General features: G+C 64.8%; 54 protein-coding genes (1 of these 54 only partly in view). 15 read left to right on the top strand and 39 right to left on the bottom strand.

All coding sequences use genetic code 11. From position 1 onward, the window contains the following. Positions 1-127: 127 nt before the first annotated feature. From HD842_RS13855 to HD842_RS13890, 8 genes are all read right to left on the bottom strand, one after another. Positions 128-325 carry a PEP-CTERM sorting domain-containing protein gene (locus HD842_RS13855; RefSeq protein ID WP_221290600.1) on the bottom strand — a complete coding sequence of 66 codons (198 nt, stop codon included), beginning with the start codon at positions 323-325 and terminating at the stop codon, positions 128-130. A 93-nt stretch (positions 326-418) separates the two neighbouring features. After that, positions 419-688 carry a PEP-CTERM sorting domain-containing protein gene (locus tag HD842_RS13860; RefSeq protein WP_221290602.1) on the bottom strand — a complete coding sequence of 90 codons (270 nt, stop codon included), beginning with the start codon at positions 686-688 and terminating at the stop codon, positions 419-421. Positions 689-696: 8 nt separating this feature from the next. Further along, positions 697-1,854, bottom strand: coding sequence for a branched-chain amino acid ABC transporter substrate-binding protein (locus HD842_RS13865; protein WP_183555325.1), 1,158 nt, complete (start codon positions 1,852-1,854; stop codon positions 697-699). Between the two features lie 22 nt (positions 1,855-1,876). Further along, positions 1,877-3,214, bottom strand: a complete 1,338-nt coding sequence (locus HD842_RS13870) for an amidohydrolase (RefSeq protein ID WP_183555326.1) — start codon at positions 3,212-3,214, stop codon at positions 1,877-1,879. Positions 3,215-3,317: 103 nt separating this feature from the next. Beyond that, a complete protein-coding gene (locus tag HD842_RS13875) occupies positions 3,318-3,578 on the bottom strand; it encodes a hypothetical protein (RefSeq protein ID WP_183555327.1) in 261 nt (86 codons plus the stop codon). A gap of 107 nt (positions 3,579-3,685) precedes the next feature. Further along, on the bottom strand, positions 3,686-5,167 hold the full coding sequence (locus tag HD842_RS13880; protein WP_183555328.1) for a cytochrome P450: 1,482 nt from the start codon (positions 5,165-5,167) through the stop codon (positions 3,686-3,688). Between the two features lie 26 nt (positions 5,168-5,193). Next, on the bottom strand, positions 5,194-6,435 hold the full coding sequence (locus HD842_RS13885; protein ID WP_183555329.1) for a Gfo/Idh/MocA family protein: 1,242 nt from the start codon (positions 6,433-6,435) through the stop codon (positions 5,194-5,196). Positions 6,436-6,677: 242 nt separating this feature from the next. Beyond that, positions 6,678-7,676, bottom strand: a complete 999-nt coding sequence (locus tag HD842_RS13890; protein WP_229424770.1) for a GlxA family transcriptional regulator — start codon at positions 7,674-7,676, stop codon at positions 6,678-6,680. 118 nt (positions 7,677-7,794) lie between these two features. Here HD842_RS13890 and HD842_RS13895 point away from each other — a divergent pair, with 118 nt between their 5' ends. Further along, positions 7,795-8,406, top strand: a complete 612-nt coding sequence (locus tag HD842_RS13895) for a DJ-1/PfpI family protein (RefSeq protein ID WP_183555330.1) — start codon at positions 7,795-7,797, stop codon at positions 8,404-8,406. 74 nt (positions 8,407-8,480) lie between these two features. Here the strand turns inward: HD842_RS13895 and HD842_RS13900 are convergent, their stop codons facing one another. The 4 genes from HD842_RS13900 to HD842_RS13915 all read right to left on the bottom strand — a co-directional run bounded on the left by HD842_RS13900 (position 8,481) and on the right by HD842_RS13915 (position 10,870). After that, positions 8,481-8,849 carry a hypothetical protein gene (locus HD842_RS13900; protein ID WP_183555331.1) on the bottom strand — a complete coding sequence of 123 codons (369 nt, stop codon included), beginning with the start codon at positions 8,847-8,849 and terminating at the stop codon, positions 8,481-8,483. A gap of 64 nt (positions 8,850-8,913) precedes the next feature. Next, positions 8,914-9,369 (bottom strand): hypothetical protein, encoded by a 456-nt coding sequence (locus HD842_RS13905; protein ID WP_183555332.1) that lies wholly within the window; start codon positions 9,367-9,369, stop codon positions 8,914-8,916. Between the two features lie 43 nt (positions 9,370-9,412). Next, positions 9,413-10,021, bottom strand: a complete 609-nt coding sequence (locus HD842_RS13910; RefSeq protein WP_183555333.1) for a PH domain-containing protein — start codon at positions 10,019-10,021, stop codon at positions 9,413-9,415. A gap of 42 nt (positions 10,022-10,063) precedes the next feature. Beyond that, positions 10,064-10,870, bottom strand: a complete 807-nt coding sequence (locus HD842_RS13915; protein WP_183555334.1) for a TOBE domain-containing protein — start codon at positions 10,868-10,870, stop codon at positions 10,064-10,066. Between the two features lie 61 nt (positions 10,871-10,931). Between HD842_RS13915 and modA the strand changes: the two genes are divergently transcribed. From modA to modC, 3 genes are read left to right on the top strand one after another with little or no spacing between them, the layout of a single operon-like run. Then, positions 10,932-11,675 (top strand): molybdate ABC transporter substrate-binding protein, encoded by a 744-nt coding sequence (modA, locus tag HD842_RS13920; RefSeq protein ID WP_183555335.1) that lies wholly within the window; start codon positions 10,932-10,934, stop codon positions 11,673-11,675. A gap of 4 nt (positions 11,676-11,679) precedes the next feature. Continuing rightward, a complete protein-coding gene (modB, locus tag HD842_RS13925; RefSeq protein ID WP_183555336.1) occupies positions 11,680-12,363 on the top strand; it encodes a molybdate ABC transporter permease subunit in 684 nt (227 codons plus the stop codon). Continuing rightward, complete coding sequence (gene modC / locus HD842_RS13930) at positions 12,360-13,436, top strand: molybdenum ABC transporter ATP-binding protein (protein WP_183555337.1); 1,077 nt, start codon at positions 12,360-12,362, stop codon at positions 13,434-13,436. The genes modB and modC overlap by 4 nt, the downstream gene beginning before the upstream one ends. A 12-nt stretch (positions 13,437-13,448) precedes the next feature. Here the strand turns inward: modC and HD842_RS13935 are convergent, their stop codons facing one another. The 11 genes from HD842_RS13935 to HD842_RS13985 all read right to left on the bottom strand — a co-directional run bounded on the left by HD842_RS13935 (position 13,449) and on the right by HD842_RS13985 (position 26,617). Continuing rightward, entirely contained in the window at positions 13,449-15,344 is a 1,896-nt protein-coding gene (locus tag HD842_RS13935; protein ID WP_183555338.1) for an ATP-binding response regulator, read from the bottom strand. Beyond that, entirely contained in the window at positions 15,341-16,717 is a 1,377-nt protein-coding gene (locus HD842_RS13940) for an ATP-binding protein (protein ID WP_183555339.1), read from the bottom strand. The genes HD842_RS13935 and HD842_RS13940 overlap by 4 nt, the downstream gene beginning before the upstream one ends. Beyond that, a complete protein-coding gene (locus tag HD842_RS13945) occupies positions 16,714-17,742 on the bottom strand; it encodes an ATP-binding SpoIIE family protein phosphatase (RefSeq protein ID WP_183555340.1) in 1,029 nt (342 codons plus the stop codon). Before HD842_RS13945 ends, HD842_RS13940 begins: the two co-directional genes overlap by 4 nt. Further along, entirely contained in the window at positions 17,730-18,197 is a 468-nt protein-coding gene (locus HD842_RS13950) for an anti-sigma regulatory factor (RefSeq protein ID WP_183555341.1), read from the bottom strand. Before HD842_RS13950 ends, HD842_RS13945 begins: the two co-directional genes overlap by 13 nt. Next, positions 18,197-18,553 carry an STAS domain-containing protein gene (locus tag HD842_RS13955; protein WP_183555342.1) on the bottom strand — a complete coding sequence of 119 codons (357 nt, stop codon included), beginning with the start codon at positions 18,551-18,553 and terminating at the stop codon, positions 18,197-18,199. The genes HD842_RS13950 and HD842_RS13955 overlap by 1 nt, the downstream gene beginning before the upstream one ends. A gap of 10 nt (positions 18,554-18,563) precedes the next feature. Then, positions 18,564-19,430, bottom strand: coding sequence for an STAS domain-containing protein (locus HD842_RS13960; protein WP_183555343.1), 867 nt, complete (start codon positions 19,428-19,430; stop codon positions 18,564-18,566). A gap of 127 nt (positions 19,431-19,557) precedes the next feature. Further along, positions 19,558-22,734: an efflux RND transporter permease subunit gene (locus HD842_RS13965; protein WP_183555344.1), complete on the bottom strand. Its 3,177-nt coding sequence runs from the start codon at positions 22,732-22,734 to the stop codon at positions 19,558-19,560. After that, positions 22,724-23,923, bottom strand: coding sequence for an efflux RND transporter periplasmic adaptor subunit (locus tag HD842_RS13970; RefSeq protein ID WP_183555345.1), 1,200 nt, complete (start codon positions 23,921-23,923; stop codon positions 22,724-22,726). The genes HD842_RS13965 and HD842_RS13970 overlap by 11 nt, the downstream gene beginning before the upstream one ends. Beyond that, positions 23,920-25,200, bottom strand: coding sequence for a TolC family protein (locus HD842_RS13975; RefSeq protein ID WP_183555346.1), 1,281 nt, complete (start codon positions 25,198-25,200; stop codon positions 23,920-23,922). The genes HD842_RS13970 and HD842_RS13975 overlap by 4 nt, the downstream gene beginning before the upstream one ends. Positions 25,201-25,282: 82 nt before the next feature. Beyond that, positions 25,283-25,639: a hypothetical protein gene (locus HD842_RS13980; protein WP_183555347.1), complete on the bottom strand. Its 357-nt coding sequence runs from the start codon at positions 25,637-25,639 to the stop codon at positions 25,283-25,285. 33 nt (positions 25,640-25,672) lie between these two features. Then, complete coding sequence (locus HD842_RS13985) at positions 25,673-26,617, bottom strand: LysR family transcriptional regulator (protein WP_183555348.1); 945 nt, start codon at positions 26,615-26,617, stop codon at positions 25,673-25,675. 100 nt (positions 26,618-26,717) lie between these two features. On the opposite strand from HD842_RS13985, the gene HD842_RS13990 reads away from it, so the two are divergent. Continuing rightward, the gene (locus tag HD842_RS13990) at positions 26,718-27,548 is read left to right on the top strand and encodes an SDR family oxidoreductase (protein WP_183555349.1); all 831 of its coding nucleotides are present in this window, start codon (positions 26,718-26,720) and stop codon (positions 27,546-27,548) included. Between the two features lie 16 nt (positions 27,549-27,564). On the opposite strand, the gene HD842_RS13995 is transcribed toward HD842_RS13990, so the two are convergent. From HD842_RS13995 to rpsO, 3 genes are all read right to left on the bottom strand, one after another. Then, the gene (locus HD842_RS13995) at positions 27,565-29,421 is read right to left on the bottom strand and encodes an ABC transporter ATP-binding protein/permease (RefSeq protein WP_183555350.1); all 1,857 of its coding nucleotides are present in this window, start codon (positions 29,419-29,421) and stop codon (positions 27,565-27,567) included. A gap of 337 nt (positions 29,422-29,758) precedes the next feature. Then, positions 29,759-31,861 carry a polyribonucleotide nucleotidyltransferase gene (gene pnp / locus HD842_RS14000; RefSeq protein WP_183555351.1) on the bottom strand — a complete coding sequence of 701 codons (2,103 nt, stop codon included), beginning with the start codon at positions 31,859-31,861 and terminating at the stop codon, positions 29,759-29,761. Between the two features lie 178 nt (positions 31,862-32,039). Continuing rightward, on the bottom strand, positions 32,040-32,309 hold the full coding sequence (rpsO, locus tag HD842_RS14005; protein WP_183555352.1) for a 30S ribosomal protein S15: 270 nt from the start codon (positions 32,307-32,309) through the stop codon (positions 32,040-32,042). Positions 32,310-32,473: 164 nt separating this feature from the next. Here rpsO and HD842_RS14010 point away from each other — a divergent pair, with 164 nt between their 5' ends. After that, entirely contained in the window at positions 32,474-32,965 is a 492-nt protein-coding gene (locus tag HD842_RS14010) for an outer membrane protein assembly factor BamE (protein WP_183555912.1), read from the top strand. A gap of 20 nt (positions 32,966-32,985) precedes the next feature. Here HD842_RS14010 and HD842_RS14015 read toward each other — a convergent pair whose 3' ends face one another. Both HD842_RS14015 and pssA read right to left on the bottom strand, forming a co-directional pair. Next, on the bottom strand, positions 32,986-33,876 hold the full coding sequence (locus tag HD842_RS14015) for an alpha/beta hydrolase (RefSeq protein WP_183555353.1): 891 nt from the start codon (positions 33,874-33,876) through the stop codon (positions 32,986-32,988). A gap of 18 nt (positions 33,877-33,894) precedes the next feature. Beyond that, on the bottom strand, positions 33,895-34,761 hold the full coding sequence (gene pssA / locus HD842_RS14020) for a CDP-diacylglycerol--serine O-phosphatidyltransferase (protein WP_183555354.1): 867 nt from the start codon (positions 34,759-34,761) through the stop codon (positions 33,895-33,897). Positions 34,762-34,965: 204 nt separating this feature from the next. On the opposite strand from pssA, the gene HD842_RS14025 reads away from it, so the two are divergent. Next, on the top strand, positions 34,966-35,940 hold the full coding sequence (locus tag HD842_RS14025) for an IS1595 family transposase (RefSeq protein WP_183555355.1): 975 nt from the start codon (positions 34,966-34,968) through the stop codon (positions 35,938-35,940). A 36-nt stretch (positions 35,941-35,976) separates the two neighbouring features. Here HD842_RS14025 and HD842_RS14030 read toward each other — a convergent pair whose 3' ends face one another. The 4 genes from HD842_RS14030 to HD842_RS14045 form a co-directional block, all read right to left on the bottom strand. Next, positions 35,977-36,747 carry an SIMPL domain-containing protein gene (locus tag HD842_RS14030; protein ID WP_183555356.1) on the bottom strand — a complete coding sequence of 257 codons (771 nt, stop codon included), beginning with the start codon at positions 36,745-36,747 and terminating at the stop codon, positions 35,977-35,979. Between the two features lie 248 nt (positions 36,748-36,995). Continuing rightward, positions 36,996-38,012 carry a ketol-acid reductoisomerase gene (gene ilvC / locus HD842_RS14035; protein ID WP_183555357.1) on the bottom strand — a complete coding sequence of 339 codons (1,017 nt, stop codon included), beginning with the start codon at positions 38,010-38,012 and terminating at the stop codon, positions 36,996-36,998. A 47-nt stretch (positions 38,013-38,059) separates the two neighbouring features. Next, on the bottom strand, positions 38,060-38,551 hold the full coding sequence (gene ilvN, locus HD842_RS14040; RefSeq protein ID WP_183555358.1) for an acetolactate synthase small subunit: 492 nt from the start codon (positions 38,549-38,551) through the stop codon (positions 38,060-38,062). Beyond that, the gene (locus HD842_RS14045; RefSeq protein WP_183555359.1) at positions 38,552-40,279 is read right to left on the bottom strand and encodes an acetolactate synthase 3 catalytic subunit; all 1,728 of its coding nucleotides are present in this window, start codon (positions 40,277-40,279) and stop codon (positions 38,552-38,554) included. Between the two features lie 625 nt (positions 40,280-40,904). On the opposite strand from HD842_RS14045, the gene HD842_RS14050 reads away from it, so the two are divergent. After that, the gene (locus HD842_RS14050; protein ID WP_308638449.1) at positions 40,905-42,242 is read left to right on the top strand and encodes a methyl-accepting chemotaxis protein; all 1,338 of its coding nucleotides are present in this window, start codon (positions 40,905-40,907) and stop codon (positions 42,240-42,242) included. A 3-nt stretch (positions 42,243-42,245) separates the two neighbouring features. Then, a complete protein-coding gene (locus tag HD842_RS14055; protein WP_183555361.1) occupies positions 42,246-43,592 on the top strand; it encodes a chemotaxis protein CheW in 1,347 nt (448 codons plus the stop codon). 18 nt (positions 43,593-43,610) lie between these two features. Here HD842_RS14055 and HD842_RS14060 read toward each other — a convergent pair whose 3' ends face one another. From HD842_RS14060 to HD842_RS14075, 4 genes are read right to left on the bottom strand one after another with little or no spacing between them, the layout of a single operon-like run. Beyond that, a complete protein-coding gene (locus tag HD842_RS14060) occupies positions 43,611-44,471 on the bottom strand; it encodes an ABC transporter permease (protein WP_183555362.1) in 861 nt (286 codons plus the stop codon). After that, positions 44,468-45,301, bottom strand: a complete 834-nt coding sequence (locus HD842_RS14065) for an ABC transporter ATP-binding protein (protein ID WP_183555363.1) — start codon at positions 45,299-45,301, stop codon at positions 44,468-44,470. The genes HD842_RS14060 and HD842_RS14065 overlap by 4 nt, the downstream gene beginning before the upstream one ends. Before the next feature lies 1 nt (position 45,302). Continuing rightward, positions 45,303-46,307, bottom strand: a complete 1,005-nt coding sequence (locus HD842_RS14070; protein WP_183555364.1) for an ABC transporter substrate-binding protein — start codon at positions 46,305-46,307, stop codon at positions 45,303-45,305. Between the two features lie 18 nt (positions 46,308-46,325). Then, positions 46,326-47,201: a TauD/TfdA dioxygenase family protein gene (locus tag HD842_RS14075; protein ID WP_183555365.1), complete on the bottom strand. Its 876-nt coding sequence runs from the start codon at positions 47,199-47,201 to the stop codon at positions 46,326-46,328. A 221-nt stretch (positions 47,202-47,422) separates the two neighbouring features. Between HD842_RS14075 and HD842_RS14080 the strand changes: the two genes are divergently transcribed. From HD842_RS14080 to HD842_RS14105, 6 genes are all read left to right on the top strand, one after another. Then, positions 47,423-47,995 (top strand): RNA polymerase sigma factor, encoded by a 573-nt coding sequence (locus tag HD842_RS14080; RefSeq protein WP_183555366.1) that lies wholly within the window; start codon positions 47,423-47,425, stop codon positions 47,993-47,995. Beyond that, positions 47,992-48,393, top strand: a complete 402-nt coding sequence (locus HD842_RS14085) for a DUF3619 family protein (RefSeq protein WP_183555367.1) — start codon at positions 47,992-47,994, stop codon at positions 48,391-48,393. Before HD842_RS14080 ends, HD842_RS14085 begins: the two co-directional genes overlap by 4 nt. Next, positions 48,390-49,175 carry a DUF3106 domain-containing protein gene (locus HD842_RS14090; protein ID WP_183555368.1) on the top strand — a complete coding sequence of 262 codons (786 nt, stop codon included), beginning with the start codon at positions 48,390-48,392 and terminating at the stop codon, positions 49,173-49,175. Before HD842_RS14085 ends, HD842_RS14090 begins: the two co-directional genes overlap by 4 nt. Then, the gene (locus tag HD842_RS14095; RefSeq protein WP_183555369.1) at positions 49,162-49,743 is read left to right on the top strand and encodes an RDD family protein; all 582 of its coding nucleotides are present in this window, start codon (positions 49,162-49,164) and stop codon (positions 49,741-49,743) included. The genes HD842_RS14090 and HD842_RS14095 overlap by 14 nt, the downstream gene beginning before the upstream one ends. A 156-nt stretch (positions 49,744-49,899) precedes the next feature. Next, a complete protein-coding gene (locus HD842_RS14100) occupies positions 49,900-51,972 on the top strand; it encodes a PAS domain-containing sensor histidine kinase (protein WP_183555370.1) in 2,073 nt (690 codons plus the stop codon). A gap of 92 nt (positions 51,973-52,064) precedes the next feature. Next, on the top strand, positions 52,065-53,084 hold the full coding sequence (locus HD842_RS14105; RefSeq protein ID WP_183555371.1) for an SDR family oxidoreductase: 1,020 nt from the start codon (positions 52,065-52,067) through the stop codon (positions 53,082-53,084). Here the strand turns inward: HD842_RS14105 and HD842_RS14110 are convergent. From HD842_RS14110 to ltaE, 3 genes are all read right to left on the bottom strand, one after another. Next, complete coding sequence (locus HD842_RS14110) at positions 53,081-54,721, bottom strand: choice-of-anchor I family protein (RefSeq protein ID WP_183555372.1); 1,641 nt, start codon at positions 54,719-54,721, stop codon at positions 53,081-53,083. The genes HD842_RS14105 and HD842_RS14110 overlap by 4 nt on opposite strands. A 93-nt stretch (positions 54,722-54,814) precedes the next feature. Further along, on the bottom strand, positions 54,815-55,504 hold the full coding sequence (locus HD842_RS14115; protein WP_183555373.1) for an RNA pseudouridine synthase: 690 nt from the start codon (positions 55,502-55,504) through the stop codon (positions 54,815-54,817). Further along, on the bottom strand, positions 55,501-56,061 hold the 3' portion of the coding sequence (ltaE, locus tag HD842_RS14120) for a low-specificity L-threonine aldolase (protein WP_183555374.1). Its footprint extends 474 nt past the window's final position; only the last 561 of its 1,035 coding nucleotides appear in the window; its start codon lies off the right edge, out of view; its stop codon occupies positions 55,501-55,503. Before ltaE ends, HD842_RS14115 begins: the two co-directional genes overlap by 4 nt.

The raw sequence follows: 56,061 nt of genomic DNA on the forward strand, positions 1-56,061 counted from the left end.
GGCCCATCTGATTTACGGCGTCGTCCGAACAGGCAAGCCATTCGACGCAAATTTCTTATCGAATCGGCTTGCAATTCAAGACGGTATCTGACCCTGGCTACAGGCGCCAGGTCAGTCGACACCAATGCTAGGTGCGGCGACGGGCGGCCATGAGCCCGGCCAGGCCAAGACCAAGAAGGAGCATCGTGGCCGGTTCCGGCACATCGGTCACGTTGGCAAGTGTTGCGGTCCCGCCGTTCAGGCCCGTGATGACCGTGCTGTAGCTGCCGGCGTCGGCATTGGCGAATCCGGTTTCGACCAGAAAGTAATCGATCCCGGCGGACAACGCGATCGTGAATCCGGCCTGGCCGAAGCTCCCTCTGGACTTCTGAACGAAAGCAGCATCCTACCATCGGTGCCAGGTCAGCCGACACCAATGCTACGTGCGGCGACGGGCCGCCATGAGCCCGGCCATGCCAAGACCAAGAAGGCGCATCGTGGCCGGTTCCGGCACATCGGTCACGTTGGCAAGTGTTGCGGTGCCGCCGTTCAGGCCCGTGATGACCGTACTGTAGCTGCCGGCGCTGGCATTGCTGAATCCGGTTTCGACCAGAAAGTAATCGATCCCGGCGGACAAGGCAATCGTGAATCCGGCCTGGCCGAAGCTGCCGGTGGTGAGATCGTCATTCAGCGCGATCAGATTCTCCAAGGGTGACGTCAGTGCAGCACGGCCAACCTGACTTTCCTGCCTTTGCGGAAGGTATAGATCGTCATCGCGGCATCGCGCAAATCGCCCTTCTGATCGAAGGCGATATTGCCAGTAACGCCCTCGTGCCTGACGGCGGCCAGCGCCGGCATGAACTTGGCTGGATCACTCGAATTTGCCGTCTGCATCGCTTTGGCGAAGACCATCACCGCATCGTAGGCATAGGGCGCATACGACTCCACCGGGAGCTTGTAGCGCTGTTGGTAACGCTGTGTGAATGCATTCAGGCCCGCTTCCTGTGCGGCACCGACCCCACCCGCCACGACGCAGTACACCTTGTCGTCGACCAGCGCGTCGCCGGCCAGCAGCGGCATTTTTTCCGAGCAGACGCCGTCGCCCGAAATGAGCTTGGCGCGCAGCCCGAGCGCCTTCATCTGTTTGAGCATCGGCCCGGCCACCGCGTCCATGCCACCATAAAAAATCACGTCAGGATCGCGCGCGCGGATCTGGGTCAGGATGGCGCTGAAATCGGTGGCCTTGTCGCTGGTGAACTGGCGGCTGACCACGCTCGTGCCCGCCCCCGCCTTCTTGACGCCCTTGACGAATTCGTCCGCCAACCCCTGGCCAAAGGCCGTGCGGTCGTCGATCACGGCAATCTTTTTTGCTTTCAGCGTGCCAAGCGTATACGTGGCCAGCGTGCGGCCGATCAGGTTGTCATTGGCAACAACGCGAAACGCCGTCTTGAAACCCTGGTGGGTGTAGACGGGTGTCGTGGCCGCCGGTGAGATCTGCGGAATGCCGGCGTTCGCGTAGATTTTCGAGGCCGGCACAGTCGTGCCCGAATTAAGGTGCCCCACGACGGCCGCCACTTTCGCATCGACCAGCTTTTGCGCGACCGTCGTGCCGGTGCGGGGATCGGCGCCGTCGTCCTCGGGTTGCAAAACCCATTGGACCTTGCTGCCGCCAAGCACGATGCCCTTCGCATTGAGGTCATCGATCGCCATGCGGGCGCCGTTTTCGATGTCCTTGCCCGCATGGGCGCTGGGGCCGGACAGCGGCGACACCGTACCGATCTTGACTTGCACAACCTTGCCTGCAGGCTGGGCCTGGGCAAGCGGTACGGCGGCAAGGACGAGCGAGGGCGCAGCGGCAAAGACAAGAAAATGCATGACGGGCCTTATGATGATGCGCTTAGCGCTGCGGTGCCATCAGGTCGAGCAGGATCGCGGTCTCGGCCTTGATGGTATTGGTGAGCGTCGGCTTCAGATCCGGCGCCCATTGCGGCGAGTGGGTGCCCGGCAAGGGCTTGCCAGCCTTCTTCGCTGCCTCGAGACGGCCGGCATCGACCGCGCCCACGTGCAGCAGCAGCGCCTTGACGCCGGGCTGCTGGCCGTACATGGCGAAGTCTTCGGAGGTCATCTTGGCCGGCATTTCTTTCACAAAGTCAGGGCCGACGGCCTGCTCGACCGCCTTGACGGCGCGCGCCACCAGTTGCGGATCGTTGACCACCGAGTCGGTGCCGGTCTTGACCTCCACCAGCGGCTCTTTCGGCGCGCCGGCGGCGAGCGCTTCGCCCTTGGCTTCGCGGGCGATGCTGGCCAGCACGCGCTGGCGCACTTCGGGCCGGAAGGTACGCACCGTCAGCGCCAGCTTGACCTGGTCCGGCACGATATTGGCCTGGGTGCCGCCCTGAATGCTGCCGACCGTGATCACCACCGGGTCGAGCGGATTGTTTTCGCGCGAGATCAGGGTTTGCAGCGCCATCACCAGCCGCGCCGCCATCACCACCGGGTCGCGCGTCTCGTGCGGCACGGCGCCATGGCCGCCCTGCCCGAACATCGTGATGGTGACGGTGTCGGCCGAGGCGCGGAATGGCCCGGCGTGCCACATGACCGTACCCGATGCCATCGACGCGTCATCGTGCATCGACAGCGCGTAATCCGGTTTCGGGAAGCGCGTAAACAAGCCGTCCTTGAGCATGGCGGCGGCGCCGGTCAACGCTTCCTCGGACGGCTGGCCGATCAGCATCAGCGTGCCGCTCCAGGCCTTGCGGTTCTCCGCCATCAGCTTTGCCGTGCCATACCAGGCAGCCATGTGCAGATCGTGGCCGCAGGCATGCGCCACCGGAACGGTGTCGCCGGCGGCATTTTTCGTCGTGACCTTGCTGGCAAACGGCAGACCGGTCTTTTCCAGCACCGGCAGTGCATCCATCTCGGTGCGCAGCATCACGGTCGGCCCCGGACCATTCTTGAGGATCGCCACGACGCCGGTGCCACCGACGCCTGTGGTCACCTCGAAGCCGAGCGCCTTGGCACGTTCGGCCAGCTTGGCCGCGGTCTTGTGTTCCGCAAAGCCGAGTTCGGGATTGGCGTGCAGATCACGGTAGAAGGCTTCGAGCTTGGGAAAGTCGGCGGCGAGCTGGGTATCGAATGGCGCCGGAAGCGACGCGGCGTGCGCGCCAACCTGGGACAGGCCAGCGAGCAGGCTGGCGGCGAGGATGGTGTGGCGGAAGGTGCGTGAAAATGACATCGTGACTCGCTTCAAGAGTTGGGAAGAGGCAGTTCCGATTCATTCTACCTGCATGCTGCCGCGCACGAATGCCTGGCGATTCAGAGCCGGGCGGCATGAAAAACTATGCCTGCTCCTGCTGGAACTGGTCGCGCTGCATGTCGATTTCCTGCATGTAGCCCTCGAACTCTGCTGGCGTCTCGACACGCCGCACGACCTGGTCGTTGCTGTCTTCCACGGTGAAGGTTCCGCCGCCTTCCAGCACGCCCAGAATGGCGGCCCGAATGGTCTCCAGTGACACATCACTGCCTGTCGTCGCCAATGCGGTCCAGGTGTCCTGGTCAATCGCGACGTTGTGCTCGAGGAATTTAAGGTTGAACATCATGGTGTTATTTACTCCAGAAGAAATAGGATCCCAACATAGCATGGACACAGCCGCCGCACGCTTGCAGACGGCTGTACCGAATTGGACGCGCTATCAAAAAATCGTGTTCACCACCCTGTTGTGCCGGCGTCGTTATGTGCCCCCACCACAAAACGCAAACTGTAATTGTCCAGCGTCCCCGGCAAGCGCGCCGGGTCCAGCCGCCCCTGCTGCGATGGCGTCAGCCGGTGGATGCCGTCATCCTCGCCAATCAGCGCGCCCAGCATCACGCTGGTCAGCATCAGCACCAGATTGCGCGCCGGGCACATCACCGGCCCGCTGCTGAACGGCACCAGCGGCCAGTCGCGGTCCTGCACATCGCGTACCTTGTCATCCTTCAGCCACAACTCGGGCGCAAAGCGGTCGGCGCAGTCCATGCGCCCGTCATCGCGGTGGAAGAACGGCGTGAACAGCAGGATACCGGTGCCCTCGGGCATCGTGCCCCCTTCCCACTGCGTCGCGCGCGTGCTCTGGCGCAGGATCGCCGGCGTCGTCGGCCACAGGCGCAGCGACTCCAGCACGGTCGAGCGCAAAAATGGCAGGTACTGGCGGTCGATGCCAGGATGGCTGCGCAGCTCGGCGCGGGCGCGCGCCGCTTGGTCCGGATGCGCGGCCAGCAGCGCCAGCGCGCGGAAGGTGGCCATGCCGGCAGCGTCGAACGCGAACAGCCACTGCGGCACCTGATGGTTGGCCATCGTGTCGCCGCTTTGGGGCACGCTGGCCGCGACGGCCGCCAGGCTGCCCGGCTCGGCGCGGTCGAGATAACTCTGGATGCGCGCCAGGAAGCGTGACCGCAGGCCGGTCTTCTTCGGATGCATGAAGGCCCAGTTGGCCGCCTTGCGCAACTCGATGATCATGTCGCTGATGGTCTGGTCGCCGGCAGCGGCATCGCCAAACACGACGCGCCGCACCATGCGCGTCCAGCCGGCGTTGAAGGTGTCCCAGTCGAGCTCGCCCTGGGTACGGGCCTTGGCCAGCAGGCGCCCTGCTTCGTCGTCGACCACCGGCAGAAATTTATCGACCATGTGGTGCACCGCGCGTTCATGCTCGAGCACGTCTTCGTTGAAGCGGCGTCGTGCAGTCCGCTCGGGACATTGCGAGATCAGCGAACCATGCGGTTCAAAATGCGACAACGCCGCGCGCTTCTCGCTGCTGGCGGCGGAAAACGGTTCGGGCGACTCGTCCAGCACGCGCCGCGCGTGTTCGGGCGTCAGGATGACCGCCTGCTTGCGGATCGGCAGTGGCAGCATCAGCGGGCCGCTGCCATATTTGTTGCGCAGCTTTTGCATGCGCCCGATCGCGCGCCGGTCGAGCTCCAGCCGTTCGGCCAGCGCCACCACGGCCGGGCGACGGATGATCACGCCCTTGGCAAACGTCGGGGCCAGCACGTCCACGGCCAGGGCCAGCGTGTCGAGCACGCCGGCGGTCGGCAGCTCGCCCTCGCGGACATCTACAGCGCCGCGCGAGCGCGTCATCAATCTGGTGGCAACCAGGCCGCCAGCCAGGCCAAGGGCACCTGCGAGCAGCAGGATGCGATTGCGTTTGTTCATCTCAGCATCTCTTTCAAAACAGCGTGTTAATCGGCACTCTCCGGCTCCGGTCCGCGCGTCTTGCCCGCCGGCGGCTTGAGCTTGACCACCCGGCCGCTACGCGCCGACTCATAGATCGCATCCATGATGCGCTGGTCCTGCAACCCCTCCTCGCCCGGCGTGTGCACGTCCTTGTTCTGCTGGATACAGCTGGCGAAGTGGTCGATCATCAGCGTGAACTGGTTGGTCTTGCCGGCCGGGATCTCGGTGGTCTGATCCTTGCCGTCGACCACGCGCGTGATCCGCAGCTTGTTGCCGTGGTAGGCGTAGGCAGGATCCATGTCTGCCCACGCCTCAAACCCATTCAGGCGAAACATCTGCGATTTGTGCGCCGAATAGTTGGTGCTGCAGGTGGCCGAAAAGCCGCTTGGAAAGCGCAGGACGAACTGGCACGATTCCTCGACTTCGCGAAAGCGCGCATCGCCCGGCGTCGACCAGATGCTGCCGAATACCTCGCTCGGTTCTTCGCCACTGAGAAAACGCGCGGCATTGATGCAATAGATGCCGATGTCCGGCAGTGCGCCGCCGCCCGCCAGCGCCTTCTTGAGGCGCCAGTGCTGCGGGTCGCCCATATTCTGCGAGTTGACCGAGTTGAATTCCTTCAGCGCGCCAAGCTTTTTCTCGCGAACCATTTTCACCAAGGTGCGATCGAGCGCTTCGTACTGGCTACGGTAGGCGATCATCAACTGGCGCCCGGCCTTGCGGCAAGCGTCGATCATCTGGCGGCACTCGGCGGCGGTGTTGGCCATCGGCTTTTCGCACAGCACGTGCTTGCCGGCACGCGCCGCGCGCACGGTGTACTCCAGGTGCAGATGGTTGGGCAGCGCGATGTAGACGCTTTTCACGTCCGGCATCTGGGCCAGCTTGTCGTAGTCCTTGTAGTCGAGCACTGCGCTTTCGGGGATGTTGTACTGCCGCGCGACCTTCAATCCCTTGTCGCGGTCCCCTGTGACCAGCGCCACGACTTTTGCATGCTTGCTTCGCTGGAAGGCCGGCAGCATCTCGTCGATGGCGATACGGCCCAGGCCCACCACGGCAACGCCTACCCGCTCATCCCACGAGTCACCCGGCGGCTCGGTCTTCTCGGGCTTTTCGGACTTGTCGAAGATGGGCGGAAAGCTGACCCGGTTCTGTTCGCTTGCTGCGGCCTGCAGCGCTGGCGTGGACAGGGCGGCCATGGTACCGACATAGCGCAGAAAATCGCGGCGCGGCGGCTGATCGTGCTTCATGAGGATTCCTTTCGCGTAGAGGGAATGGATCCTCGCACGCGATTCGGAACAGCAGCGCTCGCTTGCCGGGCGGAAAACGCGCTACGCCCTGGTCAGCACAGTCGGCGCACAACCGCAAACAGGCTCAGGTCTGGCATTCAGACAAGCGCTCGAAAAATCTGTTGATGAATGCCCTGGTGAAGACACTCGACAAGAGTCCGGAGCCCCATGTCATACCTGATCCGGACTTGCCTGGCGGCGTATCAGCCGAAACGCGCCTGGTATTCGCTGGGCACCACGCCCAGTTGCGCGGCGAACGCGCGCCGGAGATTGTATTCGCTGCCAAATCCGCTCTGCGCGACGGCGCGCTTCACCGTCATACCGGGCTGCTCGAGCAGCGCGCAGGCGCGCTCCATGCGTAGTTGCAGCAACAACTGCGCCGGCGACACGCCCGCCTCCTGCTGCAGCTTGCGATACAGCGAGCGCACCGACAACGCAAATGCGGCCGCCATCTGATTGGCGTCGATTGGTTGCTTCAAACGTGGTCGCAACCATGCCGTCAATTGGCCATGCAAGCCCTGCGCGTTGGTCTGCGCCAGTAATTCAGAGCTGAACTGGCGCTGGCCGCCGGGGCGCTTGAAAAACACGACCAGCCGCTTGGCCACGGCCAGCGCGAAGGGACGCCCCATGTCTTCGCCGACCAGGCCCAGCGCCAGATCGATACCGGAGGCGATGCCTGCAGACGTGTAGATCGGGCCGTCCTTGATATAAATAGGGTCTTCATGGACGTCGATGGCCGGGTACTGGGCCTGCAGTCGCGCTGCGTCCTGCCAGTGGGTCACGGCGCGCCGCCCTTCAAGCAACCCGCTGCGCGCCAGCAGGAATGCGCCGGTGCACACCGAGCAGCAGCGCGCAACGGCCTTGGCGCCACTGCCAGCGGCGGCCACCCAACGCACGATGTCCGGCGTTATGACCGCGCTGCTGCGGTCCTCCATGCCGCGTGCTCCAACCATGATCAGCGTCGATCCCGCAAGACCGTCCGTCGGTAGTGGCTCGGTCATCATGCTCACCCCTGCGGCAGACATCACCAGGCCGCCGCCGGGCGACACCATATGGATGATGTACGGTAGCGGCAGGCGGGCATCGCGTGCCTCGTCGTTCGCGGTAGAGAAGACCTGGGCGGGGCCGGTGGCATCGAGTATCGCGAAGCCTGGCAATACGAGCAGCCAAACGTCGATCGTGGCTGCAGGGACAGAAGTCAAAGGAAAACTTGGTGTGGAATCTTGTGTATGGCCCATCCTGGCAGATTTTCCATCATCACTGTCACTCACGTCAAGCAACGGGATGGGAAGATGCGGCCTTTCATTTCATGAGGTACGCATGACCTGCTCCATCGGAATTTATGTTTTCGACGACGTCGAGGTGCTGGACGTCAGCGGCCTGTATGAAGTCTTTACGTGCGCCACGCGTATCGGCGCCCAGGCGATGCCGGACGCGCCGCCGTTCCGGGTCCGCACCATCGGCCGCACGTCAGCGCTTCTGCGCGCACGCGCCGGTCTCACCGTTTTTCCGGAAGCAGACTTTGCCAGTGTCGGCATCGACGTGCTGATCGTGCCCGGTGGCGTCATCGACGCAGAACTCGACAGGCTTGATGTGACTGCATGGATCGCCCGCATCGCCCGCGACTGCGAACTGGTGGCAGCAATCGGCACCGGTGCCTTTCTGCTCACGCAAGCGGGACTGCTCAACGGGCAGCAAGTGGCAGCGCACCCGCCGATCGTCGCATCGACATCCCGGTTCCCGGAATTGCAGATCGAGGGCAAGCGACACCTGGCCCAGAACGGCGCTGTCGTCGCCGCTGGTGGTGGAACGGCCGGGATCGATCTGGCGCTGCATCTCGTCGAGCGGCTCGCAGGACGCAAGCTGGCGCAGGCTACTACTCGCTACCTGGATTATGCGTGGGTGGGCGAAGAAAGCGACCGGCATGGTTGATGCGCGCCCATGCCGCGTAATAGGAATGCCTACATGGATGACGCCTCGATCAGCACAGTCGATGCACACCGACGTTAATCATCCGATGGCGCACCTGCGATCAAGAGTTTTTGCAATATCGCTTCCAGAGACAGCAATGAAAATGGTTTTTGAATGAACGCGTCGATTGGCGGCGCAGAATATTCGGGCAGCTCGACTGCGGCGGCCATGATCACTTTCAAGCGAGGCTGGATCTTTTTTGCATCGATCGCATAGCTCGGCTCGCCAAGCAATGTGGCGCCCGGGCTGATCATCATAGCGTCAAACACCATTACCTCAAGCATTTTGAGGCCTCGAACGGGTGACGATGCGCCTAACCCCGAGTGGCCCAGTGCCGTCACCAGATCGAGAATGGTTTCGCGAATGAGAAGGTCTCGTTCGACTATCAAGACATAGCAACGCATGGATCGGCTTTCTTGATGAGTAGTGGTCGAGCTTACTCTCATGGCGCGCAAAAAACGGCCGATCTCAGAATATAAGCAAGTTTTCCTTTCTAGCCGCATCATGCGGCCGGCAATAGCCCGCGTCCCGCGCGATGCCCGCTGCGCGCCCGTTCGCCTCGATGGTCACGGTCACCGTAAACTGGTCACCCCATTGCAGCTTGTAATAGCTGGCCCTGGGCCAGGGTGGCGGTGCAAAATCAACGACGATGCGTGCGACGTTGATGTCCGCGAACGGGATACGCGAGCGCTCCGCCAGCGTTGCAAGGAGCCGGCAATAGCGCTCGAACACATCTGAACATTGTGCAGACGAAGGCTGCGCGGATGACGTCAGCAAGTCGAGTACGACTGTGGTCTGACGGTACTGGTCGGCCAGTGAACGCAGTTTGCCAATCGCCCAATGGCCATCCAGGTCATTGTTCCGGCTAATGAATGAACCGCACAGACAATTGGCGATATTCGTCAGGCGTTTCTTTGCTGGCATCCGTGCACCCTCTCAGTTGGATCGAAAGGGCGTCAGCCCCTGATCAGTTGTGGATGTATTTGGTGTACACGTCGCTGAAATCGCGCTTGGTGTAGGTATCGAGCATTGCGGTATTCAACGCCGTCAGCAATTCGTCGAATTGACTCACGAGTCCGCCAGCACCCGGCGCGATATTGAGCTTGTGCACCGATGCAGTGGCATCCAGCGTACGCAGCGCGTTGTTGCGGCATACCGCATCGCGCTGCTGCTGCTTGCCAATCGAGATCAAGGCTTTGTAGATGTCCTTGAGCTGTTCGATGAACGCTTTCTTGACGTCGATGGAGAACTTTGTATCGTCCAGATTGAATTTCAGCTCGATGTCCATATCCAGCGTGCCGGCTGTTTCGATGGTCACGCCACTGATCTGGTGCGACGCGTAATCGTAGCGCTTGATCGCGCGTTTCGACGAGATGGCCGAGTCGCCATCCACATGGATCAGGCCAAGATTGGTAAAGCAGTATTCGTCTTTCTTGCTTTTGATGAGAAAGAAGATCTGCTCGCCGTCTTCGGTAAACAGGTAGTCATCCGCATCGACATTGCCGTAGTCGGCCGGGCCGACAATGACGCCGATATCGCTGATGCCGAGTGCTTCTGCCGCCATACGCTTGAACATGATCGCCTTTCAGTGTTGGGAAAAAAGATACATTACCACCGTTTATTCGGGCACCCCGAGAATCACGCTCGACGCCTTGAACAAGGCGGTTGCAGCAAGCCCTTCCGCCAGCCCCAGCGTATCGACACTCTCGTTGGTCACAGTCGCGGCGACCGTGCCGCCGCCGCCCAGTGCAATCACGACCTCGGCATTGACGGCGCCGCGCGTCAGGCGCGCAACGGTGCCGACCAGCTGGTTGCGCGCCGACAGCCTCACGCCCTCGCCGGCCGTCATGACGATCACCGACGACGATTTGATCAACGCAAACACTTGCCGGCCCGGCGCCAGCGCCAGGTTGTCGGTGCTCTCGCGCGTGACGATCGCCACGATCTTCTGCTCGCCGGCGATGGCGAGTTCGATCTCGTCATTGACCACGCCCGGCACCACGCGCGTGACGGTGCCAAAGAACTGATTACGCGCGCTCGTTCGCATCTTGAACCTCGAAAATAGGGCGACATCGTCGGCCACGCCGGCTGCCTGCCGATTGAGCCGTTCCAGAAAATCATGGTGCAGTTGCTCGACCATGGTGAAGTTCTCGACCAGTTGCGCGCCGCGCGCCGTCAGCCGGGTGCCGCCACCGCCCTTGCCGCCCGTCGAGCGTTGCACGAGCGGTTCGCCGGCCAGGTTGTTCATCGTGTCGATCGCTTCCCATGCCGCCTTGTAGCTCAGGCCGACCTGTTTCGCGGCCGCCGTGATCGAACCGCATTGCGCGAGCGCCGCCAGCAGGCCGACGCGGTTCGTGCCGCCGAGCTGCTCGCCACCAACCGTCATCCAGACGGTGCCCTCGAGAGCGATGTGCCTGTCATCCATGTGCGCTCCAGAATCCGTTATATACTTTCGACTATAGCGCTTTTTGCGACCAGGGAACGACATGAAATTCTTTGCCAGTGTGTTTGCCGTGATGACCTGCCTGGGAACCGCCCATGCTGGCGAAGTCCAGGTGGCGGTGGCCGCCAATTTTGCCGGTCCGATGGAAAAGCTGGCCGAGCAATTCCAAAAGGACACGGGCCACAAGGCCGTCGTCGCCAGCGGCGCCACCGGCAAATTCTATGCACAGATCCGCAACGGCGCGCCGTTCGAGGTGCTGCTGTCGGCCGATGATGAAACGCCGGCGCGGCTGGAAGCCGAAGGCCAGGTCGTCGCCAAAAGCCGCTTCACCTACGCGGTCGGGCGCCTCGTGCTGTGGTCGGCCAAGGCCAACTACGTCGATGCAACCGGCGCCGTGCTCAAGACGGGCGACTTCACGCACCTGGCCATCGCCAATCCGAAGACGGCCCCGTACGGCGCGGCGGCAGTCGCCGTCATCAGCAAGCTGGGCTTGACCGCGCGTCTGCAACCGCGCCTGGTCCAGGGCGAAAACATCGCGCAAGCCTTCCAGTTTGCCAGCACGGGCAACGCCGAACTGGGCTTCGTGGCGCAGGCACAGGTCTGGCGCGATGGCAAATTCACGGCCGGCTCGGGCTGGATCGTCCCAGCGACCATGCACGCGCCAATCCGCCAGGATGCCGCCCTGCTGACCCGCGGCGCGAAGAACCCGGCCGCGCAGGCGCTGCTGGACTATCTGCGCACGGACAAGGCCAAGGCGCTGATCCGCGCCTACGGCTACGAAGTCTAGGCACATGCTGGACGCGTCCGACTTCGCCGCGATCTGGTTGACGCTCAAGCTCGCGACCCTCGTCACGCTGCTGTTGCTGCTGTTTGGCACGCCGCTGGCATGGTGGCTGGCGCGCACCCGCTCGCGCGCCAAACGCGTCGTCGGCGCGCTCGTCGCCCTGCCCCTCGTGCTGCCGCCGACCGTGATCGGCTTTTACCTGCTGCTGGCGATGGGGCCGAACGGCCCGCTCGGGCAGCTGACCGGCGCGCTGGGCCTGGGCACGCTTGCCTTCACCTTCACGGGCCTCGTGATCGCGTCGGTGTTCTATTCGCTGCCTTTTGTCGTGCAGCCCTTGCAGAACGCGTTCGAGGCCATCGGCGAACGGCCGCTCGAAGTGGCCGCCACGCTGCGCGCCGGGCAGTGGGACACCTTCTGGTCGGTCGTCGTGCCGCTGGCGCGCCCCGGCTTCGTCACCGGCGCGATCCTGGGCTTTGCGCACACGATCGGGGAATTCGGCGTCGTGCTCATGATCGGCGGGAACATCCCCGACAAGACGCGCGTCGTTTCTACCCAAATCTACGACCACGTCGAAGCGATGGAATATGCGCAGGCCCACTGGCTGGCCGGCGGCATGCTGGTGTTCAGCTTTGTCGTGCTGCTTACCTTGTACACGCTGTATCCGCAGTCGATGCGGGGGACGCAGCGATGACGCCCATCTCGCTCGCATGCCGGATCGACCGCGGCACGTTCAAGCTCGATGTCGACCTGGCGCTGCCCGGGCGCGGCGTGACCGCGCTGTTCGGGCACTCGGGCTCCGGCAAGACCACGCTGCTGCGCGTGCTGGCGGGCCTGGAGCGCGTGGCCGGCGCCCGCGTCGCGCTGGGTGATGAGGTGTGGCAGGACGATGCGCGCAAGGTGTTCGTGCCGACCCACGAACGCGGTATCGGCTACGTGTTCCAGGAAGCGAGCCTGTTTCCGCACCTCTCCGTGCGCGCCAATCTCGAGTTCGGACGCAAGCGCCTCAAACCCGCCGAGCGCCGCTTCGACCTGCTGGCGGTGGCCGAACTGCTCGGCATCGAACGCCTGCTCGATGCCAGCCCCTCCACGCTGTCCGGCGGCGAGCGCCAGCGCGCGGCGATTGCGCGCACGCTGCTTGCCTCGCCCCGCCTGCTGTTGATGGACGAGCCGCTCGCCGCGCTCGACATGCGGCGCAAACTCGAGATCCTGCCCTACCTCGAACGCCTGCACGACGAACTGGCGTTGCCGGTCGTGTATGTCAGCCATGCGGCCGACGAAGTGGCGCGCCTGGCCGATCATCTGGTGGTGCTGGAAGAAGGCCGCGTGCTGGCCAGCGGCCCGTTGGCCGCGACGCTCGCGCGGCTGGACCTGGCGGCAAATTTTCAGGACGACGCCGGCGTGATGCTGGAAACGACGCTGCAAGCGCACGACGCCGATGGCCTGTCGCACCTGGCGTTTGCCGGCGGCGTGCTGCTGGTGGGCCAGCGCGACGTCTCCATCGGCACCCGCGTGCGCTGCCGCATCCATGCGCGCGATGTGAGTCTGGCGCTGGAGCGGCCACGCGGCAGCAGCATCACGAACATCCTGCCGGCGCGGGTCGATGCGGTCGGCCCGAGCAGCGCGCCCGGCCAGGTGCTGGTGCGTTTGCTGGTCGGTGAGACCGCGCTGCTGGCGCGGATCACCGAGCGTTCGCGGCGCGAACTGGCGATCGCGCAGGGGTGCGCGGTATGGGCGCAGGTAAAGGCCGTGGCGTTACTGGCCTGAGCCTGAACCGGGTTAGCCCCGCAGCGCCGCTTCCAGGTCCGACAACTCTGCCGGCTTGACCAGGTGCGCATCGAACCCGGCCTCGTGCGCGCGGCGGCGGTCTTCCGGCGAGCCGTAGCCCGTATGCGCCACCAGCCGGATATGCGCCAGTTGCGGATTGCTCTTGATGCGGCGCGCCACCTGATAACCATCCACACCCGGCAAGCCGATATCGAGCACGATCACGTGCGGCTCGTGGCGCGCGGCCAGCTCTTCGATCTCGTTGGCGTCGGCCGTGGTGTGCGCCTCGTAGCCCATCTCGGCCAGCAAAAAGCCCATCATCTCCATCGCATCGACGTTGTCGTCCACCAGCAGCACGCGCATGCCGCCGCTTTGCGCCTCAGGCGCGGACGAAAGCGTCGTCGCATCGTCCGCGCCGGCGCCGACATGCAGCAGCGGCAGGTCGACGGTGAACGTGCTGCCAAGGCCGATGCCGTCGCTGGTGGCCGACAGGTGACCGCCGTGCAGTTCGAGCAGGTGCGACACCAGCGACAGGCCGATGCCCAGGCCTTCCGGTGCGCGGTCGGGCGGCACCTCGACCTGGGTGAACATGCCGAAGATGCGTGGCAGGTTGTCCTTGGCGATGCCGATGCCGTTGTCGCGCACCGAAATGCACACGCGAGCACTGTCGGTAACGCGCACGGCCAGGTGAATTTGGCCGCCCGTCGGCGTGAACTTCGCCGCATTGTGCAGCAGGTTGCCGACCGACTGGGCCAGGCGCACCGGATCGCCCGAGACCCAGATCTGGTGGTCCGGCTGCTCGACGCTCAGGTGATGCCCGCGCGCGTTGATCAAAGGCGCCGCCGTCTCGATGGCCTGGGCGATCACGCCGTTGATGTCGACTTCTTCATTGCGCAGCACGATTTTTCCTTCGGAGATGCGGGCCACGTCCAGCAGGTCGTCGACCAGGTGCGCCAGATGATCGACCTGACGCGTGATCACGTCGCGTGCATGCGCCTGGCGCTCGGCGGCCCCTTCGCCAATGGCGCCCAGCAGCGCGGCCGCGTTGCGGATCGGGCTCAGGGGATTGCGCAGCTCGTGCGCCAGCGTCGCCAGGAACTGGTTCTTGTTGCTGTCGGCGGCGCGCAGCAGCGCCTCCATCTCGCGCCGGCCCGTGATGTCGCTGGTGACGCGCGCCACCCGCACCACCTGGCCGCGCGCATCGCGCACCGGGAACACGCGGTCGCGCACCCAGCGCACCTGGCCGTCGGCGCCAGCGATGCGGAACTCGTCGTCGTAATGGGCTTCAAATGCCACGCGTTCCCAGCGCGCGGCCATGCGCGCGCGGTCGTCCTGATGCACGGCCGCGAGCCAGTCGTCGGGCTGCTGACCCAGCGCCTCGGCGCTGCGGCCCCACACGGTGGCATACGCCGGGCTGACATACACGACCTCGCGCGCCGGCACCGAGAACATCCAGAACACGTCGTCGATATTGTCGGTCAGCTGGCGGAAGCGTTCTTCGCTGTCGCGCAGGTCGACCTGGATCTGGCGCATGCGCAGCAGCGCGTTGACGTTGGCGATCAGTTCATCGGCCTCGATCGGCGCGGCCAGGTAGTTGTCGGCGCCGCCTTCCAGGCCGCGGATCTTGTCGGCGCGGCCCGTCAGCGCGGCCGACGTCTGCAGCACCAGCACCGTGCTGCTGTCCGATTCGGCCTTGATGCGGCGGCACACTTCGATGCCGTTGATGTCGGGCAGCTTCACGTCGAGCAGCACCAGCGCCGGCAACGTGTTGCGCACGATTTCCAGCGCGTCGGTGCCGTTGGCCGCTTCCAGCACCTCGAAGCCGGCGCTTTGCAGGATGCGGGTCTTGGCGTAGCGCGCGCCGTCGTTGTCGTCAACGTTGAGAATCTGGGTCGGATGGGAGTTCATGATCCTGTGGTGTCAAATGCGGATGGCGTCGGCGCCAGGCTGCGCGGCAGGGTCAGGGTGAAGGTCGAACCGACACCGACGGTGCTGGCCACGTCGACCCGCCCGCCAAGCAGCTCGGCCAGCTTGCGGCACAGGGGCAGACCGAGACCGGTGCCCTTGCTGCGCCGTTGCAGCGGATGCTCGATCTGGCTGAATTCTTCAAAAATGAGTTGCAGGTTGTCGTGGCTGATGCCGATGCCCGTATCGGCCACGGCAAATGCGATGGTGTCCGCCTCGGGATCATGCGCGGCAAACACCAGCACCGAGCCCTGCTCGGTGAATTTCAGCGCGTTCGAAATGAAGTTGCGCAGGATCTGCGAAATCTTGCCTTCGTCCGAATACAGGGGCTCGTTCACGCCGGACGGCTCGAACACCAGTTCGACGCGCGCCTCGTCCACCAGCGGGCGCAGCATGCCCTTGAGCGCGCGGAACAGGTTCTCGACCACCACCGGCTCGACCTGTACCTGCACCCGCCCCGCTTCGATCTTGGCCAGATCGAGCAAGTCATTCACCAGCTCGGACAAGTCGTTGGCCGCGGTAGCGATGAAGCTCACCTGGCGTTCCTGCTCTTCGGTCAGGTCGCCATCCATCCGGTTGAGCAGCAACTGGGCCAGCGCGCGGATCGACGACAACGGCGTGCGCAGTTCGTGGCTCGTGTTGGACAGGAAGCGCGACTTCATTTCGTCGGCGCGGCGCAGGCGCTCGGCCTTGTCCTCGATCTCGGCGTACAGCGCCACGATGCCGCGGTTGGTGTCCTCCAGCTCGCGCGTGAGCGACATCAGGTCGTCCTGGCGTTCGCGCAGCTCGGCCAGCGTCGAGAGCAGCTCCTGGTTCTGCATCTGCAGCTCGTGCAGCGGGGTGGCATCCGGGCTGTCGGCCAGGCGCGCGCCGATTTCAGCCAGCCGCGCCGGCGTGATGCGCTCGTGCGCCGGCAGCGCCTTGCGCACCGTGACATTGGCCGCGCCGGTTTCGCCGGGGTCGACCTCGCACGCGTCCATCAGGCGATGCGCGGTAATGATCGCCAGTTCGCGCAGCGACTCGGGGCCTGTCTCGCCGAACGTCGGGTCGCTCGAGCGGCCATTGCGCGGCCGCCCGGCGCTGACCAGGACTTCGAGATGCTGACGCCCGTCGCGTTCGCACAACTGGAACACGGCGCGCCCGCCGGGGCCCTGATAACTCGCGCCGCGCGCCACTTCGGACACCGCCGTGCCAACCCGCACCTGGTCCTGCTGCGACAAGCCCAGCATGGCCGAGATCTGGCGCGCACGCTGGCGCACCAGCACCACATCCTGCTCGCTGTCCAGGCCAACGCTGAGGATGCGCAGGGATGTCATGCGAGGCCCGCTGCCCGGCGCACGACGACGACCATCGCGTCGTCGCGGCCGCGAATGAAGTCGCGCATCAGCACCGCGGCGATCAGCGCCGGCGCGCGCCCATGCAGGCCCGGATACTTGTGCAGATCCCACTGGGTCTGGATGCCGTCCGAGCACAGGATGCACAGTGCCCCGGGCGGGAACGGCACCGAAAACTCCTGCACCTTGCGCATATTGGCGCCGACGATGCCGTTGTGCGACACCAGCGCGCGCCGGTCGTCGTCGATCACGACGCCAGCGATATTGCCCACGCCGGCGAAGCTGAGTTCATCCTTGTAGAAGTCGACGCGCGCCGCCGCCAGAGCCGCGCCGCGCGTGCCGCGCAATGCCTCGTGCGCCACGTGCACCATCTCGCCGGCGCCGACCGTGCCGCGCTCGGCCAGCGCATCGATCGCCGCATTCGTGGCCGCCGCTGCATTCGGGCCGTGGCCCAGGCCATCGCACGCCAGGATGGTGGCGCCATCGTCGCCGCACGAAACGGCCCAGCCGTCGCCGCATTCGTCTTCGCCGGCGATCGGCGCCCACAACGCGCCCACTTCCACGCCGCTCGGATGCGGTGCCGGTTCGTCGCGCCACAGGCGCATGAAGAACGCCGTGCCTTCGCCGCGCCGCGTGTAGACGTCGAATTCATCGGACAGGCGCAGCAGCGCGCCCAGGCCCGTCCCGGCGGTGCCGGCGCTCGAGACGCCATCGAGCAGGCAGTTGTCGATGTCGGCGATACCGGGGCCCTTGTCGAGCGCCAGCACGTCCACGCCGATGCCGGCCGGCGACTGCGCCGGACCGACGTGCATGGCGCCTTCGCCGGCGTGCTTGAGGATGTTGGTGGCCGCTTCGGTGATGATCAGGGCCAGCTGGCCGGCCTTGACTTCATTGAAGCCCAGCGAGTCGGCCACCTTCTGGCCGGCGCGGCGCACGGCCGCGACATCGCTGGCATGGGTGAGATTGAAGACGAAGTGCGACGACTGAGAACTGATCAGCGTTTCCATTTGATAATCAGCACCGCGGTGCCCTCCTTCGGACGGCTGTCGATGTCGAACTCGTCGACCAGCCGCTTGGAGCCGCCCAGGCCGAGGCCCAGGCCGCCGCCGGTGGTGAAACCGTCACGCAGTGCGCTCTCGATATTCGGGATGCCCTGGCCGGCGTCGACGAACAACAGCCCGACGCCAAGGCGCGCGCCGTCGTCGAAGGCATCGAGATGCACCTCGCCGCCGCCGCCGTATTTGATGGTATTGCGTGCGAGTTCACTGGCCGCCGTCACCAGCTTGGTCTGGTCCACCAGCGAGAGACCGATCGCCACTGCGCGTTCGCGCACCTGCTTGCGCACGCCCACCACGTCTTCATCCGAGCGCAGGCGCAAGGTCACGCGGCCGGTACGCTGCGCGCGGCGATGCTCCAGCAGCGGTGTCTCGAACAGCACCGTCTGGGTTTGCGCGTCGACCATTATCGATAGCTCTTTCCGAGCAGGGCCATGCCCTTCTCGACATTGAGCGCCGTCTGAACGCCATGCAGAGTCAATCCGAGTTCGACGAGCGTGATCGCCACCGCCGGCTGCATGCCCACCACCACGGTGCGTGCGTCGAGCACGCGCGCCATGGCGGCGGTATTGCTGATCATGCGGCCGATGAAGGAGTCGACCAGGTCGAGCGCCGAGATGTCGATCAGGACGCCCTTGGCGCTGTCGCTGACGATGCGCTGGGTCAGGTCATCCTGCAGTTGCATCGCCAGGCGGTCATGCATGTCGACCTGGATCGTCACCAGCAACAGGTCGCCCATGCGCAGGATCGGGATACGTTCCATAGTACTCGCCTCAGGCTGCGTTCTTGATCATGATCGACGCGCCGGTGCGCTCGAGCGCGACCAGGAAGGCGTCGGCCAGCGTGGCCTTGGTGATCACGTCTTCCAGGTTCACACCCAGGTGCACGATGGTTTGCGCGATCTGTGGCCGGATGCCGCTGATGATGCAGTCGGCGCCCATCAGGCGCGCGGCCGCGATGGTCTTCATCAGGTGCTGGGCGACGAGCGTGTCGACGGTCGGCACACCGGTGATGTCGATGATGGCGATGATGGCGCCCGTGTCGACGATCTTTTGCAGGATGTTTTCCATCACCACCTGGGTGCGGGCCGAATCGAGGGTGCCGATCAGCGGCAGCGCCAGGATGCCGTTCCACAGCTTGACCACGGGCGTGGACAGCTCGAGCAGCTCCTGCTGCTGGCGCACGATGATCTGGTCCTTGGTCTTCTGGAACACTTCGATCGTGTACAGGCCCAGCTTGTCGATCAGCGTATTGACGGTCCAGGAAGCGATGGCCAGGCCATCGGCATCGGTCTCGAACACGTCGCGCAGGCGCGCGAACAGCGGCTGCTTGAGCGAGAACACGAGCGTTGCCGTTTCGGCCGGGGTGGAACCGGCCTTGGCACGGGTGGCCGAGATTTCGCTGAGCAGGTCGCGCACTTCGTCCCACGAACGGTGCTCGATGTTCTCGAGTTCACCGCTGCGGGTCGCGACAGCGAACGCTTTGAGCAACTGCTGGCAATGGGCGCGCAACTGCTCGCGCGCCGCGCCGCTGCTGCGCACCGTGATCGATTCCAGCTGGGCGAGCCATTCTGCGCCAATGCCCGATTCTTCTGCAAGAATCGCCTGGCTGATCCGGTCCGCATAATCGTTCATGCTCATCTGTCGTGTCCTCAAATATTAGGTGGCGCCGCACAATATCCCGCTCATTCCGGGCTGCTGTGGCAGAGTGCTGGTAAAAATCCAACTATACCATTTCCGATGTAGACAATCCTCCTTGTTCTATTGGCTAGAGGATATTTTTACGTGGTCCGCGCAAGCCTGCACGGTGCGCCCATTCGTACAGCACGGGCAGCAATAACAGCGTCAGCACGGTCGACGACAAGACCCCGCCGATGACCACCGTGGCGAGCGGGCGCTGGACCTCGGCGCCGGTGCCGGTCGCCAGCGCCATCGGCACGAAGCCCAGCGAGGCCACCAGCGCTGTCATCAGCACCGGCCGCAGGCGCGCCAGGGCGCCATCGCGCACCGCCTCGGGTAGCGCCACCCCCTCCTCGCGCAGGCTGCGGATGAACGCGATCAGCACCAGGCCATTGAGCACCGCCACACCCGAAAGCGCGATGAAGCCCACCGCCGCCGACATCGACAGCGGAATGCCGCGCGCCCACAGCGCGGCCACGCCGCCGGCCAGCGCGAACGGAATCCCGGTGAACACCAGCAGGCCATCGCGCAGGTTGTTGAAGACCAGGTACAGCAGCACGAACACCAGCAGCAGCGAGGCCGGCACGATCAGGCGCAGGCGCTCGGCAGCGGCGGTCAGGTTCTCGAACTGACCGCCCCAGGCCGTCCAGTAGCCGGGCGCAATGCGAACATCCTGCGCAATGCGTGCCTGCGCTGCGGCGACGAACGAGCCGATGTCGCGCCCGCGCACGTTGGCGGTGATGACCACGCGGCGCTTGCCTTCCTCGCGACTGAGCTGGTTCGGGCCAGGCGCGACGTCGAAGGTGGCGATTTCGCCCAGCGTGATGAAGCTGTGCCCGCCCTCCTTCGTGCCAGGCAAGGCCACCGGCAGCCGGCGCAGCGCGTCGATGTCAGAGCGCCTGTCTTCCGGCAGGCGCACGACGATGTCGAAGCGGCGGTCGCCCTCGAACAGGGTGCCGGCCACGCGCCCGGCGGTGGCGGTCGCGATCATTTCCTGCACGTCGCCGATGTTCAGGCCCATGCGCGCAGCGCGCTCGCGGTCGACCCGGATCTGCAGGATCGGCAGGCCGGACGTGGCCTCGACCTGCACCTCGGCCGCGCCAGGCACCGCGCGCAGACTGGCCGCGATCTGGCCGGCGGTCGCTTCCAGCACCGCCAGGTCGTCGCCGAACAGCTTGACGGCGACGTCGCTGCGCACGCCCGAAATCAACTCATTCACGCGCAGCTGGATCGGCTGGCTGAATTCGTAGCTGTTGCCGGGCAGGCGTTCGAGCGCCGTGCGGATCGCCTCTTGCACCGCGGCGCGCGAACGCCTTGGCTTGGGCCACGCGGACTCGGGCTTGAAAATGATGTAGCTGTCGGCCACGCTGGGCGGCATCGGGTCGGACGCGATTTCGGCCGTGCCGATGCGGGCAAACACGCGCGCGATCTCGGGCACCTCGCGCATCAGCGTCGTCTCGATCTGCTGCTGCATCTTGACCGACTGGGTCAGGCTCGTACCCGGCACCCGCACCGTCAGCACGGCCATGTCGCCCTCGTCGAGATTGGGCGCAAATTCGGTGCCCAGGCGCGTGGCCATCAGCACCGCCAGTCCGATCACCAGGCCGGCAAACACCAGCACCACGGCGCGGTTGGCCAGCGCATAATGCAGCGCCGGCGCGTACCAGCGGCGCGCGGCCAGCATGACGCGGCTGTCCTTTTCGTCGACCTTGCGGCCGATGAACAGCGCCACGGCGGCCGGCACGAACGTCACCGACAGGATCATCGCGCCCAGCAGCGCGAACACCACCGTGAACGCCATCGGGTGGAACATCTTGCCCTCGATGCCGGTGAGCGCAAAGATCGGCAGGTACACGATCATGATGATCAGCTGGCCGTAGATCAGGGGCCGCCTGGCTTCGCGCGCGGCGGCGAACACTTCGGCAAAGCGCTCTTCGCGCGTGAGCAGGCGCCCCATCCGGTGCTGGGCGCCGGCCAGCCGGCGCACGCAATTCTCGACGATGACGACGGCGCCGTCGACGATGATGCCGAAGTCCAGCGCGCCCAGGCTGAGCAGGTTGGCGCTGACGCCGCCGGCCACCATGCCCGAGAACGTAAACAGCATCGCCAGCGGAATCACCAGCGCCGTGAGCAGCGCCGCGCGCAGGTTCCCGAGGAAGAAAAACAGCACGGCGATGACGAGGATCGCACCCTCGACGAGGTTCTTGCGCACGGTGGCAATCGCCTTCTCGACCAGCACCGTGCGGTCGTAGACGGTGACCGCCTTCACGCCTTTGGGCAGGCTGCGGTTGATCTCGAGCATGCGCGCGTCGACCGCCTGCGCCACCTTGCGGCTGTTCTCGCCGATCAGCATGACGACGGTGCCCAGCACCACCTCGACGCCGTTCTCCGTGGCCGCGCCGGTGCGCAGCTCGCGCCCGATGCCCACTTCGGCGACGTCGCGCACGCGCACCGGGATGCCATTGACGCTGGTGACGACGATATTGCCGATGTCGTCGATCGACGCAGCCTGCCCCGGCGCGCGCACCAGGTACTGCTCGCCCTCGCGCTCGATATAGCCGGCGCCGACATTGCTGTTGTTGCGCTCAAGGGCGTGCACGATGTCGATCAGTTCCAGCCCGTACGATGACAGCGTGGCCGTGTTCGGGGCCACCAGGTATTCCTTGTCGAAGCCGCCGATGGAGTTGATCTCGGTAACCCCTGGCACGGTGCGCAGTTGCGGCTTGATGATCCAGTCCTGAATCTCGCGCAGATCGGTCGGCGTGTAGGGCGTGCCATCGGGCTTCTTCGCCCCCGGCTCGCTCTCGACCGTCCACTGGTAGATTTCGCTCAGGCCCGTGGCGATCGGGCCCAGCGCCGGCACCACGCCTGCAGGCAGGTTTTCGCGCGCATCCTGCAGGCGCTGGCTCACGAGCTGGCGCGCAAAGTGGATGTCGGTGCCTTCGTCGAATACGACCGTCACCTGCGACAGGCCATAGCGCGACAGCGAGCGGTAGGTTTCCAGGTGCGGCAGGCCAGCCAGCACCGCCTCGACCGGATACGTGATGCGCTGCTCGACCTCGAGCGGCGAGTAGCCCGGCACCGCCGTGTTGATCTGCACCTGGACGTTGGTCACGTCGGGCACGGCGTCGATCGGCAGGCGGCCATAGTTGTAGATGCCGATAGCGGCCATCGCCAGCACGGCCAGCAGCACCAGCCAGCGCCGCTCGATACTGAGCGCAATGAGACGGTCGAACCAGGTGGAAGCTTGCAGGTCAGTGTTCATGGCTGGCCTCACCCTTGCCCTGTTCGGCCTTGATCGTGAAGCTGCCGCTGGCGGCGTAGGTGTCGCCCGGATTCAGGCCGGCCGTGATCTCGATGAAGCGGCCGTCAGCGCGCCCGGTGCTGACCGGCTGCGCAATGAAGCCTTCCTTGACGCGCTTGTAGACCACCTGCCGTGTATCGACGGTCTGGATGGCTTCGCGCGCGACGGCCACCGGCACATCGCTCGAACCGGTCACAATGTCGACGTTTACGGCCAGGCCCGGCCGCCACGCGGCGCCCGGATTGGCCAGCACCACGCGCGCCTTGGCCGAGCGCGACGCCTCGCCCACCAGCGAACTGACAAAACTCACCTTGCCGGGCGCCGTGGTATCCGAGGCAATCGACCGGATCACCGCAGTCGTACCGACGCGCACGATGTCCAGGTCGCGCGCCGGCACCACCACGTCGGCCCACACGGTCGACAGATCGGTCAGCGTGAACACGCGCGTATCGGCGCCCACCACTTCGCCTAGCGTGATGTGCTTTTCGACGATGATGCCGTCAAACGGGGCGCGGATGGCGAGCAGGTTCGAGCCGCCACTACCACCACCACCGGCGGCGCCCAGCGCCTGCAACTGCTGGCGCACGGTATCGCGCGCGACTTCGGCCTCGACCAGTTCCTGTTCGGCTTTCAGCAGATCCTGGCGCGCCGTGATCTTCTCTTCCCACAGCGTGCGCTCGGTCGCCACATTCCTGCGCGCATAGTCGACGCGCTTTTGCGCCGCCGTCAGCGCGCCGCGCTGGCCGGCGATGTCGGCGCTGGCGATGCTGGCCAGTACCTGGTCCTTGCGCACCTGCTGGCCCAGGTCGGCGCTGACGTCGCGCACCGAGCCGGCCGCGCGCGGCGTGACGTGGGCGGTGCGGTCTTCGTTCAGCGCGATCTGGCCCGGCATGCGGATGAAGGTGTCCAGGTGCTTCGGGCCAGCCGTGGCAACCGTGATGCCGGCCACGGTGATCTGGTTCGGCGTGAAGTGAATGACGCCTTCGTCGGCGTGCGCGGCTTCTTTGTCCTCGGCGTGTTCGCCCTGTTCGGCGTGTTCGTCATGCTCATCGCCTGCCGGCTGCGCGCGGTCGCGCAGCATGACAAAGGCGGCCAGCGCCAGCGCGATGGCCAGCATGATGACGATGATGCGGGTTTGCTGCTTGTTCATGGGTTCTCCTGCACGGCTGCGTGTCCCAGCAGGCGTGCGATATCGGCCTGCGCGCGATGGCTCTCGGCGACGGCATTGAGGTATTGGTAGGTGGATTGCGCCAGCACGCGCTGGGCGTCGAGCACGTCGATCAGGCCGAACTTGCCAAGCTCGAAGCCGCGGCTGGCGGCGCGCTGCGCGTCCTGCGCGCCCGGCAGGATGTCGGTCGCGATCAGCGCGCATTCGGCCAGCGCGGTAGCAAGGCGCGCATGGGCCTGACCCAGGTCGGCGCGCAGGCGGGCGGCTTGCGCATCCTGTTCGTCCTGCGCCTTGTCGACGCGGCGCAGCGCATCGAGGACGGCGCCGTCGTTGCGATTGAACAGCGGCAGCGGCACCGACAGGCCCAGCACGGTGCGGTTACGGGCATCGGGCCCTTCGCGCTGGGCGCCGACGATCACGCTGACGTCCGGCGTGCGGCGCGCCTGCTCGAGCCGGGCCAGCGCCTGGCGGTGCTTGACGTGTGCGCCGGCCTGGCGCATGCCGGGCGCGGCGTCCAGTTGCGCCAGCAGGCGGTCGAGCGGCAACAGCGCGGGCAGCGTGACGGCGTCGGGTTCGACGACCACGAGCCCGCGTGCGTCGCCCGCCCACAGCGCTGCGAGCTGGATCCGCGCGGCCTCCAGCGCGCGCGCCGCCTGCAGCGCCTCGATGCGCGCTCCCCCCTGCGCCACGCGGGCGCGGGTCTGCTCGACGGGCGACAGGGTGCCGGCATCGACCCGCTTGCCGGCAGCGTCGAGCGCGCGGCCCGCGAGATGTACCAGTTCCTGTGCCATGCGTTCGCGCGCCAGCGCCGCCACGACGTCGTGGAACGCGGCAATCACGTCGGCGCGCACGCGTGCCTGCTCGGCGTTCAGCGCCAGCGCTGCCAGCTGGCCTTCCTGGCGCGCCGCATCGATGCGCGCGGCGCGCTTGCCGCCCAGCTCCACCGGAATGGTCAACAGCGCCGTGGTCGTGCGGCTGTCGCTGCGCGAGCCCTCACGCAGCAGCTCGAGTTCGGGATTGGGGCGCGCCCCGGCCTGGGTCAGTGCGCCCTGTTGCGCGGCGACTTCCTGGCCGGCCGCGCGCAGCGTCGGATTCAGACGCAGTGCCAGTGCGATGGCGGCGTCGAGCGTCAAGGGCTGCATGGGGGCGGCCACGGCGGCGGCCATGGGCGCAGCCTGGGCTGCGGGCGGCAGGCCAATGGAGGCCAGCGCGCACGCCAAGGCGAACGCCGCCAGCGGCGGTGTCAAACGGTGTTTCATGATGGTGCTCCGAACGGGTGAATGTCCGGCGAAGGCAATCGGGCGGCCGCGCTTGGCGAGCCGGCGATGGAAGTTCGCCGCGCTAGATGCGCAGCAGGCGGTCGGGTGGCGGAATCAGGTCGGGCACGTGCGAGACGTAACGCCGTGTTTCGCCGCGCAGGTGCGGCGCCCCCTTGGGCAGGGGCAGATTGGGTTGCGACGACAGGACTGCGCTGGCCGACAGGTGGTGGCAGGCGTCGCAGTCGTTGCACGGGTCGGCCGGGCTGGCGTCGTCCTGGCTTGTGGCCGTGGATGACGACGTGGTCGACGAAGCATGCTTGTGGGTGTGGTGGCCCGGGTGCATGGTCTTTTCATTGTGCGTGCAATAGGCAGCACCCGCCGCCCAGGCGGCCTGGAAAGGCATGGCGAACAGCAGCAGGATGAGGAAAAGACGGCGCATTGGTGTATTAAATACCCTGTAGCCGCTGGAGGGTCAAGCACTATCGACGGCCGGGCGTCTGCCGTCCCGTTTTTGGCCCGCTTCCGGCTGGAAGACTTCCTGCAGCACGGCGATGAAGGCACGCAATGCAGCAGGCACATGCCGGTGGCCGGGATAGTACAAGGCCAGCTCGCTCGACGGTGCGCACCAGTCTTGCAGCAGGGGCACCAGGCGGCCGGCGGCCAGATGGTCGCGCGCGCTGGTGTCCGGCACGTAGGCGATGCCCTGGCCAGCCAGCGCGGCGTCGACCATCAGGCCGACCTGGTTCAGAATGAGCGTGCCTGGCACGTCGAGCGCCATTGCCTGGCCGTGGCGCGTGAACTCCCAGCGGTAGATCTTACCGCTTTGCATGCGCATGCGGATGCAGCGGTGGCGGAGCAGGTCGTCCGGGACGACCGGGATACCATGCTCCTTCAGGTAGGCGGGCGAGGCCATCGGCATGAAACGCACCGGCGCACCGAAGCGCGCCATGTGCATGTCCTGCGGCACCGCCTCGGCCAGGCGCACGCCGGCATCGAAGCCGCCGGCGACGATGTCCACCAGGCCGTTGTCGACGAACAGGTCGAGTGCAACGGCCGGGTAGCGCGCCAGGAACACGGGCACCGCATGCTGCAGCAGCCAGTGCGCGGTCGGCTCGGCCGTGTTGATGCGCAGCAGGCCGCCCGGCTGCTGACCGACACCGTTGACGGCCTCGCAGGCCGCGCCCAGTTCGCGCAGGATCGGCTCGATGCGGCGCAGGAACCCCTCGCCCGCCTCGGTCGGCGCGACACTGCGCGTGGTGCGGTGAAGCAGGCGCACGCCGAGTTTTTCTTCCATCACGCGCATCATGTGGCTCAGCGTCGAGGGCGACACGCCCAGTTCATCGGCTGCCTTGCGAAAGCTGCGGCGGTTGGCAATGGCGACAAAGGCGCGCAAATCATCGAGGTCGGGCTGGGGCATTGCTGGCGATCCTTCATTAATGCATGCGAGATTCATCCGATGATAGCAGCAGATTAGTTGGCTATCGTGGTGGTTCCATTTACCCCGACAGGAGAACAGCATGCAACGCACCTGGTTCATCACCGGCACGTCCAGCGGCTTTGGCCGCATCATGACCGAACAACTACTGGCACGCGGCGACCGCGTCGCGGCCACCCTGCGTACGCCGTCAGCGCTCGCCGACCTGCAGGCACGCTATCTGGGGCAACTCTGGGTGGCCCAATTGGACGTCACTGACGATGCGGCGATCGATGCCGTGCTGGCGCGCGCCTTTACCGAGCTGGGACGGATCGACGTCATCGTCAGCAATGCCGCTTACGGCCTGTTCGGCGCGGCCGAAGAACTCACCGGCGCACAGGTGCGGCGCCAGCTCGACACCAACCTGCTCGGTTCGATCCAGCTCATCCGCAGCGCCCTGCCCTGGCTGCGCAGGCAGGGCGGTGGCCGGGTGATCCAGGTGTCATCCGAGGGTGGGCAGATCGCCTACCCGAACTTCAGCGTGTATCACGCAACCAAATGGGGCATCGAAGGCTTTGTCGAAGCGGTCGCGCAAGAGGTTGCGCCATTCGGCATCGAATTCACGCTGGCCGAGCCGGGGCCGACGCCCACCAATTTTGCCGCTGGAATGGATACCGCGCCGGCCATGGCGGACTACGACGCAACGCCATCGGGCGCGGTGCGGCGCGCGCTGGCCGACGGCAGCTTCAAATTGAGCGGCGATCCGGTGCAGATGGTGCGATCCATGATCGACTCGGCCGACCAGTCGCCGGCGCCCCGTCGCATCGCGCTGGGGTCGACTGCCTACCGGTCGATCCACGCCGCGCTGACGGACCGGTTGGCCAGGCTCGAGGCGCAACAGGACATCGCATTGAACGCGGACCTGACAACGTGAAGAACGCTTTGCCGGATTAATCCACCAGCAGGCTGGCGCGAGGCTGAGGGGCCGCCTGGGCTTCCTGCGCACCGCTGCGCGCAGGCACCGGCACATCGAACTGATAATCGGCCGCCGCATGCACTTCCCAGCCGCCGTCGCCCGTCAGCCACAACACGTGCGTATGGTGGCGCAGCACGCCGACGCGGTGCGCTACGCTCACCAGCGTCGTGCCCTTGTCGCGCAGGCGCTTGTACAGCGACGACTCGTTGGCAGAATCTAACGCGCTGGTCGCTTCGTCCAGAATCACGATGGCTGGCTCGTGCACCAGGACGCGGCCAAATGCCAGGCGCTGCTGCTCACCGATTGACAGCAGCTTTTCCCAGTCGAGCGTGGCGTCCAGGCCTCCGACGCGCTCGGCCAGATACGGCAGGTGCACCTGCTCGAGGATGGCAGTCAACTGCTCGTCGCTCAGCGACGTGCGGGTGCTTGGATAGATCAGCTGGCTGCGCAGGGTACCCGGCTGCAGATACGGCTGCTGCGGCAGGAAGAAGAAATCCTCGCGCGGCGGATGATGAATCACCCCACTGCCCTTGTGCCACAGCCCGGCAATGGCGCGCAGCAGCGAGCTCTTGCCACAGCCGCTGTCACCGTTGATCAGCAGCGCGTCGCCGGGGTTCAGCGACAGCGTCAGATCCTTGATCAGCACGCGGTCGGACTGCGGCGGGCACAGGGTCAGCGACTCGAGTGCGAGATGGTCGCCAGGGGTGCGTGTGATGCGCGCCTGCGTGTCGCACGGATTGCCGCCCGGCGGCTCGGGCATCACATGCATCGACAAGGTCTGCAGGCGGCCAATGCCCGCGACGAAACGGCTCAGGCTTTCGAAGTTGTCGACGATGACGCCGACCGCCGCCAGCACCGCCGTGAACGCGCCGGCTGCCTGCACCGCGCGCCCCACTTCGAGCTCGCCCGACAGGACGGCATCGGCCAGGATCACGAACGGCAGCACCAGCGTGAGCTGGCTGAAGGTGCGCTGGAACAGGTTCAGTGCGCGCTGCTTCTTGATCAGGCGCGAAAAATTATGGATGACCTTGTTGAACTTGCTGTCGATGTGCGCTCGCTCCTGCGCTTCGCCGCCATAGAAAGCGATCGACTCGGCATTCTCGCGCAGGCGGATCAGGCTGAACCGGAAATCGGCTTCGCGCCGCAACTGCCAGAAATTCAGGTGAATGAGCGGATTGCCAAAGACCACCAGCGCGATGATCGTACCCAGCAACGCGTAACCCACCAGCACGGCCACCAGCACATGAGAGATCGACCACAGCACGGCGCTGAAGGCCACCAGCTGCATCAGTGACCCCAGGAAGATCAGCATGAAGTGGACTGAGCGCCCGGTGAATGTGTTCACATCCTCGCAGATCCGCTGGTCGGGGTTGTCGATCTCCTGGTTCGAACCCAGCTCGTAGTATTTGCGGCCGCCCACATAACCATCGAGAAAGCGCCGCGTCAGCCAGCGCCGCCACTTGTTCGCGAACAGGTCGCGCATATAGTAGTAGAACGCGTAGATCGGCACGGCAAACGCCAGCACGATCAGGCAGGCCTGGACCGCGCCCCAGAAGCGGTTGCGGTCCTTGCCGGCCAGCGCCGAGGTCAGCTCGCCGGCCTGGTCGTTCAGCATCACGGCGAGCTTGGTTTCCACCAGCATCAGCACGATCAACAGCGCCAGCAGCAGCCAGGCCCGCTTGCGCTCGTCGCCCAGCCAGTACGGCTTGGCCACGCTGACGAACTGCTTCCATGCCGCCACCGACAAGGGCGGCCCTCTGCGCTTTTTCTTCCTGTTGCCGGGAATATCGCGCGGCGTTCCCTCGTCAAGCGTCTGTGTATGGTCCGTCATGATTCTGCAATGCCTGTTCCCGGCGCGTCCGACCACGAAAACGCGTCCGGTGGTACGTTGATTCGTGCTGGCATCGGCAGCGATGGCGCCGATGTCTGCAAACCTGCGAACTGTATTTACCCAGTTCACGTACGCAGCATACGGTTGTGTCGACAAGTAATCCGTGCGGAAACAGACATAGTCGAGCAAATACAAGCCGCAACAACAGGCAGGTTGCCAGCCAGATGCCTGCAGGTCGTGCTCGCTGCGCGCGATCATCGATTTCTTCCCGCTGCCGACCGGCGTAAAAAAAACCGCCAGGCTTACGCACTGGCGGTTTTTTCATATTGCAGGGTGATTAGACCGCTGCGCCTTCGACCGGATCAGCCGCCTTCATCGACAGCTTCAGACGACCGCGCTCGTCGGTCTCGAGGACCTTGACGCGCACTTGCTGGCCTTCTTTCAGGTAGTCGGCGACGGCGTTGACACGCTCATTGGCGATCTGCGAGATGTGCAGCAGGCCATCCTTGCCTGGCATGACTTGCACGATCGCGCCGAAGTCCAGCAGTTTCAGAACGGTGCCGTCGTAGGTCTTGCCCACTTCGACCGATGCGGTCAGCTCTTCGATGCGGCGCTTGGCTTCCTGGCCAGCGGCAGCGTCAACCGACGCGATCGTGACCACGCCTTCGTCGCTGATGTCGATCTGGGTGCCGGTCTCTTCGGTCAGCGCGCGGATAACGGCGCCGCCCTTGCCGATGACGTCACGGATCTTCTCTGGATTGATGCGGATGGTGATCAGGCGTGGCGCGAAGTCCGACAGTTCGGTCTTCACGGTTGGCATCGCCTTCTGCATTTCGCCCAGGATGTGGTGACGGCCTTCTTTGGCTTGCGCCAGTGCCACCTGCATGATTTCCTTGGTGATGCCCTGGATCTTGATGTCCATCTGCAGCGCGGTGATGCCTGCTGCGGTACCGGCCACCTTGAAGTCCATGTCGCCCAGGTGATCTTCATCGCCCAGGATGTCCGACAGGACGGCGAACTTGCCGCCTTCCTTGATCAGGCCCATGGCGATACCGGCCACGTGCGATTTCATCGGCACGCCGGCGTCCATCAGTGCCAGGCAGCCGCCGCAGACCGAGGCCATCGACGACGAACCGTTCGATTCGGTGATTTCCGAGACCAGGCGCACCGAGTAGCTGAAATCTTCCGGATCCGGCAGCGCAGCGATCAGCGCGCGCTTGGCCAGACGGCCGTGGCCGACTTCGCGGCGCTTCGGCGTACCGACGCGGCCGGTTTCGCCGGTGGCGAACGGAGGCATGTTGTAGTGCATCATGAACGAATCGGTGTACTCGCCCATCAGCGCATCGATCTTCTGGCTGTCGCGGGCGGTGCCCAGCGTGGCAACGACCAGCGCCTGGGTTTCACCGCGGGTGAACAGGGCCGAACCGTGGGTGCGTGGCAGGACGCTCGAACGGATCGAGATCGGACGCACGGTGCGGGTGTCGCGACCGTCGATGCGTGGCTCGCCTTCGAGAATCTGCGAACGCACGACCTTGGCTTCCATGTCGAACAGGATGTTGCCGACGTCGCCCGAATCAGCAGTCACGCCAGCGGCGCTCAGCTCAGCCATCACTTCCGACGACAGCGACTTCAGCTTTTGCTGACGCGCCGATTTTTCGCGGGTCTGGTACGCATCGCGCACTTTCGCACCGGCCAGTTCGCCGATACGGGCGATCAGCTCTTCGTTCTTTGGCGCCGGCGCCCATTCGACTTCCGGCTTGCCGCCTTCGGCGACCAGGTCGTGGATCGCATCGATCACGACTTTCATCTGGTCATGGCCGAACACGACGGCGCCCAGCATGATTTCTTCGGACAGTTGCTTGGCTTCCGACTCAACCATCAGGACGGCGGTTTCGGTACCGGCCACGACCAGGTCCATCTGCGAAGTCTTCAGCTCGGTGGTGGTCGGGTTCAGGATGTACTGGCCATTCGCGTAGCCGACGCGCGCGGCGCCGATCGGGCCACTGAACGGGATACCGGCGATGCACAGGGCAGCCGAAGCGCCGATCATCGCAGGGATGTCCGGATCGATTTCAGGGTTGACCGACAGCACGTGGATGATGACCTGGACTTCGTTCAGGTAGCCTTCCGGGAACAGCGGACGGATTGGACGGTCGATCAGACGCGAGGTGAGCGTTTCTTTTTCGGAAGGACGGCCTTCGCGCTTGAAGAAACCGCCCGGGATTTTACCCGCAGCATACGTTTTCTCGAGGTAGTCGACGGTCAGCGGGAAGAAGTCCTGGCCCGGCTTGGCATCCTTGCGTGCGACCACGGTTGCCAGCACGACGGTATCTTCGACCGACACCACGACGGCGCCGCTTGCCTGGCGCGCGATTTCGCCCGTCTCCAGGGTGACAGTGTGTTGACCGTACTGGAAGGTTTTCGTAACTTTGTTAAACATGGGGTATCCCTTTCATTTTGCCGACAGATTTTCAGGTGCTGTCGTTCACCTCTCACCACGGGCCGTTCACGAGCAGAACAGCCTTGCAACAACAAACAAACCGCTCAAAAACGAAAAATGCCCGCGACAGAGAACTGGCGCAGGCATCTTCAGACTTAAACCGTCTGGCGCAAACGAATTACTTACGCAGGCCCAGTTTAGCGATCAGGTCGCGGTAACGGTTCAGATCCTTGTTCTTCAGGTACGACAGCAGGCTCTTACGACGGTTGACCATCATGATCAGACCACGACGCGAGTGGTGATCTTTCTGGTGGGCCTTGAAGTGGCCGTTCAGGTCGTTGATGCGTGCGGTCAGCAGTGCGACTTGCACTTCTGGCGAACCAGTGTCTTTTTCGCCGCGTGCGTTGTCCGCGATAATCGCGGCTTTGTTCAGAGTTTCTACGGTCATGATGTTACCTTTCACATGCGGTGCAAGAGTCGCAACCCAGCGCACCGTGATTGATTAAAATGCCTGCCCGGATTCGGACAGACCGGCAAGTATAGTGCAAAACGCGGGTACCGACCAGCGTTTGCCCGCCCTGCCGCCAAGTAAAGGACAAAATAATGCATCCAATGATGAAAATAACAACGCTGGCCGCCACGCTGCTGCTGGCAGCGTGCGCCACGCGCCCTGCCCCGCTGCCGGGCGAAACGGCCGATGTGGTCCAGGCCAAGCTCGGCAAGCCGACGTCCGTCTACGTTGACGGCGATGGCGGTGCGCGCTCGCTCGAATACGCGACGGGGCCGATGGGCCAGTACACGTGGATGGCACGCCTTGGCCCCGATGGCCGCTTGACGGCCTACGAGCAGGTGCTCACTGGTGAAAAGTTTGCCACGCTCAAGATCGACCAGGCGACCAAGGAGCAGGTCTTGCGCACGATCGGGCGCCCTGCCGAACGCTCGCGCGTGGCGATGCAGAACTACGAGGTCTGGTCGTACCGCTACAAGGAGGCCGGCGTCTGGAACTCGCTGATGCACGTGCACTTCGACGAGGGAGGCGTCGTGCGCCAAATGATGAACGGGCCAGACCCAATGTACGAGCCAAGGGACCGCAGCTCCTGGTAGGGGCTGCGGTGTGAGATGGCTTAGCGCGCGGGCGGCAGCTTGCGCCCGCCATCGCTATGCACGAAGTCTTCGATCGCGTCGAGCGACGGCGCCAGGCGGCGCAGCGAGCTCGAAAGCGTGGCGAGCAGCGTGACGTGGTTCACGCCAGTAAAACTCACCTCGCGCACCGGCACACCCGTCGCGCGCAGCCGGTCCGCCAGCGCGCCGGTATTGCGCTCCGGGTCGACTGTCGAATCGTTGCGCGCCGCGATCAACAGCGCGGGCGGCGCATTGATCGTCACGTGGTTGATGGGCTGCGAATCGCGCGGCGTATTCGGGTACAGGAACACCGGGCGCGTCGTTTCATTTTCCACGGGCAGGAAGTTATAGGGGCCGGCCATGCCGATCCAGCCGCGCAGGATGCTCGGGGCCGTGCCCTGCGCCCGCAACCAGCGCGGGTCGAGCGCAAGCATCGCGGCATTGTAGGCGCCGGCGCTGTGGCCCATCGCATAGATGCGCTTGGGATCGCCGCCGTAGGCCTTGATGCGGCGCGACGTCCAGGCCAGTGCTTCGGCGCTGTCGGTCAGGAAGTCCGGATAGCGCACTTGCGGATACAGGCGATAGTCGGGAATGACCACCACGAAACCACGCGCGGCCAGCGCGCGGCCCACAAAAGCATAGTCGGCGCGCTCGCCGTCGACCCAGTTGCCACCGTAATAGAACACGATGACGGGCGCCGGGCCGGTCCAGTTTTCAGGGCGGTAGATGTCGAGTACGTGGCGCGGATTGGTGCCGTAGGCGGCCGAGGCCACCGTGCGGGTGGCGCCGCTCGGCGAGACCGCGTTGACCAGCGACAGCGGCGAGCAGGCCGCGAGTAGCCCCGACAGCAGCAGGACGGTGGCGGCGCAGACCGCGAAGTAAGGAGCTCTCATGGTTCGGGCAGCCTGTGATCAGCGGTGGAGGTCGTCGTCGGCGTCGTCAAGCGGGATGATGCTGACCCGCTTGCCCTTCGCACGCTGCCACACGTACACTGCGTAACCCGACAGGCCATAGATCACGAAGATCGGCCACAGCACCTTGGGCGGATCGATCGCCAGCAGCGCCAGCACCAGCGCGATCAGGAACACGGCGATGAACGGCACCGACTTGCGGAAGTTGATGTCCTTGAAGCTGTAGAACGGCACGTTCGACACCATCGTCAGGCCGGCGAAGACCGTGATGCACCACGACACCCACTCGACCTTGCGCGGAATGACGCTGATATCGGGATCGATCATCATCATGATGAAGCCGATCACGAGCGCCGCAGCAGCCGGGCTGGGCAAGCCCTGGAAGAAGCGCTTGTCGACCACCTCGATATTGGTATTGAAGCGTGCCAGGCGCAAGGCGGCGCAGGCGCAGTAGATGAAGGCGGCGACCCAGCCGACCTTGCCAAGGCCGTTGAGCGACCATTCGTACATCACCAGCGCCGGCGCAGCGCCGAACGAGACCATATCGGCCAGGCTGTCGTACTGGGCGCCGAATTCACTTTGGGTATTGGTCAGGCGCGCAATGCGCCCGTCCAGGCCGTCGAGGATCATCGCGATGAACACCGCCCAGCACGCCTGGTCGAAACGTTGGTTCATCGCCATGACGATGGCGTAGAAGCCGCAGAACAGCGCGGCGGTGGTAAAGGCATTGGGCAGCAGGTAGATGCCACGGCTGCGCTCACCGGCCGCCCGTGCTTGCGTACGGGGCGCGAAACGCTTTTTCAGGCGGGAGAATCGTGGACCTTTGGGCGGGGTCCCTGGCTTTCTTCTTCGTGGAAAAGTTGGCATAAGCAATCGTATTCAAGTGAGCCGCCGAGCGACTGTTCCCAACCATTATAGAGGCGGGACCCGTGTTAGCGAAACACTACGCTAACCCAGCTGGCAATTGCATGGCGCCTACTTGAAGGCGCAGTCAACATTAAATAGAGCCGAGCCATGAACTGATGAGCGGTTTCGTGGTCCAACGCCTGTCCCCAGCGTCAGGAGTCGCGCATGAAAGCGCCCCGTTTCAAGAACTGGTTTGCCAGGTTGTCAGCGCTGAATCCGCCACAGCGTCGGCAAGTGCTTGACGCCCTGCATCCCGCAGCCGGCCTCGACCAGGTGGTCGCGCTGATCGCGCAGGCAAGAGCGCCAGCGCGCTGCTGCCCCAGTTGTGGCAACGAACGCTGCAATCGACACGGATTCGCCAACGACCTGCAGCGCTTTCGCTGCTGCGCCTGTGGCCGCACGTTCAACGACCTGAGCGGCACGCCGCTGGCACGGCTCAGGCACAAGGCCAAATGGCTCGCGTATTCGCAGGTATTGCTCGATTCACTGTCCGTACGCAAGGGTGCAGAACGGGTCGGCGTGCACCGCAACACGGCTTTCCGGTGGCGTCACCGCTTTCTCGACTGGGTCAAGCTCGACCGGCCTGTATCGCTCAACGGCATCGTGGAGGCCGATGAGACATTCCTGCTCGAATCGCAAAAAGGATCACGCACGCTCGACCGCCCGCCACGCCGACGGGGCGGGCGCGCGCCCATGCGGGGCATTTCCCGCCATCTCGATTGCATCCTGGTAGCACGCGACCGGAATGGCCGCACCATCGATGCCGTCACTGGTCGTGGCGCACTGACGGCCGCGCAACTCGAACGCGATTTGCTACCCAGACTTGATCCGCAGGCACTCCTGGTCAGCGACAGCCACGCCGCGTACCGGGCCTTTGCACGCAAGCACAGGATTGCGCACGAGACCGTCAATCTGCGCGCCGGCGTGCGCGTCAGGCATTCGGGTAGCCGCGCCATCCACGTACAGAACGTGAACGCGTACCACGGGCGCTTCAAGGCCTGGCTACTGGGCTTTCGCGGGGTGGCATCGCGCTACCTGCCCAACTACCTGGGGTGGCGCTGGGCACTGGATGGCGGGCGGGTCAGTTCAGTAGAACAATTGTTTTGCATCGCAATCGGCGTCATCAACAGACAACGCTGACTGCGCCACTTGAACACGACCGTGCCGGATGGCGCCTTATTTGAACTTGACCTTGCCCACCAGGCGCATCTGCAGCGTGGTTTCACCTGGTTCGAAGCTCGGTTCAGCCATGCCATCATCCATCTCGCGCTTGGCGCTCGAACGCATCATCATCGGTGCAGGCGCGCCTGCATCGCCCGCATAATTGCCCGAGCCTTCAAAGTCGACTGTATCAAGCACGGCATCGCTTGGCTGGCGGCCCATCGCCTTGGCGATCGAAACGATGCGCTCGTTCAGGTTCTGATACGTAGCAGCGATGCGCTGGTCGTCGAGGCGCTTTTCGGTCGCCGGGGTCAGGCCGAAGTTGATGTTATTGATCTGCAGGACCTTCTGCGCGGCAGCAGCCGTTTTCGGCAGCGCGGCCAGGTTCGTGGTCTTGACTTCCAGGTACTGACCGACACGCCAGGCGATCGGCACCGGCTTGACGGGCGCGACCACGCGGCCGACCGGTTGTGGCTGCACTTCCGGGTACACCGGGTACGTGTAGTAGCCCTGGGTTTTCAGTTCGGCTTTCGGATCAGCGCGGCGCACGATCTCGGTGCCCTCTTTCATCTTGCGATTGACGCGGTCGGCGGCGGCGTTCTTGTCCTTGTCATGCTCTTCGACGGCGAAGGTGATCGTCGCTTCGTCATTCGCATGCTTGACTTCGCCGAAGGCGGGGACGATGACCATGGTGCCGGTGGTCGCAGTCGACGGCGCGGTCTGCGCCTGGGCAGCGCTGAAGGCCAGCACGAGGGCGGCGGCGACGAGGGATTTGGTGAATGCCATTCTTGTTCTCCTGTGAGTTGCGACGTATGTCCGGCGTAGTTATACGATACCGTGCACAGGGAAAACATCGGTAATTTGTAATGGACAGTTGCAAATGAGTAGCTTTTGAAACGTGTTGGCACCGTTAGACGAACGCGTGGACGGGAGAACCCGTCCACCCTACACATTACTCGTAGGGTGGAAGGCTCTGCCGTCCACGCGTCGATCGCCAACGCCACACCACCGCATGCGATGGTCTGGCCGCAAACTTAGTTCTTCGACTGATCCACCAGCTTGTTCTTCGCAATCCACGGCATCATCGCGCGCAGCTTCGCGCCGACTTCTTCGATCGGATGCTCGGCCGTCAGGCGACGACGCGAGATCAGCGTTGGTGCGCCGGCCTTGTTTTCCAGGATGAAGCTCTTGGCGTATTCGCCGGTCTGGATGTCCTTCAGGCACTGGCGCATCGCGTTCTTGGTGTCTTCGGTCACGACGCGCGGGCCGGTCACGTATTCGCCGTATTCCGCGTTGTTGGAGATCGAGTAGTTCATGTTGGCGATGCCGCCTTCATAGATCAGGTCGACGATCAATTTCAGTTCGTGCAGGCACTCGAAGTACGCCATCTCCGGCGCATAACCGGCTTCGGTCAGCGTCTCGAAGCCTGCCTTGATCAGTTCGACCGCGCCGCCGCACAGCACGGCCTGCTCGCCGAACAGGTCGGTCTCGGTCTCTTCGCGGAAGTTGGTTTCGATGATGCCGGCGCGGCCACCACCGTTGGCCATTGCGTACGACATGGCGATATCACGGGCAGCGCCCGATTTGTCCTGGTACACGGCGATCAGGTGCGGCACGCCACCACCTTGCGTGTAGGTGCCGCGCACCGTGTGGCCCGGCGCTTTCGGCGCGACCATGATGACGTCAAGGTCGGCGCGTGGAACGACCTGGCCGTAGTGCACATTGAAACCGTGGGCGAAGGCCAGCACGGCGCCCTGCTTCGCGTTCGGCTCGATGTTCTGCTTGTAGACTTCGGCGATGTTTTCGTCCGGCAGCAGGATCATGATGACGTCGGCGTTCTTCACTGCCTCATCGACTTCCGCCACTTTCAGGCCGGCTTGCTCGACCTTGCCCCACGAGGCGCCGCCGCGGCGCAGGCCGACGGTAACATTGACGCCCGATTCGCTCAGGTTCTGTGCGTGCGCATGGCCTTGCGAGCCGTAACCGATGATGGCAACGTTCTTGCCCTTGATGAGGGAGAGGTCGCAGTCCTTGTCGTAGAAAACGTTCATTTTTTTATCCTGTTATTTGATTTGAATTGTGTGATGTTGAGCGTCGCTCAAACTTTCAGAATGCGTTCGCCGCGGCCGATGCCCGAGCCGCCGGTGCGCACCGTCTCGAGGATCGAGGCGCGGTCGATGGCGTCAATAAAGGCATCCAGCTTCGATTTGGCGCCGGTCAGCTCGATCGTGTAGGTCTTTTCGGTGACGTCAATGACGCGGCCACGGAAGATATCGGCGGTGCGCTTCATTTCTTCGCGCTCCTTGCCGACCGCGCGCACCTTGATCAGCATGAGCTCGCGCTCGATATGCTGGCCTTCGGTCAGGTCAACCACCTTGACCACCTCGATCAGCCGGTTCAGGTGCTTCGTGATCTGCTCGATGATGTCATCCGAGCCGGACGTCACGATCGTCATGCGCGACAGCGTCGCGTCTTCGGTCGGCGCCACGGTCAGCGTTTCGATGTTGTAGCCGCGCGCCGAGAACAGCCCGACCACGCGCGAGAGCGCACCGGCTTCGTTCTCCAGCAGGACAGAAATAATATGGCGCATTTACAGGTCCTCCGAGCCAAGCAGCATTTCGTTCAGGCCGCGGCCCGCCTTGACCATCGGCCACACGTTTTCACTCTGGTCGGTAATGAAGTTCATGAACACCAGGCGGTCTTTCATTGCGAACGCATCGCGCAGCGCGCCATCGACATCGCCCGGTTTCTCGATCTTCATGCCCACGTGGCCATAGGCCTCGGCCAGCTTTTCGAAGTCGGGCAGCGAATCCATGTACGACTCGGAATAGCGCGAACCGTAATCGATCTGCTGCCACTGGCGGACCATGCCCAGGAAGCGGTTGTTGAGCAGGATGATCTTCGGCGTCAGGTGGTATTGCTTGCAGGTGGCAAGCTCCTGGATGCACATCTGGATCGAGCCTTCACCAGTAACGCAGGCCACGGTGGCATCCGGATTGGCCATCTGCACGCCCATCGCGAATGGCAGGCCCACGCCCATCGTGCCCAGGCCACCGGAATTGATCCAGCGGCGCGGCTTGTCGAACGGGTAGTACTGCGCGGCCCACATCTGGTGCTGGCCGACGTCGGACGTGATGAACGCGTCGCCACCGGTGACCTTGTGCAGCTGCTGGATCACGGACTGCGGCTTGATCAGCGTGTCGGAACTCGCATACGCCAGGCAATCGCGGCCACGCCATTCGGCGATCTGCTTCCACCAGCTCTGCAGCGCGGGCGCATTCGCATGGCCATTGCCGGCGTCGAGCTGCGAGAGCAGTTCGATCAGCACGTCCTTGACGTTGCCGACAATCGGAATATCCACTTTCACCCGCTTGGAAATCGACGACGGATCGATGTCGATATGGATGATCTTGCGCGGATGCGAGGCGAAGTGCTTCGGGTTGCCGATCACGCGGTCGTCGAAGCGGGCGCCGATGGCGATCAATACGTCGCAGTGCTGCATCGCCATGTTCGCTTCGTACGTGCCGTGCATGCCCGGCATGCCGACGAAGTGCGGATCGGACGAACGCGACCCGCCCAGGCCCATCAGCGTGTTCGTGATCGGAAAACCCGTGGTCTCGACCATGCGGTTGAGCTCGTTCGAGGCATTGGCCAGGATGACGCCGCCGCCCGCATAGATCATCGGCCGCTCGGCGTTCTGCAGCAGCGCGACCGCTTTGCGGATCTGGCCGGCATGGCCCTTGTCAACTGGACGGTACGAGCGCATGTCGACTTCGCGCGGGTACTCGAACAGGCATTTGTTGACCGTGATGTCCTTCGGGATATCGACCAGCACGGGACCAGGCCGGCCGGTGCGGGCGATGAAGAAGGCTTTCTTGATGGTCGAGGCCAGGTCGCGCACGTCCTTGACCAGGAAGTTGTGCTTGACCACGGGGCGGGTGATGCCGACCGTGTCGCATTCCTGGAACGCATCCTGGCCGATCGCGTGACTTGGCACCTGGCCGGAGATCACGACCATCGGCACCGAGTCCATATAGGCGGTCGACAAGCCGGTGACGGCATTGGTGACGCCCGGACCGGACGTGACGAGAGCGACGCCCACGGTGTTCGAGCTGCGCGAATAGGCGTCGGCGGCATGCACTGCGGCTTGTTCGTGGCGAACGAGAACGTGCTGGAATTTATCTTGCTGGAAGATCGCGTCGTAGATATACAGAACCGCGCCGCCCGGATAACCGAAAACGTGCTTGACGCCCTCTTCTGCCAGACAACGGACAACGATTTCAGCGCCCGTGATGGGGACTGTTGGATCGAAACTCATAACCATTCCTTTCAAAACCCATAGGGTTGATTGATCGGATGCTCGTTCCTGGCGATATGCGTGCTGCGCTTACAACCCTCAGGCTCCACTTCTTTCTGCGTGCACGTCGATGGTTCGGGTCGCCGTAGGGACCGTACGCATTGACGCTGGGCGCAACTCGTTAGGCTTGAGTGTTTGTAGCGGTTGGACGCATCTCTCGCGCTTGTGGCACGGGTCGGAGCAAACTGCCTACAAATGAAAGCGTGCCATGGCGGACGGGGCGTTGTGGGCGACTCCCGCATGACGTTGATGCTTTGAGGGTGCAAAGCGTGAGGAACACCATACCGCGCCGCACCATTCTGGTCAAGCTTTGTCTTTCGACAAGATGCGACCTTTGTTGGCGCATCTAGCTGGCAGGGTGCGCCTGCCAGGCAGGCGCTGGGGACAACGCACCGCACTGCGTCGTAGCGCGCAGGCTCTGACCCGCTCGTTTTTGGTGCACGTACAGTGCGTGTGTTGTAAATCCGGCGCACCGCATTAAAATATAGTTTATTGCCACATGGAAATCAACTTTCGAAGAAAAAAGCGCTTAAGATTATTTCTTCGAAAACCGGTTTTTTGCTCACCCTCTGTTCCGGATTCAGCTATGCAAGCGCCCAACGACAATCTCCAGGAAATGGCCATGGCCGCCATGACGGCCATCGATCGCGCACAGGCGGTGATCGAGTTCGATCTCGAAGGCCGCATCCTGCACGCCAACCGCAACTTCCTGCTCACTCTCGGTTACGAGCAGGAGCAGGTCATCGGGCGCCAGCATGCGATATTCTGCGAACCTGCCTACCAGCGCTCGCCCGAATACCGGATGTTCTGGCACAGCCTGGCCAAGGGCGAGTTCCATACCGGCGAATTCAAGCGCATCCGCAGCGACGGCGCACCGGTCTGGATCCAGGCCACCTACAGCCCGATCTTCGACGCCGACGGCAAGCCGGTCAAGGTGGTCAAGTTCGCCACCGACATCACCGAGCAGAAGCTGCTGGCCGCCGAATCGCGCGGCAAGCTCGACGCGATCGGACGTTCACAGGCAGTGATCGAATTCGATATGCGCGGCAATGTGTTGTCTGCAAACGAGAATTTCTTGCGCACCATGGGCTATACCGAAGACGAGATCGTCGGTCGCCACCACACGCTGTTCTGCGACCCGGAACTGGCCAAAAGCGCCGAATACCGGCACTTCTGGGCCGACCTGGGCCAAGGCCGATTCCAGGCCGGACGCTTCCAGCGCCGTGGCAAGCACGACGCCGACATCTGGATCCAGGCCACCTACAATCCGATCCTCGATGCCACTGGCAAACCGTACAAGGTCGTCAAGTTCGCGATGGACGTCACGGCACAGGTGCGGCGCGAAGAACTGGTGAGCACCAAGATCGACGCCATCGGCACGGCCCTGGACGGCCTGGGCCGCTCGATCACCACGATCGCCGACGGCGCGCGCGATTCCGCCGCGATGGCGGCGCGCACCCAGGACGGTGCGGCCAGCGGCAGCCGCCTGCTGGAACGCTCCAAGGGCGCGATGCAAGCCATCCAGACGTCGTCCGGCGACGTGCGCGAAATCATCGACACCATCACCAGCATCGCCGGTCAGACCCATTTGCTGGCCTTCAATGCCGCGATCGAGGCGGCGCGCGCGGGCGAGCATGGGCGCGGGTTTTCGGTGGTGGCCAACGAGGTGCGCAAGCTGGCCGAAAAGTCGGCCCTGGCGGCGCGCGAAATTTCCAAGTTGATCAACGAGACGGTCAGCCGCGTCGACGAAGGCACCCGCCTGGCCGGGGATGTAGAAGATGCATTCGAGCGCATCCTCGAATCGGTCGCCGCCACCAGCAGTTCGATCGCCGGCATCGGCAGCGCCACCCACCATCAGGCCGACTCCACCCGCGACGCTTCGCGCCTGCTGGCCGAGCTCGAGGCAGTGGCGCGAGAGCGCTAGGCCATGCCGGTCACTTCCAGCGCGCGGCTGACGCTGGCGCGCATCCGGATCGGCGAAGTCGGGATCGGCGTACGGATCGAGGCCGTGCTCCAGGCGCTGCCGTTGCCAGAGACGTTCAGCCGCCTGCCCCTGCGCACCCACGCCCTGCTCGGCATGGTCGAGCACGACGGCATGGCCGTGCCGGTGGTCGACCTGGCGCGCTGGCTCGACGTCGGGACGGCGCCGGCGGGCGCCGTCCCGCAACTGCTGTTGCTGCGCGACGGTGACCGTACGGTCGGCCTGCGCGTCGATGCGCTCGAGGAGCTGGTCGAGGTCGAGGCAGCGGCGCTGCAGCGCCTGCATCACGGCGACGATCCGGACGACGTGTTCCACAGCGCCGCACCAAGCGGGAACGGCGTGCTTCTGAGCCTGCTGGAAGCGACCCGGCTGGCCGATCTGGCGCAGTGCTGGAGCACGGCGCCGACGGCCGCCACGGCCGATGCGCCCGCGGAGTCCGCTGCCCCGCCCATGGCCGACACCCTGCAACGCACCTGCTACGCGCTGCTCGACACCGGCCACGGCCTGATTGGTGTGCCGCCGGCCTCGCTGGCCGAAGTGCTTTCCTTGCCGCCGCTGACGCATATCGGCAGCAGCGCCTGGTGCCGCTGGCACGACAGCCAGCTCGCGCTGATTGCCAGCACGGCACTGTTCCAGGCGCCCGGCGTCGACACGCGCGTCGCTGCTGCGCCCCTGCTCGCCGTGCTGCAGCAGGCCGACCTGGCGCTGGGTGTGCCGGTGCAGGCCGTGCTGCGGCTCGAAGAATTCGGTCCCGGCGTGCCCAGCACGGATGGCGTTGGCGAGAACGTCATCGACGCCAGCGGCGCCACCGTGCTGCTGGTCGACGTCACGCGTCTGCTGGCGCGGCATCCCGAGGCGGCCCTGGCGCGCGGCGACAGCGTCACGTCCATTGCATCCACCAGCGTTGGTGCGGGCACCATCAATGCCGAAGCCTATGTCGTGTTCGATGCCGCCGGCCTGCAGGCGATGCCGCTCGCCGCGATCGAGCAGATCGTGCCGCTGGACGTACCGCTGGGCGCCACCATGGCCTGGCATGGCGCGGCGATCCCGCTGATCGACCTGCGCGGGGAGGCACCCGGCGCGGATGGCGCGGATGGCACGGTACTGGTGGCGCAGGGCGCGCACGGGCTGGCCGGCCACATCGTGCGCCGCGTGCATTCGCTGATTCCGGCCGGGGCTGGCCGCATGTTCAACATGGGCGCCAACGGCACTGAGTTCATCACGACCGACGATGGCGGACAGGAAGCCACCTACCGCATTGCGACTCTAAGCGCGCTGCAAGCGACGAACTAACCCCGCTGGCCTTGCGCTTCAGCGCTGCATGCCCCAGCGCCGCACCGTCACGCGCTCCAGCGTCTGGAACACGCAGCGCTCGATCGCCAGGCCAATCAGGATCACCGTCGCCAGGCCCGCGAACACTTTATCGGTGAACAGCTCGTTGCGGTTCTGGAAGATGTACCAGCCCAGGCCGCCCTGGCCCGACGTGCTGCCAAAGACCAGCTCCGCCGCGATCAGCGTGCGCCAGGCAAAGGCCCAGCCGATCTTCAGGCCCGACAGGATCGACGGCAGCGCCGCCGGCACCAGGATCTGCAGGACCATGCGCAAGCCGCCCAGGCCATAATTGCGCCCGGCCATGCGCAGTGTCTCGGGCACGGCGCGAAAGCCGGCACTCGCGTTGAGCGTCAGCGGCCACACGACCGAATGGACCAGCACCATCAGCAGGCTGCCCTTGCCCAGGCCAAACCACAGCAGCGCCAGGGGCAACAGCGCAATGGCCGGCAGCGGGTTGAACATCGACGTCAGCGTGTCGATCAATTCGCGCCCGAAGCGGTTCGACACGGCCAGCCAGGTCAGCAGGAACGCGATCGCAACGCCCAACAGGAATCCCTGCACGAGGATGGCCAGCGACACCGTCACATAGCCGATCAGTTCGCCCGACGCGATGCCGTCGATGAATGCGCGGGCCGTCTGCAGCGCGCCCGGCAACAGCAGATCGTTGTCGACCCAGCGCGCCAGCAACTCCCACAGGATGACCAGCGCCAGCAGAATCGCAGGCTTGCTCAACCAGCCCCAGCGGTTGACCGGCCCGGTGCTGACGAGGGCGGGCGCCGGCGCTGCACGCTGCGGCGCGACGTATTCGGGCCGGATCGGTGGTTCGTGCACGGCGCTCATGGTTGCACCTGCGCCGGTTGTGGCTGCACAGCGGGCGCATCGGCGTCAGCGCCGAACAGCAGCGCGTGGATGCGCTGCGTGGCAGCCTGAAACTCGTGGCTGCCCGCACTGGCCAGGCTGAACTGATGACTATTGAGTTCGGCGCGCACGCGGCCCGGATGCGGCGATAGTAGCAGGATGCGGTTGCCCACCACCAGCGCCTCTTCGATCGAGTGTGTCACGAACAGCATCGTGAAACCGATCTCGTCCCACAGCGCCTGCAGCTCTTCCTGCATGCTGCGCCGGGTCAGCGCATCGAGCGCGGCAAACGGCTCGTCCATCAGCAGCACGGCCGGCTGCATCGCCAGCGCGCGGGCAATCGCCACGCGCGCCTTCATGCCGCCCGACAGCGTGTGCGGATAGGCATCGGCAAACCGCGCCAGCCCGACCTTGCCGAGCCAGTGGCGGGCACGCACCTCGGCCTCGGCCCGCGCTACACCACCGGCCAGCATCGGGAACAAGACGTTCTGCTTGACCGTCTTCCACGGCGGCAGCTGGTCAAATTCCTGGAACACGACGATGCGGTCCGGGCCCGGCCCCGTGACCGGCGTGCCGCCCAGGTGCAGACTGCCCGCGCGCGGCGCGATGAAGCCGCCGATGGCTTTGAGCAGCGTCGACTTGCCGCAGCCCGACGGCCCCAGCAGCACGAAGCGGTCGCCCCGGTAGACGTCGAAGCTGACATCGTCGGTCGCGCGCACGACGCCGTGCTCGCTGGCGTATTCCAGCGTGACATGTTGGGCGCGCAGCAGCGGTTCCGGCGGCACCAGGTTGAAGGGGGCAATGGCGCGCATATCAGCTTCCGTTGGCGATGGCCGGATGCGCGAAGAAGTAATCGCGCCACGATGCCGGCTTGTTCTTGATGGCGCCGACCTGATGCAGGAACTGCGCGAGTCCCAGCGTGTTTTGCGGTGCCACGCTGAACTGCGTCTTCGGGTCCTTGATGACCTTGAGCAGCAGCGCCCTGTCGACGCTGCCCTTGTTCACGCGCAGATAGGCATCGGCCGCACCTTCCGGATTGGCCGCAATATACTGGGCCGCTTCCACCAGCGCATCGATGAAGGCGCGGTAGGTCTTCGGATTGTCTTTCACATACTTCTCGGTCGCATACAGCACCGTGGCCGACGACGGCCCGCCCAGCACCTGGTACGAATCGAGCACGACGTGCGCATTGGGATTGCCGGCCAGCTCGAGTTGCTGGAACGGCGGCGCGGCGAAGTGCCCGTTGAGCTCGGTCTTGCCGGCGATGAGGGCAGCGGCCGCATCCGGATGCGGCACCGTCTGCGTGAGCGGATCGAGCTTCTTGAACTCGGCTACGCCCCACTGTTTTGCCGCTGCCATCTGCAGGATGCGCGCCTGCACCGATACCGTCACGGCCGGCAACGCAATCCGGTCTTTCGCGCTGAAGTCGGCAATCGTCTTCACGGCAGGATTGGTGCTGACGAGGTAATACGGAAAACTCCCCAGCGAGGCGATGCCGCGCACGTTCTGGCGCCCCTTCGTGCGATCCCAGATCGTCATCAACGGGCCGACGCCGGCGCCGGCCACGTTGATGGAACCGGACAGCAGCGCGTCGTTGACGACCGCGCCGCCCGACAGCTTGACCCAGTCCACGTCGACATCGATCCCCTGCTTCTTGCCATGCTTTTCGATGAGCTTCTGGTCTTGCGCCACGTTCAACAGCAGATACACAACACCGAACTGCTCGGCCACGCGGATCTTGCCTTCGGCCTGCGCCTTTGAGGGCAGCGCCAACGTCAGCGCGGTGGCCAGTGCCAACAATTTTGTAGTGAGATTCATGGGTGTCCTGGAAAAAGGTCAGAAAGGCACGTCGCCTTCGATCGTCGTGCGGTACAGCTTGCGGCGCAGATGGTCCGGGCAACCGGCGGCCAGGTGCATCAGCGAACGGTTGTCCCAGAACACCATGTCGTGTGGCTGCCACTGGTGACGATAGACATGCTCGGCGCGGGTGCCGTAATCGAACAGCAGGTCGAGCAGTTCGCGGCTGCGCTGTGCGGACACGCCCAGGATGCGCGTGGTGAAATGCTCGCTGACGAACAGCGCGCGCCGGCCTGTCTCGGGGTGCGTACGCACGACCGGGTGGCTGACCGGCCTGACTTCGTCGATCTGCGCCTGGGTCAATTGCGGGCGGTACGGGTTGCGCTGGCGCAGTTCGTCATAGCGCGCCAGGTACCAGTGCTCGGCCTGTAATCCTTCGACCTCGCGCTTGAGGTCATCGGGCAACGCATCCCACGCTGTGTGCTGGTTGGCGAACAACGTGTCGCCGCCCTCGGCCGGCAACTCCTGCGCATGGAGCATCGAGCCCAGGCTCGGCGTCTCTTTATAGGACAGGTCGGAATGCCAGAAGTGGCCGGCGTCGCCCAGCCCGACCGGCTTGCCGTCCTGCTGGATATTAGAGATGACGAGCACCTCGGGTTGCTCGGGCAGCTGGAAATTGCGCAGCACGTGGATCTGCAGGGCGCCGAAGTGGCGGCTGAAGTCCACCTGCTGCGCGGGCGTGATGTGCTGGTCGCGAAACACCAGCACGTGATGGTCCAGATGCGCGCGGTGCAGGTGCGCAAGATCGGCCGTGGCCAGCGGCAGCGAGAGGTCGAGGCCGATGACTTCGGCGCCCAGTGGCGCACCGGTGAAGGGATGGATGGCAAAGGACTGGCGGGCAGAATCGAGTGGCATGGCGATGGCGTGGCTGAATGATCGTGTTGTTACGATAGCCACGCCCACCGGCCCCAACAACGAATGATTTCAGCTATCGTCATGCAGTTTTTGCACCCCATGCAAGTAGCATGGCGGGACAGGCGGCTGAGCGATTCCGATGCAGGCCGGATGGTTTTTTGCTAGGATGCGACAGTTTTCCCTAAAGCACGACCCACTTGCGCGCCTCCCCCTGAACCTGCATGGCCACAGACAAAGAACTTAACGACTTTCTGCAGAATGTCGAACGGCGCGCGTTCAAGCAGGCGGTCTATGCGGTTCGCAAGGACGAATCGGCGCTGGACATCGTGCAGGACGCGATGATCAAGCTCGCCGAAAAATACGGCGACAAGCCTGCCGCCGAGCTGCCGATGCTGTTCCAGCGCATCCTGCAGACGACGATTCTCGATTACTTCCGCCGCGAAAAAGTGCGCAATACCTGGGTCAGCCTGTTCTCGGGCTTCGGGCGGGGCGACGGCAACGACGATGATGACTTTGATATACTCGCCTCACTCGAGGCCGAGCAGGGTTCGGCGGCCGCAGAGTCGAGCGCGGACCAGGTCGAGCGTACCCAGACCTTGCGCCTGATCGATGACGAAGTACAAAAACTCCCGACGCGTCAACGGGAAGCCTTCCTCATGCGTTACTGGCAAGATATGGACGTCGCCGAGACGGCGGCAGCAATGGGATGTTCCGAGGGCAGCGTCAAAACGCATTGCTCGCGCGCCACCCACGCCCTCGCGGCAGCGCTCCAGGCCAAGGGAATCACACTATGAATACCGACGACATCAATCTGGCGTACAAGATACGCCACGCGCTGGACGAACAGCTCGACCACCTGCCGGCTTCCACCGTCGACCGGCTGGCCGCTGCACGCGCTGCCGCCATGGCGCGCAAGAAACCCGACGCCGCCCGCTTCGGCTTTGCTTCTGGCGCCGGCTGGCGCGGCATTGGCGCATTCCTGGCCGGGCCGACCGTGGCGCGCCTGGCCATCGCCGTGCCGCTCATGGCGCTGGTGATTGGCATGGGTGGCTTCTACCAGCACGAACAACAGCAGCAACTGGCTGCACTGGCTGACATCGACGCCGCCGTACTGGCCGACGAATTGCCGCTGACGGCCTATCTCGACCCGGGTTTCAACGCCTACCTGGAGTCGCAGCAGCGCCAGCAATGACCAAGAAGAACGTCTCGAGATCGCGTTTCCCCGTGCTGAAGACCGTCATCGGCGTCGTGGCCGCTGCTGCGCTGGCCTGGGTGATCGTCGATCGCCTCGAGACGCCGTCCATCCTGCCGGCAGCCACCGAGACGATCGCGAGCGTGCGCCCGCTGCGTAAGGCCCCCGACAAGCCGCTGTGGCGTGACCTGAGCAGTGCGCAACAGGTGGCACTTGCGCCGCTTGCGCCCGAATGGGATCGCATGGAAGGCGCGCGCAAGCGCCGCTGGATCGAGGTCTCGGCCCGCTTCGCCTCGATGGCCCCGGCCGAGCAGCAACGCGTGCAGGAACGCATGCGCCAGTGGATGAAGCTCACGCCCCAGCAGCGTGAACTCGCGCGCGAAAACTTCAGCAAGACCAACAAGCTGGCGCAGGGCGACAAGGCCGCCAACTGGGAAAACTACAAGCAGCTGTCGGCCGAGGAAAAGCGCAAGCTGGCCAGCAAGCCGGCCACGCTGCAAAAGAGCGCCCCGATCGCGCTGCCCGATGCGCCGCTGCTGGTCGTACCGATGCCGTGCGCGGCGAACACGACGCGCCGGGGGGCCGAGTGCGTGCTGATCGGCACGCCCGACACGCCGCCGCCATCGGCGATTGCCGTCGTACCGGCGCCCGCTGCGTCCACGCCCACGCCGACCACCACGCCGCCGCTCGCGCCGGCCCCGGCAGCGCCCGCGAATGGCGGCGCTGTCGCCACGTCGGGCGCCCAGCCCGGTACCGCCCAAGCCGCCAATGCCAGCAACTGAGCCACCGGTCGTGCTGCCCGAGGCTGCGCTGGCGCTGCCGGGCACGCCCACGATCAAGCGGCGCCTGGCGGTGATGGTGTATGAATTTTTCCTGCTGTTCGCAGTCGAGATGCTGGCCGTCCTGCTGTATCTGCTCGTTACCGGCAACCGCCAGGATCCCCTCTTCCAGCATGGCCTGAAGGTGTACCTGTTCGTGATCACGGGCCTGTATTTCACCTGGTGCTGGCGCGACAGCGGGCACACGCTGGCGATGAAGACCTGGCGCATCAAGCTCGTCACGCCGGGCCATGCCCGCCTGCCCTGGCGCGTCGCCATCGTGCGCTACCTGGCAGCCTGGGGCTGGTTCGCGCCCGCGCTGATCGTCTGCGCGGCCTTCGGGCTGCATGCGAAGGCCGACATCGCGATCGCGCTCGCACTCGGCGTTGCTGCCTGGGCGGCAACGGCCTGGCTCGACCCCGACCGCCAGTTCCTGCATGATCGCCTGGCCGGCACGCGCCAGATCGGCCTGCCCAAGCCCGTGTCCGGTGAGGGTAATAGCAAAGGAAACGGCAAGGGCAAGCTGCCCTGACACGCACGAGCCAGCGTGACCCGATCATCGTCGCATCAAGACGGCCAGGCTGTGACATCATGCGGGTCCAACAACAAATATCAGTTCACGTGCGCTTTGTCTTCCACTGCGCACGGTACGTTCTCCGAATCAGCATTAGAAGCAGAATCAGCCAGCATGCCCGACACCCGTTTCCAGGCCCTGTTCGAACAGGCGCCAATCAGCATCCAGATCCTCGCGCCATCGGGGCGCACCACGCGTGTCAACAAGGCATGGGAAAACCTGTGGCAGATCCACGAAGGCACGCCGCTGATGGCGTACATCCTGGGCGACTACAACGTGCTGCACGACCCGCAACTGGCCGAGAACGGCATCGCCGCGCTGCTGGCGCGGGCGCTGCAGGGGGAGCCGGTTGAATTGCCGGCGGCGCTGTACGACGTCAGCACGCTCGATGGTCACGGTCCGAAGCGCTGGGTCACCGCGAAGGCGCGGCCGATCAAGGACAAGGCCGGCAATACGCTCGAAGTCATGCTCATGCACGAGGACATCACCGAGCGCATGGCGGCCGACAGCGCGCTGCGCCTGCGCGAGCAGCGCTTCCGCTCGCTCGTGATGGCCACGTCGCAGATCGTCTGGTCGAACACCCCGGATGGCCGGGTGCTGGAAGACTCGCCGTCCTGGCGCGCCTATACCGGCCAGACCTACGACGAGTGGAAGGATTTCGGCTGGGTCGATGCCTTGCACCCCGATGACCGCGCACCGGCCCAGTCTCTGTGGCTGGCCTGCGTTGCCGCGCGCTCGGTGTTCGAGACGAAGTACCGGCTGCGCAGCACGGACGGCAGCTACCGCTGGACCGCGGTCAAGGGCATCCCGATCCTGGCCGACGACGGCTCGATCCGCGAGTGGATCGGCGCCAACACCGACATCCACGACATGATCGCGGCCGAGCTCGAACTGGCCCAGCGGCTCGACCGCGAAAAACGCAACAGCGCTCTGCTGGCCAAGGTCGCGCAGGCAGCCCGCACCCTGCACACGGTACTGGCGGCCGAAGACATCGCGCAGGCGCTGGTGACGGCCGTGCGCGACATCCTGCAGACCCACCAGGCGGTCGTCTCGCTCACTGAAGCAGGCGGCTGGACACAGGCCATCAACGCCGTCTCGCTGTCGGACAAGTACGCCGCCTACCGTGGCTACGATGCCAAGACGGACGGCTCCGGGATCTACGCGCAGGTATGCCGCGACAACCGCGTCATGCGCCTGACCCAGACGCAGCTCGAGGCGCATCCGGCCTGGCGCGGCTTTGGCGAGCATGCCGGCGCGCATCCGGTGCTGCGCGGCTGGCTCGCCGTGCCGCTGATCGACCGCATGGGCAAGAACATCGGTCTGATCCAGGCGTCGGACCGGTTCGAGGGTGATTTCACGGACGAGGACGAAGCCATTCTCGTGCAACTGGCGTCGATCGCCGCCACCGGTTTCGAGAACGCGCGGCTGTACGGTTCGCTGCAGGATCAGGACCGCCGCAAGGACGAGTTCCTGGCCATGCTGGCGCACGAACTGCGCAACCCGCTGGCGCCGATCGCCGCCGCGGCAGAGATGCTCAAGTTCGGCACCGCCAACGAAGAACGGGTACGGCGCTCGAGCGAAGTGATCAGCCGCCAGGTACGCCACATGACGTCGCTGGTTGATGATTTGCTCGACGTGTCACGCGTCACCCGCGGCCTGATCAAGCTGGACCGGGCGCTGCTCGACCCGATGCAGCTCGTGGCCAATGCCGTCGAGCAGTCGCAGCCATTGATCACGGCGCGCGGCCATACCTTGACCGTGACAGGCGACGCCGCCGGCGCCCACATCGCCGGCGACGCGCATCGCCTGGTCCAGGTGCTGGCCAACCTGCTCAACAACGCAGCGAAGTACACATCCCATGGCGGACGCATTGCGTTGACGGTGGCGCGCGAATTGGAGACGGTGGCGATTACCGTGCACGACAACGGGGTTGGCATCGATGCGTCGCTGTTGCCTCGCATGTTCGACCTGTTCACCCAGGCCGAACGCTCGCCGGACCGGGCCCAGGGCGGCCTGGGCATCGGGCTGGCGCTGGTCAGGAGCATCATCGACCTGCATGGCGGCGACGTCATCGCTGCCAGCGATGGTATCGGCCGCGGCAGCACGTTCACAGTCCGTCTTGCCATTGCCGACACGGTCACCGGCGCCGTCGATGCGACGGATGCGCTGCGCTTGCAACAACGTTAACTTGTCACGCGGAATTCGAAATACGTCGTCGCGGAAATACCCCAATAATTGAACGGTCTACGAACTCGTCAATCATTGAATAAGGGTACGCCATGCACCAATCATATCTTCGCGTCGTCATCATGGGCGGCTCCAGCGGCATCGGCGCCGCCACGGCCATCGCCTTCGCCCGCCAGGGCGCCCACCTCGTGCTCGGCGCCCGTGGCAAGGAAGGCCTGGACGACGTCGCCCGGCGCTGCCGCCAGGCCGGCGGCCATGCCGACGTGCTGGTCGTCGACGCTACCGATGCCGACGCCGTTGCCGCATTCGCGCAGGATGCGCGCGAGCTTCTCGGCCAGATCGACCTCTGGTTCAGCAATGTGGGCAGCGGCGTTGTCGGCAAGTTCGCCGATGTGCCGATCGCGCACCACCGCCAGGTCATCGAGACCAACCTGATCACGCACATGAACGACGCGCACGCGGTGATCCCGATTTTCCTGGAGCAGGATTACGGCATCTGGGTCAACATGATTTCGTCGGGCGGCTTCGTCGCCACGCCGTATGCGGCAGCCTACGGCGCCAGCAAATTCGGGCTGCGCGGCTTCAGCGAGGCACTGCGCGCCGAACTGGGCAAGAAGCGCGACATTCACGTGTGCGACATCTACCCGTCCTTCGTCGACACGCCGGGCTTCAAGCACGCTGCCAACTATACGGGCGCCAAGCTGTCGTATCCGCCGGGCGTGCTGGCTCCCGAGAAAGTGGCCGACGCCGTCGTCGCCCTGGTGCGCAAGCCGCGCTCAGTCACCCTGCTGGGCGCGCCCGACGTAACCAAGAAGCTGACGCAACTGGCGCCGGACCTGCTGGCATCGGGCATGAACCGCTTCATGGAAACCTGGGCCAAACGTGCTGACCCCACCGAAGACACCGTGGGCGCCCTGTACGAGCCGCAGCAAGGCGCCAGCGGCGTGCACAGCGGCATGGTGAAGCGCCCTGCCCCTTCCCGTGCCCCTGCTAGAGCACGGCGCGACGTGCAGCCTCGCGTGCCATCGAATGACAACACGCTCGCCGTGGGCGCCGTGCTGATCGCGGCTGCCGTCGGCCTCTCCTTGCTGGGCAAACGCTCTGACAATTAATACGTCAGATTGACCTGCATGACGGCAGTCGTTCCGCTGACCTCGTTACCGACGATCAGCAACGGCTTGCCGTTGGGCGACTTGCTCGCCGGGATGAACGTCAGGCCTTCCGGTCCCAGGTCGCCCTTGTCGCCATCACGCGTGTTCAGGTAGGTCACGAACGACGCTGACGCTGGTTTCGTGATGTCGTAGACCATCACGCCGCCGATGCGCTCCAGGCCGACAAACGCATACTGCTTGTCGCCGAACTTGCCGACTACGACGCCTTCCGGCTCCGGGCCTTTCGAGGCGCTGCGGTCTTCCAGATTGTTGTTGTCGTTGCTGGCGTTGAAGCGCGCATTCGGCAGCGTGCTGGTGCGGCGCTCGAATTCGTCGCCCGAGTCGTAGACGCGCTTGATGTCCGTGTCCCAGATCGAGAATGAACGGCCGCCAAACGTGTACAGCTCGGTGCATTGGCCGGCGGCGTTCTTGCCGGTCATGCCGCCACCATTGGGCGTCGTCGTCACGCGCAGCCGGCCCAGGTTCGAATCGAAGGTCGCGCTACCGGCGTTCGGGAACACGCTCGGGTCCAGCCCTGCCGTGCAATGGGCGCGGATGCGCGTCTCTTCATTGAAGCCCGGCCAGTCGGCGCGGGCATCGCCCTCATTCGCGGTCAGCAGGTAATGCTTGCCATCGACCGTGTAGCCGGCAATCGCGTCCGGCAGGTACATGCCCTTGACCGGCTGCGGGCCGATCTTCGTGGCCGGCGTGCCGCTGTTGGTATTCGTGCCGCCATCTTCGTCCGACGCGTCCAGACCGAACCCGGCAACATTGTGGTCCTTGAAGCCGAGCGGCTTGATCGCTGTGACCTTCGCACTTGCGACGTCGACGATGGCAATCGCATTGTTCTCCTGCAGCGTGACCCAGGCCGTCTTGCCGTCTTCGCTGACCGTGATGTATTCCGGCTCGAAGTCCTGCGCCGCCGTGGCATTGGGGCCAAAGATGCGGATGCCCTGCGCGCGCAGCGCCGTTTCCTGGCCGTTGAAGCTGCGGAAGTCAGCGGTGGCAACGCTCGGTGCGCCGCCTCGATTCACGGTGATGATGCTGACCGCGCCTTCCGGGTCGCTGGTCCCGGCCATGCCGTAGCCGCTTGGCTCGCCTTCGTTCGCGACAAGTACCTTGCTGCCGTCCGGCGTGAACACCAGCATGTCGGGCAGCGCGCCGACTTTGACGCTGTTGATCAGCTTGAGGTCGGCCGCGTTGTAGAACGCCACGGTGCCCGGATCGGTCTTGACTGCCGCTTCGATGGCGAGAGCGACGAGGCCGTCGTACACGGCGACGCTGTTGACGGCCTTGCCGAGGCCCGCGACGCTGATCGTGCCCAGGAGCTTGGGTGCATCCGGCGCGCTCAGGTCCAGTACGTCAACGGTGCCATTCGCGCCGTTGACGACGAACAGGCGCTTGCTGGCCGTATCGTAGGCAGTGATCTCGGCCGCGCCCACGGCGCCGCCGTTGTAGCTGCCGATTTTTTCCAGCGTCAGCGTGGTGGGCGTCGGTTCGTCGTCATGATCGCCGCCGCAGGCTGCGAGCGTGCAGGCCAGCGCAATCGTGGCAATCATCGGAAGGTAACGGGTGGTAGCACGGGAGCGATGCAGCATGATGGTCGGTTTTCCAGGGATGAAAAACCGCCAGCATAGGACGCGTCGATGACAGCAGCATGACATGTCATCAACACGTTCCCCGTCACCGGATTAGAACTGGTCGGTGTCGCGCAGGAAGCGCCAGCCGCCGGCCGGCATCGGGCCCATCGAGATGCGGCCGATGCGCAGGCGGCGCAGTGCGGTCACGCGCAGGCCCACGTCGCCGCACAGGCGCTCGATCTGGCCGCGCTGGATGTTCTTGCCGGCGATGCGCAGGCGCTGTTCGCTTTGCCAGCTGGCCTTGAACATGCGGCCAAGCTTGGCCATGCCATTGTCGGCGATCTGGCCGTCGACCTCGACAACGTATTCGGACTCGTTGCGCGAGGCATCGTCGACCAGCTTGCGGATCACCCGGAAATCCTGGCTGAACACGATCAGGCCCGAGGCCATGGTTTCCAGCGGCGTGGCAGCCGTGGTCTTGAACAGGTGCCGGCGCAGGAACGGCTTGCCGCGCCCGTGTTCCAGCACCTGGTTCTCGGCGGTGATGCTCGCGAGCGCCGCCTCGATTTCGATGCCGGCCGGCTTGTGCATCAGGATCGTCACCGGATCCGGTTCGACCGGCGTCGCACCGGGCAGCAGCTCGACCTTTTGCTCCGGCGTAACGCGGGTGGCGGGATCTTCGGCCACGGCGCCGTCGACGCTGACCCAGCCGCCGGCGATATAACGCTCGGCATCGGCGCGCGAGCACCCTGCCACGTCGGCCACGCGCTTGGCCAGGCGGATTGCTTCTTCAGTTGTCATGCACGCCAATCAGTAAAAAATGCGGTGAAGACATCGACCGTGCGCTGGACATCGCGCGCGGAGACATCGAGGTGCGTCACGAGACGCATTCTGGGGCCGACCGTGGCGCGGATCTGAGCCCGTTCGAGCGCCGCGCGCAGCGGCGCACAGGCGCCAGCCGGCACGTCGATCCAGAAGATATTCGTTTGCGGGGTGCTGACGGTGAGCGCCGGGATCAGGGCCAGGCCGCGCGCCAGTTCCGCCGCATTGTCATGGTCCTGCGCCAGCAGCGCGACATTGTGTTCGAGCGCGTAATGCGCGGCAGCGGCGATCACGCCGGCCTGACGCATGCCGCCGCCCAGCATCTTGCGCCAGCGCTTGCCCTGCTCGATGAAGGCTTTCGGCCCCAGCAGCACCGAGCCGACCGGTGCGCCCAGGCCTTTGGACAGGCACACTGAGACGGTGTCGAATCCCTTGACGGCGTCCGCCAGGCTGATGCCCTGCTTGACGGCAGCATTGCAGATGCGCGCGCCGTCCAGGTGCGTGGCCAGACCCTTGTCGTGGGCCAGCGTCGTGGC

The organism is Massilia aurea (assembly GCF_014200505.1).
Classification (GTDB): Bacteria; Pseudomonadota; Gammaproteobacteria; order Burkholderiales; family Burkholderiaceae_D; genus Telluria; species Telluria aurea_B.

What these genes read in the sequence shown, in the direction of transcription:
- HD842_RS14080 (WP_183555366.1), top strand. Translation starts at nt 47,423, where the DNA reads ATGGCCACAGACAAAGAACTTAACGACTTTCTGCAGAATGTCGAACGG.
- HD842_RS13970 (WP_183555345.1), bottom strand. Translation starts at nt 23,923, where the DNA reads ATGAACAAGCAGCAAACCCGCATCATCGTCATCATGCTGGCCATCGCG.
- HD842_RS13990 (WP_183555349.1), top strand. Translation starts at nt 26,718, where the DNA reads ATGCAACGCACCTGGTTCATCACCGGCACGTCCAGCGGCTTTGGCCGC.
- HD842_RS13865 (WP_183555325.1), bottom strand. Translation starts at nt 1,854, where the DNA reads ATGCATTTTCTTGTCTTTGCCGCTGCGCCCTCGCTCGTCCTTGCCGCC.
- modA (WP_183555335.1), top strand. Translation starts at nt 10,932, where the DNA reads ATGAAATTCTTTGCCAGTGTGTTTGCCGTGATGACCTGCCTGGGAACC.
- HD842_RS13880 (WP_183555328.1), bottom strand. Translation starts at nt 5,167, where the DNA reads ATGAACAAACGCAATCGCATCCTGCTGCTCGCAGGTGCCCTTGGCCTG.
- HD842_RS14030 (WP_183555356.1), bottom strand. Translation starts at nt 36,747, where the DNA reads ATGGCATTCACCAAATCCCTCGTCGCCGCCGCCCTCGTGCTGGCCTTC.
- HD842_RS14045 (WP_183555359.1), bottom strand. Translation starts at nt 40,279, where the DNA reads ATGAGTTTCGATCCAACAGTCCCCATCACGGGCGCTGAAATCGTTGTC.
- HD842_RS13905 (WP_183555332.1), bottom strand. Translation starts at nt 9,369, where the DNA reads ATGCCAGCAAAGAAACGCCTGACGAATATCGCCAATTGTCTGTGCGGT.
- HD842_RS14100 (WP_183555370.1), top strand. Translation starts at nt 49,900, where the DNA reads ATGCCCGACACCCGTTTCCAGGCCCTGTTCGAACAGGCGCCAATCAGC.
- rpsO (WP_183555352.1), bottom strand. Translation starts at nt 32,309, where the DNA reads ATGACCGTAGAAACTCTGAACAAAGCCGCGATTATCGCGGACAACGCA.
- HD842_RS13875 (WP_183555327.1), bottom strand. Translation starts at nt 3,578, where the DNA reads ATGATGTTCAACCTTAAATTCCTCGAGCACAACGTCGCGATTGACCAG.
- HD842_RS14050 (WP_308638449.1), top strand. Translation starts at nt 40,905, where the DNA reads ATGCAAGCGCCCAACGACAATCTCCAGGAAATGGCCATGGCCGCCATG.
- HD842_RS13940 (WP_183555339.1), bottom strand. Translation starts at nt 16,717, where the DNA reads ATGACATCCCTGCGCATCCTCAGCGTTGGCCTGGACAGCGAGCAGGAT.
- HD842_RS13995 (WP_183555350.1), bottom strand. Translation starts at nt 29,421, where the DNA reads ATGACGGACCATACACAGACGCTTGACGAGGGAACGCCGCGCGATATT.
- HD842_RS13955 (WP_183555342.1), bottom strand. Translation starts at nt 18,553, where the DNA reads ATGGAACGTATCCCGATCCTGCGCATGGGCGACCTGTTGCTGGTGACG.
- HD842_RS14015 (WP_183555353.1), bottom strand. Translation starts at nt 33,876, where the DNA reads ATGAGAGCTCCTTACTTCGCGGTCTGCGCCGCCACCGTCCTGCTGCTG.
- HD842_RS14085 (WP_183555367.1), top strand. Translation starts at nt 47,992, where the DNA reads ATGAATACCGACGACATCAATCTGGCGTACAAGATACGCCACGCGCTG.
- HD842_RS14075 (WP_183555365.1), bottom strand. Translation starts at nt 47,201, where the DNA reads ATGCCACTCGATTCTGCCCGCCAGTCCTTTGCCATCCATCCCTTCACC.
- HD842_RS13915 (WP_183555334.1), bottom strand. Translation starts at nt 10,870, where the DNA reads ATGGATGACAGGCACATCGCTCTCGAGGGCACCGTCTGGATGACGGTT.
- HD842_RS14060 (WP_183555362.1), bottom strand. Translation starts at nt 44,471, where the DNA reads ATGAGCGCCGTGCACGAACCACCGATCCGGCCCGAATACGTCGCGCCG.
- HD842_RS14065 (WP_183555363.1), bottom strand. Translation starts at nt 45,301, where the DNA reads ATGCGCGCCATTGCCCCCTTCAACCTGGTGCCGCCGGAACCGCTGCTG.
- HD842_RS13945 (WP_183555340.1), bottom strand. Translation starts at nt 17,742, where the DNA reads ATGGAAACGCTGATCAGTTCTCAGTCGTCGCACTTCGTCTTCAATCTC.
- ilvN (WP_183555358.1), bottom strand. Translation starts at nt 38,551, where the DNA reads ATGCGCCATATTATTTCTGTCCTGCTGGAGAACGAAGCCGGTGCGCTC.
- HD842_RS13870 (WP_183555326.1), bottom strand. Translation starts at nt 3,214, where the DNA reads ATGTCATTTTCACGCACCTTCCGCCACACCATCCTCGCCGCCAGCCTG.
- HD842_RS13900 (WP_183555331.1), bottom strand. Translation starts at nt 8,849, where the DNA reads ATGCGTTGCTATGTCTTGATAGTCGAACGAGACCTTCTCATTCGCGAA.
- HD842_RS13950 (WP_183555341.1), bottom strand. Translation starts at nt 18,197, where the DNA reads ATGGTCGACGCGCAAACCCAGACGGTGCTGTTCGAGACACCGCTGCTG.
- HD842_RS14025 (WP_183555355.1), top strand. Translation starts at nt 34,966, where the DNA reads ATGAAAGCGCCCCGTTTCAAGAACTGGTTTGCCAGGTTGTCAGCGCTG.
- ilvC (WP_183555357.1), bottom strand. Translation starts at nt 38,012, where the DNA reads ATGAACGTTTTCTACGACAAGGACTGCGACCTCTCCCTCATCAAGGGC.
- HD842_RS14105 (WP_183555371.1), top strand. Translation starts at nt 52,065, where the DNA reads ATGCACCAATCATATCTTCGCGTCGTCATCATGGGCGGCTCCAGCGGC.
- HD842_RS13960 (WP_183555343.1), bottom strand. Translation starts at nt 19,430, where the DNA reads ATGAGCATGAACGATTATGCGGACCGGATCAGCCAGGCGATTCTTGCA.
- pnp (WP_183555351.1), bottom strand. Translation starts at nt 31,861, where the DNA reads ATGTTTAACAAAGTTACGAAAACCTTCCAGTACGGTCAACACACTGTC.
- modB (WP_183555336.1), top strand. Translation starts at nt 11,680, where the DNA reads ATGCTGGACGCGTCCGACTTCGCCGCGATCTGGTTGACGCTCAAGCTC.
- HD842_RS13935 (WP_183555338.1), bottom strand. Translation starts at nt 15,344, where the DNA reads ATGAACTCCCATCCGACCCAGATTCTCAACGTTGACGACAACGACGGC.
- HD842_RS14090 (WP_183555368.1), top strand. Translation starts at nt 48,390, where the DNA reads ATGACCAAGAAGAACGTCTCGAGATCGCGTTTCCCCGTGCTGAAGACC.
- HD842_RS14010 (WP_183555912.1), top strand. Translation starts at nt 32,474, where the DNA reads ATGATGAAAATAACAACGCTGGCCGCCACGCTGCTGCTGGCAGCGTGC.
- HD842_RS13980 (WP_183555347.1), bottom strand. Translation starts at nt 25,639, where the DNA reads ATGCGCCGTCTTTTCCTCATCCTGCTGCTGTTCGCCATGCCTTTCCAG.
- HD842_RS14110 (WP_183555372.1), bottom strand. Translation starts at nt 54,721, where the DNA reads ATGCTGCATCGCTCCCGTGCTACCACCCGTTACCTTCCGATGATTGCC.
- HD842_RS13895 (WP_183555330.1), top strand. Translation starts at nt 7,795, where the DNA reads ATGACCTGCTCCATCGGAATTTATGTTTTCGACGACGTCGAGGTGCTG.
- HD842_RS13885 (WP_183555329.1), bottom strand. Translation starts at nt 6,435, where the DNA reads ATGAAGCACGATCAGCCGCCGCGCCGCGATTTTCTGCGCTATGTCGGT.
- HD842_RS13965 (WP_183555344.1), bottom strand. Translation starts at nt 22,734, where the DNA reads ATGAACACTGACCTGCAAGCTTCCACCTGGTTCGACCGTCTCATTGCG.
- HD842_RS14095 (WP_183555369.1), top strand. Translation starts at nt 49,162, where the DNA reads ATGCCAGCAACTGAGCCACCGGTCGTGCTGCCCGAGGCTGCGCTGGCG.
- HD842_RS14055 (WP_183555361.1), top strand. Translation starts at nt 42,246, where the DNA reads ATGCCGGTCACTTCCAGCGCGCGGCTGACGCTGGCGCGCATCCGGATC.
- HD842_RS14115 (WP_183555373.1), bottom strand. Translation starts at nt 55,504, where the DNA reads ATGACAACTGAAGAAGCAATCCGCCTGGCCAAGCGCGTGGCCGACGTG.
- HD842_RS13975 (WP_183555346.1), bottom strand. Translation starts at nt 25,200, where the DNA reads ATGAAACACCGTTTGACACCGCCGCTGGCGGCGTTCGCCTTGGCGTGC.
- HD842_RS13910 (WP_183555333.1), bottom strand. Translation starts at nt 10,021, where the DNA reads ATGTTCAAGCGTATGGCGGCAGAAGCACTCGGCATCAGCGATATCGGC.
- HD842_RS14070 (WP_183555364.1), bottom strand. Translation starts at nt 46,307, where the DNA reads ATGAATCTCACTACAAAATTGTTGGCACTGGCCACCGCGCTGACGTTG.
- HD842_RS13985 (WP_183555348.1), bottom strand. Translation starts at nt 26,617, where the DNA reads ATGCCCCAGCCCGACCTCGATGATTTGCGCGCCTTTGTCGCCATTGCC.
- modC (WP_183555337.1), top strand. Translation starts at nt 12,360, where the DNA reads ATGACGCCCATCTCGCTCGCATGCCGGATCGACCGCGGCACGTTCAAG.
- pssA (WP_183555354.1), bottom strand. Translation starts at nt 34,761, where the DNA reads ATGCCAACTTTTCCACGAAGAAGAAAGCCAGGGACCCCGCCCAAAGGT.